Raw genomic sequence first — 51,970 nt, 5'->3', positions numbered from 1 at the left:
AACTCCAACGATGACACGCCTGATGTCGGACGTGCGTTGAGGGAGCGGCTGCAGTGGGACGAAAAGGGACGTCCATTCGTGAACGCCTTCTTGCTTAGCCACCCAGACCAGGATCATTGCGCAGGCATGAGAAAGCATTTCTGGCTCGGTGATCCTGCCGACTACCCAGATGATGAGAAGGGGCGTTGGGAAAAGCGGATCATGATTCGCGAAATGTGGTCGTCTCCTCTGGTTTTCCGTCGGAGCTCGAAGAAGAACCATGTCTTGTGTGACGATGCCAAAGCCTTCGACAAGGAAGCGCGGCGGCGTGTGGAATATTGGCGTACCTACCGTAGTGCAGGGCACGGTAACCGCATCAAGATCATGGGCGAAGATAACGCAGGTAAGACTGACGATCTGGGCCCGATCCTGATCAAGTCCGGTGAAAAATTCAGCGGCATTGCAGGTGAGGATATGTCGCCATTCTTCACTTCCCACTTGCTCGCACCCGCGCCGCATGAAGATGACGCTTATCTCGAAGAGCGCCTGTCGAAAAACGAGTCGAGCGTGGTCATGAACATCCAGATTTCGCCCTTTGGCTACGCACAGACGAGAACTAAATTCCTCGTCGGCGGCGACGCTGAGGTGTTGATCTGGGAGCGCATGTGGGAGCGCTTTGAGCAGACGCCGGAGGTGCTCGAATATGATCTGCTGCTGGCACCTCATCATTGCTCTTGGCACACGCTTTCCTGGGATAGCTGGTCGGGCCTGGGAGAAAAGGCGAGGGTGAGTTGGGATGCACGCCAAGCGTTGAGCCAGGCCCGCAACGGAGCAACGATCGTTTCCAGTAGTGTTGAAATTCTCGACGACGACTGCGATCCGCCGTGCATTCGGGCGAAGCGCGAATACCAGGCAATTCTGGACGATGTGGACGGCTGGTTCTCGTGCACAGGCGATCTGGGCGAAAAGGCAGCCATGGACTTTGAGGTCTGCACGGATGGTAAGGTGAAACTGCTTGCCGCTGCTGTAGCACTCGCTGGTGCGGTGCCCAGTTCGGTAGCCGCTTCAGTTCCGCCTCGCGCAGGCGCCTGTGATGCTTGAGTACTTCGAGCTAGGGGATGCGAGGCCTGATTGCGGGGAAGACGAACTGTATCCTCAAACGCAGGCCTTACTGAGCGCCTTGCGGGCGTGCCCCTATACCGATGTTCGAGAGGTTCGGGCAGATTCATCGGGGAAAGACGGTACCGAATACATCGTCATTGATGCAGGTGACGGGACCGTGGATGCCGGCAACCAAGCGGGTATCCGCCGGCGGGAGCGCTTGGCGATTGGAGTCAATCCCAGGTATCGCGTACCAGTCGTCGTTTACACCCTACGCAAGGACTTCCCGCTGCTTTCTCACCAGCATCCGCCATCGAGCGATGGGCCCCGGGTTCTGTGTTTGTACGATAGCGCCTGGTCGACAGTAGAGCGCAGTTGGACGCCGGAGCGCTTCATAGCGCGAATGTTCTGGTGGCTGCGGGAGTCTGCGTTGCTGAAGTTGCACAGGGATGACCAACCGCTAGAGCAGCTGTTTTACATGAGCCCTTACCAACTGATCCTACCCTCGAACTACCCAGATTACGCCAAGGCAGGTAGTAGGACGTTGACCATCTTCAAGGTCGATCAGGGCGACTCGGTGATTCTGAAAGCTGAGCCGTCCAGACCCGACGATCAATCGAAGACGGTGCGAATGGTGCCGGTGATGGTTGAGCCGGTAGGAACGACCACGCTGGCCGGCTTTCCAGAAACACTTGGGAAATTACAGGATCAACTCGTTTCGTGGGGGAGCGATCTCTACGGCGCCTTGTATGACACCGTCTACGAGGCAATCGAAGGGGGGATATCGCCCGCGCACGGAAAAGGCGAGGGTATTCTCATCACCGTGTGGATTCCTCGCGTCCGTGAAGGCGGTGCTGAGCGGATCGATGTCGCGGGATACATGCTGAATGCTTCCCTGTTTGACCTTGCGACTGCATTGGACATGCTTGGTATGCCTGATGCAAAAGGGCTGTGTCAGCGGATCACGTTGTTGGGTGGGGCTGCCGGCTCGGCCTGGCGTTCCCTTTCACTGATGCCTGTGGAAATCCGCACAGCACTCACTCCGCAAACCGCACGAGATCTCTCCGGCACCCCAGAAGAGCACAGTGAAATCAAAGGCGTACTCGCCGGAGTGGGCGCTCTGGGTAGCGTGTTGGCTGATTTATGGATACGCCAAGGGTGGGGGCAATGGACTTTCATCGATCCTGACCGATTGCTGCCTCACAACCTTTGTCGGCACATCGCTTTTGATGGATTCGTTGGAATGCCCAAGGTCAAGGTATTGCAGGAAATGGCTTGTGCTACCTATCCCAACTGGACGCCACCTAGCGCTATTGATCGAAGTGTCCTGGACGAGTCCGCAGAGGTCACCTCATCGTTGACCAGCGCCGACCTTGTCGTCGATGTCACTACAACCTTCGGGGTGCCCCGAGAGCTTGCGCGCAGAGATGAAGCTCCGCGTACAGTAAGTCTATTCGTCACTCCTTCTGGTCAGTCTTGTGTGATGATTTTGGAGGACGAGGCGAGACGGCATCGGGTTGATGGTTTGGAAGGCCAATACTATCGGGCACTTCTTCATCATGAGTGGGGACGTACGCACCTGGTCAGTCATCTGGGTGACCGCTGGGTGGGCGGGGGATGTCGAGATATTTCGGTCAGACTGTCGGGCGAATACATCCACTTGCACGCAGGGATTCTGGCTAGACAGCTCCGCAAGTCGGTGGCGAAGCCTCAGGCCAGGATCTGCGTTTGGGAGTGTGATGAGCAGTCGGGAGCGGTAAGAACGCACGAAATTGAAGTTGCCCAGATACATTCAGTGGAGTCTGCTGGATGGACGGTGAAATATGATGAGGCCCTGGTTCAGAAGCTGCTCACCTCTCGCCTTGCGGCGCTGCCGAATGAAACGGGGGGCGCGATTCTCGGCGTCACCGACCTGAAAACGAAGACCATCGTTATCGTGGATGTTTTACCAGCTCCCCCAGACAGTGAGGCGAGCCCGAGCCACTTTATAAGGGGACAGGTAGGTCAGGCTGAGGCCCTGGGCACAGTGCACTCGCGCACTGCTCGGGTGGTTGACTACGTAGGGGAATGGCACTCTCATCCTGATAATTGTCCTGCTCGCCCGAGCCAGCTGGATGAGCATCTGCTGGATACACTTCATCGCAAGATGAGCGCGGAAGGATTGCCAGCGCTCATGGTGATTGCGTCCAAGGGGGAGGTTGCGGTGTTTGTTCGGTAACGAGCGTAGACCACGTCGCTAGGTTGGCAGTGCGGCGCGGTGAATGGGCGGTCTGAGACCGCCCTGCAACGTTTAGATGAGGCCGCTTTTTTTTTGCTCGCGACGATAACGCCGCTTGACCTTATCCATGGGCGGATTCTCAACCACTCGATCGCGCTGATGGAACAACGAAGGGAAGTTTGCTCTGACAAGCTCGGGAGGCGCGACGGCAAATGAGGCCCAGTTCCATTGCCAGGCGATGAACTCCGCTTGGGTCTCGATCACATACAGCGGCATGTCGAAAATTTCTCGGAAATCCATAATAGCCAGCCTGCCGTGGTCGGCACTGGGCATTCGGATTTCTCGGCCATGCTCGTCCCAACCAATGAAGTACGAATCATAGCTGATCGACTTCCCGTCGAAGTGGCTGAGGCGGATGTGCCCAATGTCCTGTTTGGGTACACGGATGCCGCAGATCTTCTTCATCAATCCCGTGTAGTAGTCACCAAGGCGATCGGACGGAGCGGTTTCGACACACTGTGTGAAATGCTTGAAACTCTGATAGCCGAGACGCTTGGCGAGGTAGTTCAAATACTGGGTATGTTTAAGCTTGGGGGCACCGGCAACCTCAGTTTCTTTGAAGGTTTCGATGATAGATTCGGCTGTGAAAGGCATGACATTGACTCCAAAGTCATGGCCGTAAAAGCACCTTGCCAGGGGACAAGTCCTGGATGCTTCGCTGGGCTTGCTGCGAGCCGGGCTGGCCACGGGGAGTAATGTGGTTAGCGTCAAAACACCGATCTTTCCCACGCAGCAGGGCGGTTCACGGCGACCTGGGCTCTAGGCCCTGTCCATAGGATAACTAGGTGCTAACAGAAATTTCAATCGGATACAGCGGAAGCCAAAAATCTACATTGCTGTATTGTCACTTGCTTACAAAGCAGTAATGAGCCCAATCGTGCATGAGTTGGACGCGTTTCGGCCATAAAGTACCCCGCTGATACGCGGCTTCAACGCTATCAGGGAGCTTATGGGCAAGGGCATGCTCGCATACCTCACGAGGGTGATGCGTTTGCTCCGCTGCCCAGATTCGAAAGGTGGAGCGAAAGCCATGCTGTGTGAGGTGCCCCAACTCCATACGCCTCAGAACGGCAGTGAGTGACATGTCCGATAGCTGTTTTCCTCGCGGGGAGGGGAACACGTATGGACTATCTGCGATGCGAGGCAATGATTTGAGCAACTGAACTGCTTCGGGCGACAGCGGTACAGAGTGTTCCTTGCCTGCCTTCATTCGTGCTGCCGGTATCGTCCATGTCGACTCTTTAAAATTGATCTCGCTCCACTCTGCGCCACGTACCTCACCTGACCGGCAAGCAGTCAAGATTGAGAACTCCAGTGCTCTGGCCGAGACACCTTTGCGCTTGCTTAACTCCCGCATAAAAGCCGGAGCTTCCGCGTAGGGGAGGGAGGCGTGATGTTCAACCTTCTGGACTTTGCTTCTTGCAGGTAGCTCATGCTCCAAATGGCCTTTCCAGCGAGCTGGGTTTTCACCTTGGCGGTATCCGCGGAAAGTCGCCCAATCGAGAATGTTCTCGATCCGGCCCCTGAGCCTGCTCGCGGTTTCCGCCTTTGTGTACCAGAACTGTGTGGGTTCGCTAGGCGAACCGACCTGTTGCTGTAGGACCTTCAACACCAGGTTCGTGTCGACCGCTCCGATAGCCAGTTCACCGATGATTGGATAGGCATAGGCCTCAAGAGTATTTTCCCACTGCTGGACGTGTTTCGGATTTTTCCAGCCCGCACGGTTGGCTTGGATGTAGGCCAGCGCACACTCTTTGAAGGTCTTATGCCGGGCAGCCTCAAGCTTGGCTGCCTGCTGCTTTGCTTTTTTTGCTTCGAGAGGGTCGATACCCTCAAGCAGGCTTTTTCGATGCTCCAGGCTCTTCGAGCGCGCTTCGCTGAGAGAAACGGTGTGTACAGGGCCAAGTCCCATGTCGCGGGTCTTGCCGTTTCTGGTGTAGCGGAACACCCAGGACTTCCCACCTAGTTTGCTGACTTGCAACCAGAGACCGCCGCCATCCCCGTAATAGCCAGGGTCCTTTGCTTTTTGCACCGCGAGAGCGGAGAGCTTGTTGATGCCACGCGCCATGATTCATACCCATTTTTCTACCCACGTTTTATAGCTGGATTTGAGTAGATGGTGCAAGACGTTGGTGGACGTGATGTGGACTTGAGGCCAGTAAAATCAGAGTCTCCATGGAAGTATGTGGACGTTGGTGGATATTGCTCAGGCGGACTACGCTTCCGCCATATTCAAAGCCCTGATTATTCAGGGCTTTTTGCGTTTTTGGGGCCTGTAGGAACGGGCCTGTGGAGTGGGGCGGTTCGACTTTGCGCCCAGAGATCTCTCGCACGCCGGCGCTGCGTAGGCTGTGCCCCCTCACGATCTATGCCGTTCGCACCTGGAGGCCGAAATGAACAAGCTGATCCTGCCCGCCGCCATTTTCGTAAGCGTGATCATCGCCGGGAAGATAGCGGAGCACTTCGGCCTGGAAGGGGGTTGGAAAATAGGTGTGCTTTGCCTAGTGGCCGGTGTTGTTCAAATCGCAGTTACCCGTTTTCAACGTGCCCCGCGCAACAACGCCTAATTTTGAGCGCAGCGCACATGCGCAGCTCGGCATCATCCATCACCGCCTTGGCCAATGCGCAGCCCAAGGCCTAGCCTGCTGCGATTGCGGGCTGGGGTGGTGGGATAGTGGGTGTTGCTGGTGTCTTGGGGGCTGCAAGGCAGCCCCCCGGATTTCAGCGTTACATCAACAATTGCCGGGGCTGCTTCGCAGCCCTTTCGCGACACAAGGCCGCTCCTACACAGGTCTGCGTCGATCAAAACATCACTTGATCAGCGGCACACCACTCAGCTTCTGCAGCTCGTCAAAGTCGATGTCCGCGCAAATCTCGACCACTTTCAGGCCTTCAGGCGTTACTTCCAGCACGGCCAGGTCGGTGTAAATGCGGCTGACGCAACCAATACCGGTCAGCGGGTAGGTGCACGCGGGCACCAGCTTGCTTTCGCCGGTCTTGGTCAGGTGGTCCATCATCACGAACACCTGGCGGGCGCCGGTGGCCAGGTCCATCGCACCGCCTACGGCGGGGATCGAACCTTCGGCACCGGTGTGCCAGTTGGCCAGGTCGCCCTTGACCGACACCTGGAAGGCGCCCAGTACGGCGATGTCCAGGTGGCCGCCACGCATCATCGAGAACGAGTCGGCATGGTGGAAGAATGCACCGCCGGTCAGCAGGGTGACGTGCTGCTTGCCGGCGTTGATCAGGTCATCGTCTTCCTCGCCCGGCGCTGGGCTTGGGCCCATGCCCAGCAGGCCGTTCTCGCTGTGCAGGAAGACTTCCTTGTCGCCCAGGTAGTTGGCCACCAGGGTCGGTGCGCCAATGCCCAGGTTTACGTACGCGCCTTCTTGAATGTCTGCGGCCACGCGTTGGGCCATCTCGGTGCGGGAGAGCTTTTTGGTGATGGTCATGGCAGGCCTCAGACAGCTTTGGCAATCGAAGAAGCGGCAGCGCCGGTGACGGCGACCACGCGCTGGACGAAGATACCCGGAGTGATGATGTGTTCCGGGTCCAGTTCACCGAGTTCGACAACCTGGTCGACCTGGGCGATGGCAGTCTTGGCGGCCATGGCCATGATCGGCCCGAAGTTGCGCGCGGCTTTGCGGTAGGTCAGGTTGCCCCAACGGTCACCCTTGTGCGCCTTGATCAGTGCGAAGTCGGCGTGCAATGGCATTTCCAGCACGTACATGCGGCCGTCGATTTCACGGGTTTCCTTGCCTTCGGCCAGCAGGGTGCCGTAGCCGGTCGGCGAGAAGAACGCACCGATGCCCGAACCGGCTGCGCGGATACGCTCGGCCAGGTTGCCTTGCGGCACCACTTCCAATTCGATCTTGCCGGCCCGGTACAGTTCGTCGAACACGTAGGAGTCGGATTGGCGCGGGAATGAGCAGACCACCTTGCGCACGCTGCCTGCCATGAGCAAGGCGGCCAGGCCGATCTCGCCGTTACCGGCGTTGTTGCTGATGATGGTCAGGTCGCGGGCACCGGTTGCGATCAGGCCATCGATCAGCTCGGATGGCATGCCGGCAGTGCCGAAGCCACCGACCATGATGGTCGAACCGTCGGTGATTCCTTCCACCGCGCTGGCGATGGACTCGTACGTTTTATTGATCAAGGCGAGCTCCTGGTTGTTCCTGGAGTTGTGGTTGTCGGGCTGGCCGGAGCGCGTGAAGCGATGGGGCCTGTCAGCGCTTGAAAGTGTTTGCTGACTTTCGGTATAGCGTGCCGCAAGATAGGGCAACAGTAGAGGGGGTTTGGCTGAATTTGTGCGATTATCGAACTATTGTGCGATGTGCGAGCAGCTGCAGTGGGCATCAGAACCCCATCAACCAAAGGAGACCCCATGATCCGGCTGGCCGTAGCAACCGATGAGCCCGAGATCAGAAAGTGCGCCGAGCAGGCCTATGCTCGCTATGTGCCACTCATCGGACGCAAGCCAGCCCCGATGACCGCACATTTCGCCAGGCAGATCGCGCAAGGGGTGGTCTACGTAGCGACGGATGACCAGGCGACCTTTCAAGGCTTCATTGTCTTCTATGCCGAAGAAGGGCATTTGCTGCTGGAAAACGTGGCGGTCCTGCCCCGTGCAGCCGGGCGTGGTGTAGGAAAGGCGCTGATCGGCTTCTGCGAAAATGCCGCCCGGCGATTGGGGATAAGCACCGTCCATCTCTACACCAACGAGATGATGACCGAGAACCTGTCGATTTACCCCAAGCTCGGCTACGTAGAGGTGGGGAAACGTACAGAGGACGGTTTCAATCGGGTTTACTTCGAGAAAACCCTCGCTCCCTGATACCCCGTTCATGCGCGCGTACAAAGCATGCCCCGCACGCAGGCAATGCGTCATGCACCCCAGGTTCAGGCATCATGTACCCAGCCCCATTCAGAAAGCTGAACCCGCCCAATGCCAGAATCCACCAACCCCAACCGAGCCATCTACGACCTGGACATGCTCCGCACCGTGGTCATGGTGGCCGACTGCGGCAGTTTCACCGCCGCCGCTGCACGCCTGCACTCCACCCAATCGACGGTCAGCCAGAAGGTGCGCCGGTTGGAGGAAATGGTCGGCCACCAGTTGCTCGACCGCAGCAACCGCGAGGTGCACCCGACCGATGCCGGGGAAACATTGCTGGGTTTCGCACGGCACCTGCTGGCAGTGAGCAGCCAGTTGACCGAAGCCATGTCAGGCGGGGTGACGGTTACCGTGCGTATCGGCCTGCCGGACGATTTTGTCGCGGGCAAGACGATGCAGGCGTTGGCAGCGTTCAATCGGCGTAACCCGACAGTGAAGCTGGAGATCACCGGTGGCCTGAGCCGGGATTTGATGAGCACCTACGACCGTGGCGAACTGGACCTGGTGCTGATCAAGCAGCGGCGGCATAGCCGGGAGGCCAATGCCTGCCAGCCGGAGTGCATCGAGTGGATCGACAGTGCGCAGTACCCGTGTTTTGCCCAGGATCCGATTCCGCTGGTGACCTTTCCGCCGCGGGGGCTGTACCGGGATGACATGATCGGTGCGGTCGAGGCGATGGGGCGCAGTTGGCGGATCGCCTTTACCAGTTCGAGCCTGGCAGGGATTCAGGAGGCGGTGGCCAATGGCCTGGGGGTGAGTCTGTTGCCTTCGCGCGTGGTGACGGCCAGGCATCGAGTTTTGGGGGCGCAAGAGGGGTTCAAGCCGATCAAAGTGTTTGAGGCGGCAATTTTCCATCGGCCTACGGCGGACCCGATGGTGATGGAGCTGGCTGAGATTCTGATTGGGATTTTGCGGGCTGAGGCAGAGTAAGCACGGGGCTGGAAACCAGCTGGGGCGATGAGGGCTGCCAGGCAGCCCATCACCGGCAAGCCAGCGCTGACCTCAACGGCGCAGCTCGTTGGCAAACTGCGTAGCCTTCAACCGCAATTGCGCAGGCCCGCCCCAGAATGCGCCGTGGCGCACGATCACGCGTTCATGGAGGGCTGCCGCCACCGCCGCCGCCGCATTCGGCGCCTTGAACAGCACGAAACTGGCCTCGTTGCCGACCTTCAAACCGTAGTCTTGTTTGCCCATCACTCCGGCGCTGGCCTCAGTGGCCATTTCCAACGCAACCCGCAATTCTTCGTCGGTGTTGAAGCCCGAGCGATAGCTGATCAGCATCGCCCGTTGCAGCATGTCGCCATTGCCATACGGCCACCAGGCATCCTGGATATTGTCGTTACCGGTGAACACCCGCACACCGCCTGCACGCAGGCGTAGCACAGGCGGGAAGGCGTGTTCGCCGGGTGCGTTGGTCATGATCGATACGCCGGCGCCGGCCAGCAGCTCGGCCGTGCGGTCGACCACCGCGTCGGATACATCGCCCAGGCCATAGGCGTGGCTGACTGCCACCAAGCCTTGCATGCCCAAGGCGGTGGTGCGCGCGGCGATGCGTTCAAGCTGGGCGATGCAGATGTCGCCGGGTTCATGCAGGTGGATATCGACCTTCACGCCGTGCCGGTCGGCAATGCCGAACACGATGTCCAGCTGCGCTTCGGCGTCGCCATCCAGGGTGGTTGGGTCGATACCGCCGACGACCTGCACACCTTCGCGTATAGCCGCTTCCATCACGTCGGCAGTGCCGGGGCAGGTCACCACACCGGCCTGGGGGAAGGCCACAAGTTCGATGTCTATCAGGTCTTTCCAGGTGTCCCGGGCTTCGAGCATGGCGCGCAAGTTGGTCAGGCCGGTGGTGGCGTCCACGTCCACATGGCAGCGCATGGCCACGGTGCCGTAAGAGGCGGCCTGGCGCATCAGCGCGTCGGCGCGCTCGAGGATCGGTGGGGCGCTGGCAAGTTCGCGTTTTTCCACGGCCAGGCGCTCACGCAGGCTGGCGACGGGTTGGTGTGGGCGCCAGCGGTCGCCGACGAAGCTTTTGTCCAAGTGGATGTGGCCGTCGACGAAGCCGGGGAGCGCCAGCAGGCCGTCAAGGTCGATGGTCTCGCGGGCGGGTGTGCTGGCGCGTTGCGGGCCGATGTGGCTGATGCGGCCGTTGCTTACGGCGATGTGCAGGGGCAGGCCATCGGCGTCGATGGCATTGATGAACTCACGGTCGTTCATGAACGGGCCTTTTTTACTGAGGCTTGGGTGACGTACCACGGTAGGGCGGATGCGGGTATGTCTCCAATTAATTATCAGGATCCTATGCAGTGCATTTCTGGATGCAGGCAGGGCGCGTCAGCCTGCATTAAAAAGCCCACTGAAGTCGATTTCGATAATTAACTTTCCAAGCCTTCGCTCTCGGCCCAGGATTGCCCACGGGACCCGCCCGCCGCCAGCTACGGCGCCTTTCAGGGCCGGTCGCCACACACAATAAAAACAAATGCCGTGTCGGAGTCCCCATGACCCATGATTCCAAGCTGCTGCGTGCCGCGCTGATTTTCATTGCCTGTACCTCCTTCATTGTTTGTGGTGTGCAACCCATCTTCATGGGGTTGGTCACCGAACAGCTCAGCCTGTCACTCGACCAGCAAGGTTGGGTGGTGTCGGTCGAGATGATTGGCATGACCCTGGGCACCTTGCTGTGCCCACTGTTGATGAAGCGCCACGGCGGGCGCGGCTTGTGTCTGTTCGTAGGTGGGCTGTGCGTGGCGCTTAGCATCGCCACGGCTTTTACCAGCAGCAACGCGATGTTGCTGGGCGTGCGCCTGGCGGCCGGCACCTGCGCGGGGCTGGTGTATGCCTATGCGGTGTCCACGTTGGGCCGCCTGCCCAATCAGGACCGTTCGTTCGGCCTGATGCTGTTACTGCAAACGCCGGAGTACTCGCTGTTTTCCGCAGCGCTGCCATTGCTTGCTGCGCAGAGTGGAACGGTAACCGCCTTGTGCGCGTTTGGCCTGTGGTACCTGTTGATCTGCGGCGCCAGCCTGGTGCTGCCGCGTCGCCCGGCAGTTTCGTTGGCAAATGACGAAGGTTCGCCCGCCCAGGGTGGTTCGGCGCGTACGGGACGCACTGCACTGGTGGGCATGCTGTTCATGCAGATCGCCATCTATTGCGTGTGGGGCTTCATCGACCAGCTGGCGCGAGACCAGGGTATCGAAGGTGTCGACATTGGCTGGGCATTCGGCCTGTCTGCCATTGGTGGCCTGCCTGGGGCAGGGCTGCCGAGTTTGCTGGGCGCGCGGGTAAACCGGCAGTTGATGATTGCCGTAGGCTTGGTGGCAGTGTTCATTTCCATTGCCATGCTCACCGGCCATACCCGCACACCGATGCAGTTGTTCGTGGCGCTGTTACTGATCAACTTTGGCTGGGTGCTGTCGTTGTCGTACTACATGGCGCTGATTACCACCAACGACCCGACCGGCAAGCTTACGCCGCTGGTCAGCATTACCTTGATGGGCGCGGCGGCCGTGACGCCTGCGCTGATTGCCTTGTTGGTGGAAGGGTCCAATCAACAACTGATCTTCTTGCTGGGGACGGGGGCGTTGGTGATTGCTTTTGCGGTTACCTGCCTGGGGGCCGGGGTTAGAGGTGTGCGTAGAAAGGCTGTTTACTGAGCGTTCGCGGTTGAGGCTGCGCCGCAGCCCCAAGGTGCATGACGATTGGCGCAAGATCATGCATCCGAGAACAAGTCGAACATCAATTGTCGAAGCCAGCGGTTGGCCGGGTCCTTGTTGTACCGCCCATGCCAGAACAGGTTGATTTCGATGTTCGGCAATGCCACCGGGGGTGGCATAACGCTCAACCCGAACGGTGCCTCGCAACTGGCGGCAAACCGCTCTGGCACCGTTGCCAACAAATCACTGTGCTGCAGGATGTGCCCCACCGCCACGAAGTGCGGCACTTCCAGGCGAATGTTGCGCACCACCCCAGCCCGCGCGTAATACGTGTCGACCTCGCCATGCCCGGTATTGGCCGCCACTACATTCACATGCTCGAAGCTCATGAAGCTCTCCATGGTCAGGGGCTGCTGCGTAGCGGGGTGCCCTTTACGGCACAGGCACACATAGCGATGGTGAAACAGCCGCCGTTGAAAGAACCCCGCCTGCAGATGCGGTAACAGGCCAACCGCCAGCTCAATAGTGCCGTTCTGCAGCCCTTCGGCCAGGGTGTCAGCCGAGTTGCGCAATGTGCTGATGGTGCAGCCGGGCGCCAGTGCGGCAAACGCGTCCATCAGCTTGGGCATGAAGTAGATCTCGCCAATGTCGGTCATGGCCATGGTGAAGCGGCGATTGCTGGTGGTCGGGTCGAAAGTGTCCTGCCGGCTGAATGCGTCGCGTAGCGTTTGGATGGCTGTGGTAATCGGCTCCGCCAACTGCAGGGCGTAAGGAGTGGGCTCCATGCCCTGGTAGGTGCGCACGAACAACTCGTCCTGCAGCACAGTGCGCAGGCGCTTCAGGGCATTGCTCATCGCCGGTTGGGTCAGGCTCAGGTTTGCGGCGGCGGTCGAAACTTTGCGGTCGATCAGTAGCTGGTTGAAAACCAGAAGCAGGTTCAGGTCTAGATCGCGTAAATCCATGATACCTCTCAGGTATTGGTCGAGACGCGATGGGTATTGTTTTCAGGGTTTATCTGCGTCCGAATGCAACGCTACCGGAAACGAGACTCACTGGGTATGCATAAACAGTATTCATACCCGAAATAGCCACTATTCGAGTGGCTGCATATCAGCCGTGTCGCGCCTTGGTCATGATGGATCGCGCTAGCCAATTTGGGGGCATGCCCCATCCATAACAACTACAAGAGCGATGCCATGCGAAATATCAATGCAGCGGCCCTGCTGGAACGGGCCCGGTTCAATGCCTTTCACGCGCGTTTACTGTTCTGGTGCGCGCTGATCATCATCTTCGACGGCTATGACTTGGTCATCTATGGCGTGGTACTGCCATCGCTGATGGCCGAATGGGGCCTGAGCGCGGTACAGGCGGGGGCACTGGGCAGTTGCGCGCTGGTCGGGATGATGGCGGGGGCGCTGTTCTTCGGTTCGCTGTCGGACCGGATCGGGCGGCGCAAAACCATCATGACCTGTGTCTTGCTGTTCAGTGGCGTCACGGCCTTGAATGGGTTGGCCACTTCACCCGAAACCTTCGCGCTGTGCCGCTTTGTTGCCGGGCTGGGGATCGGCGGTGTCATGCCCAATGTGGTTGCGCTGATGAACGAGTACGCACCCGGCAAGATGCGCAGCACCTTGGTGGCGATCATGTTCAGTGGCTATTCGCTGGGCGGCATACTGTCGGCTGGGCTGGGCATGCTGTTCATTCCCCAGTGGGGCTGGCAGGCGGTGTTCTATGTGGCTGTGATACCGCTGTTGCTGCTGCCGTTGCTGATCCATCAATTGCCCGAGTCCATGGACTTTCTGTTGCGCAGCGGTCAGGCCGAACGCGCCAAGGTTTTGCTGGCCCAGGCCACATCAGACTATTTGCCGGAGCACGATGACCAACTCAGCTTGGTCGCTACGCGGGCTGGGAAAGTGTCGATTCGGGAGATTTTCAGTGAAGGGCGGGTGGTAAACACGCTGACGTTGTGGGCGGCATTCTTCTGTTGCCTGTTGATGGTTTATGCATTGAGTTCGTGGCTGCCAAAGTTGATGAGCAGTGCGGGCTATGGGCTGAACTCAAGCCTGGCATTTTTACTGGTGCTCAACTCGGGTGCGATCGTTGGGGCGATTGCGGGTGGCTGGCTGGGTGACCGTGTGGGTATCGCCAACGTGTTGCTGTGCTTCTTCGCCTGCGGTGCGCTGTCGCTCAGCCTGCTTGCGCTAAAGGTGCCCGTGGCGGTGCTGTACCTGCTCATCGCCGTGGCTGGCGCTTCTACCATTGGCACGCAGATTTTGGCCAATGCCTGCGCGGTGCAGTACTACCCGCCACACATCCGTTCCACCGGACTTGGGTGGGCAATGGGTATAGGGCGGCTGGGGGCAATCGTCGGGCCGGTACTGGGCGGTGTGCTGCACAGCGCGAACCTGCCTTATCAAAGCAGTTTCCTGGCGTTTGCCATACCGGGCGCCATTGGCGCCGTCGCCATTCTGCTGTTTATCCGGCGTCAGGTTGTGGCAACGCGAAGCCGGGGCGTTCAGCGAGTTACCGGCTGAGGAATATTCAGGTAGGTGATGGCGTTTATGGGTTTGGCGATATTTATCAATGGTCTGCCAGCAGTAATGATCGGCTCACTCCAATAACAATCAGCCCCGAGGTACCTTGCAATGCAACAGGCTACTGCACTTGAAGTTTCCATAGTTGGCGGTGGTATCGCAGGTGTCGCACTTGCGCTCGATCTTTGCCGCCATGCGCACTTGAACGTCCAACTGTTCGAATCGGCTGCGGCCTTTGGTGAAGTAGGCGCAGGCGTCTCTTTTGGTGCCAATGCGGTGCGTGCCATTGCCGGATTGGGCATTGCCGAGCCCTATGCCAGGATCGCCGACAGCACGCCGGCACCTTGGCAAGATGTGTGGTTCGAATGGCGTGATGGGCGTGACGCGCAATACCTGGGCAGCAGTGTGGCAGAAGGGGTTGGGCAGTCGTCGGTACACCGGGCTGATTTTCTCGATGCGCTGGCCAGCCAGTTACCGCCGGGCATCGCCCAGTTCGGCAAGCGTGCGCAGCAGGTCGAGCAGGTGGGGGAGCGTGTGCGGGTGTGCTTTACCGATGGCACGGAGCATCACTGCGACGTGTTGATTGGTGCCGACGGCATCAAGTCATCCATCCGTGACCACGTGCTCGACGGCCTGGGTGTTGCGCGGGTGGCGCCGCGTTTCAGTGGCACATGCGCCTACCGTGGGCTGATCGACAGCGCGCAGTTACGTGAAGCCTGTTGGGCGCGCGGCGTGGGTGAGCATCTGGTCGATGTGCCGCAGATGTACCTGGGGCTCGACGGCCATATCCTGACCTTCCCGGTCAAACAGGGGCGGTTGATCAATGTGGTGGCGTTCGTGTCGGACCGCAGCCAGCCGAATCCAGCCTGGCCAAGCGATGCGCCTTGGGTGCGTCAGGCAAGCCAGGCCGAAATGCTCAAAGCGTTCGAGGGCTGGGGTGATGCGGTGCAGGTACTGCTGGAGTGCATCGCCACACCTTCCCTGTGGGCACTGCATGATCTTGCTGAACTGCCGGGGTATACCCATGGTCGAGTGGGGCTGATTGGTGATGCTGCTCACGCCATGCTGCCGCATCAGGGCGCGGGGGCCGGCCAGGGGTTGGAGGATGCCTGGTTGCTGGCACGGTTGCTGGCCGACCCGAATGTGCTCGGTAGCCCTGTGCAGACAGTGCTCGAGGCGTATGACGCGGTACGGCGACCGCGTGCTTGCCGGGTGCAGCGCACCTCATGGGAAGCGGGTGAGCTGTATGAGTTCCGTGACCCTGCCGTGCTGGACGATCCGCAGTTGCTCGGCAAGGTGCTGGGCGAGCGGTTCGATTGGTTGTGGAACCATGATCTGCAGAATGACCTGAAACGCGCCCGTCAATTGTTGGGGTTGCAGGTGCAGGCTGCCTGAATGGCAGGGGGCCGTGGTGCCAGGCGTTACAACGCATTTCGCGCCTTGCCCCGGTATACCCGCAGCACATCCGCCATCACCGCCAGCGCAATCTCCGCTGGCGACTTGCTGCCCAGGTCCAGCCCGATAGGCATGTGCAGCCGTTCGATCTGTTCGTTCGTCAAGCCGCCAATCCGCTGCAACCGCTCGGCGCGGCGGGCTGATGTGGCTGCCGAGCCCATGGCGCCGATGTAGAACGCCGGCGTATGCACCGCCTCCATCAAGGCCAGGTCATCGATTTTCGGATCGTGAGTCAACGCCACCACGGCCGTAGCGGCATGGCAACCACCCGCCGCGATGAACAGCGAAGGCAGTACCCGGTGCATCTGTACGCCTTCTATCTCGACACTCGCCATCTCCTCGCGCGGGTCGCAGGCAATGACCTCGCAGCCCAGCGTGCGAGCGATATCGGCACAGGCCTCGGCGACCGGCGACAGCCCGGCCAGCACCAGCCGCAAAGCGGGGCCGATACCGATGTGCACGGCGCCGTCGTCCATGCGCACGGCAACGCTATTGTCACCATGCAGGCTGACACTACCCGCCGGCAGACAGACCTTGCGCGTCACCCGTTGCTGGCCCAGCAGCGCCCCGCGAAGGGCCTGCAGATGCTCCAGCCACGCGCCATCCGCCTGCCGCCGCTCTACCAGCACCACCAGCACGCCGCCGCAGGGCAGGCGCAAGCGCCGGCTCTGCTCGTGCCCGTCGCCATAGCGCATTACCTGTGCCGGCTGGGTGAATGCACCGTGCGCCAGGCTGGCGAGGAACTCCTCTTCCACGCAGCCGCCGGACAAAGAACCGACCCACTCATGCGCGCTGCGGCAGGCCAGCATCGCGCCGGGCGAGCGGGGGGCCGAGCCATAGGTGGACAGCACCGTGCACAGCCACACCGTATCGCCGGCACGGGCCCATTGCAGGGCTTTGTCGATCACCTGCAGGTCGAGATGCTGCATGTTCCGCTACCTCGCTCGTATCGTGTCAGCCCAGCCGAAAAAGCCGCGCAATGGCCCAACGTCTGTGGCAGTGTTGGGTATCTGGCCAGCCCCACAGGGACCGACATGCAAACTCGCAAAACCGGTGTTCGCGCCCAGCAGGCCGACCGCACCCGGGACAACATTCTCAAGGCTGCCGTGAAGGTCTTCAGCAAGGAAGGCTTCAGCGGTGGGCGCATCGAGCAGATCTCCACGCTGGCCAAGTCCAACGACCGGATGATCTATTACTACTTCGGCAGCAAGGAAAAGCTGTTCATCAGCGTGCTGGAGCACATCTACGCCAGCTTCAACCAGGCCGAAGCCAAGCTGCGCCTGGACCTCGCCGACCCGGAACAAGCCCTGCGCGAGCTGGTGGCGTTCATTTGGGACTACTACGTGCGCCACCCCGAGTTCGTCACCATCCTTGCCACCGAAAACCTTCACCAGGGCCAGCACGCGCGCAAGTCGCAAAACCTCAGGGCGCTGTCCGGCGAGGCGGTCGGCGTGCTGCGGCCGATCATCGAGGCCGGCCAGGCCAAGGGCCTGTTCCGGGACGACATCGACATCACCCACGCCTACCTGATGATTGCCTCGCTGTGCTACTTCTATAACTCCAACCGCCATACTCTCAGCTCGTTCCTGGCCGTGGACCTGGCCGACAAGCAGGCCAAGGCCGACTGGCTTGCCTTTATCAGCGACCTTGCCTTGCGTGGCCTGCGCCGCTGAACCTCAGTGGCTGCCGGGGTTGGCGCGTATTTGCGCGGCCTTGGCCGCCAGCCCTTGCCAGGCGGGCTTGTCGGCGGCAAAACGCTGGCGCAGGTAGGCCGCCAGGTCGGCTACCTGACGGTCAGACAGGCTGTCCTTGAAGCCGGGCATGTAGCCCAGGTCGGGGGTTGCCGGGGTCGCAATGCCGTGCAGCACCACGCGCAGCAGGTTGTCCGGCAGGTCGCTGTGGACGTTGCTGTTGACCGCCATCGACGGGCTGACACCAAACAGTTTTGGCCCCAACCCATCGCTGTGGCAGGCCATGCATGCGCCTTTGAAAACCCGCTCGCCGTTGCTCAACGACACTTGCGTGTCCGCCTGAGGTGCGGCCTTGGCCACCTGTGCCTGTGGCTCACCATCGAGTGAGCTGAGGTAATGGGCAATGGCCCGCACATCGCTTTTGGGCAGGGTGGCCAGTTCGCTGACCACCGGCCCCATGGGGCCGGCCGCCACGCCGTGCTTTTCCGAAAAGCCGGTGCTCAGGTAGCTGAACAGTTCATCTTCGCTCCACGGCGTCGCTGACTTGCCCAGGGCGTTCAGGGCCGGGGCTTCCCAGCCATCGACCATGCCGCCGGCGAGGTAGCTGCTGCCGGCTTTTTCGGCACCCATCAGGTTGCGCGGCGAGTGGCAGGCCGTGCAGTGCCCCAAGCCGTCGACCAGGTAGGCACCACGGTTCCACTGTTCGCTGCGTTGCGGGTCGGGCTGGTATTCACCGCGTTGCAGAAACAGCGCGTTCCAGCCGGCCATCAGTGGCCTCTGGTTGAACGGGAAGCGCATCTGGTTGGCCGGCGCTGCCTGGCGTACCGGCGTTTGCGACATCAGGTAGGCGTACAGCGCTTGCATGTCGGCGTCGTTGATGTTGCGAAACGAGGTGTAGGGAAAGGCCGGGTACAGGTGCCGGCCATCGCGGCTGATACCCTCGCGCATGGCCCGCTCGAAGGCGGCGAATGACCAGCGGCCGATGCCGGTTTCCGGGTCGGGGGTGATGTTGGTGCTGTACAGCGTACCGAAGGGCGTGTCCATTGCCAGCCCACCGGTATTCACCTTGCCGCCGCTGACCGTATGGCACACGGCGCAGTCGCCGGCCGCTGCCACCTGGCGCCCGCGTTCGAGCATCGCGGCGCTCCAGCTGCCGGCGCCAGGCGGGGTTACCGGGGCGATTTCGGCACGCCAGGGCAGGGCGGTGGCAAGCATGCCCAAGGCGGCACCGAACACCCCGGCGAGCGAGCCGAACCACCATTTGGAGCGTTTGGTCGTCGGCTGCGCCGGCGCGGGCGCATCAGGCCCCTGGCCTTCACCGCCGAGGGCGGCACGCACCCGCTCGGCCGTGATCGGCAGTTCGCGAAAACGAATGCCGGTGGCGTCGAAAATGGCATTGGCGATGGCCGCCGCGCTGGGTACCGAGGCCGACTCGCCACTGCCCATTGGCGGCTCGTGCTGGCGGGGTAGCATCATCACGTCGATAGCTGGCAACTCGGGGAAGGTCATGATCGGGTAGCCACCCCATTCCTTGCTTGCCACCGTCGACTCCTCGAAGCTGACCTGCTCCTTGAGCACCCGGCTGGTGGACTGGATGACGTTGCCGTGGATCTGGTGACGCACGCCCTCGGGGTTGACCATCATCCCGGCATCGTGACCGATCACTACACGGGTGACGGCGACTTCACCGGTGCGCCGGTCTACCGCGACATCCGCCACCCATGCCGCCCAGGCTGCGCCGAAGCCGGGGAACTTGCTGTGGATGTAGCGGGCATAGGCAAAACCTCTGCCGCGCAGTACGTCACCGTCGGCCTGCGCCTGCCTGGGCTGGGTATGCGGCTGCCATTGAGCACGTTCGGCGGTGGCCTTGACCAGGTCGATGGCGCGCGGATCGGACAAGTGCTTGAGGCGGTATTCGACCGGGTCGACGCCTGCGGCGAAGGCCAACTCGTCGATGTACGATTCGTGGGCGAAGCTGTTGGGCATGGCCGACACGCCGCGCATCCACGAAGCGCGCACCAGTGGCGTCATGTCGTTGATGGTGACGCGCATGTGTTCGTAGTCATAAGGCGGGATCGAGGTGCGGTCGCCCATTTCGAACAGTGCCGGCACCGGCTCCACGGCGCCGGTCAGCAACAGGGCCAGGGTAGGTGCGCCATTGGACGGGTAGCTGGTCTGGAAGTCGTAGGCGGCCACGCTGCCGTCGGCGTTAAGGCCGCCGTCGATCTCCATCAGTTGCGCGGTGCCCTTGGGCTCCCAAACGTGTTCCTGTTCACGGGTCAGCTGCACTCGCACTGGGCGCTGCACCGCACGCGACAGCAGCACCGCATCGGCACACACGTCATCGGCGCAATTGCGGCCATAGCAGCCGGCGGCCTCCATGCGGATGATCTCGATGCGCGCTTCGTCGCACGCCAGCAACCAGGCCAGGTCGGCGCGCAGCAGGTGCGGGTTTTGCGTGCCGGACCACACGCGGATCGGCCCCTCGGTGAAGTCGGCCAGCGCGCACGACGGGCCGATCGAGGCATGCAACTGGTAGGGCCACAGGTAGCTGCGGCTCAGGCGCTGGCTGGCGTTGGCGAGGCCACCGTCCACATCGCCCTGGTCCAGCACCGTGCGCTGCACGCGTGGGTTATCGCGGATGGCCTGGGCGATATCGCTTAGGTCAGGCAGCTTGCCTGTGAATGGCTTCCAGCTGATTTTCAGCTCATGGGCTGCACGGATCGCTTGCTCTTCGCGCTCGGCCACCACGCCGACGAAATCGCGGATGACCACCACGGCCACCACGCCAGGTATGTGGGCGATGGAGGACTCATCCACCGCCAGCAGGCTGTTGCCGACGAAGTCGCCGCTGTCGTGGCCGGCGTAGGGCGGGCGGATCACCCGGCCGTGAAGCATGCCGGGCAGCCGCATGTCGTGCACATAGGTCAGCTCGCCGGTGGCCTTGCCGGGGATATCTACCCGTGCCGCGCTGCGCCCGACCAGGCGGTAGTCCTCGATGGCTTTGAGCGGGGCATCGTCGGCAATAAACAATTGATGATTTTCACCCTGCACCAGTTCGGCAAAGCTCAGCGTGCCGCCGTTGCTGCCGATAACTACGCCGTCTTCAATGCGCAGCGCTTCGGGCGCGCAGCCAAACCGTTGCGCGGCCTGTTGCAGCAGATGGCGCCGCGCCGTCGCGGCGGCCTTGCGCAGGGGCACGGCGGAAATCTGCAGGGTGGCGCTGGCGATGGTCGCGCCCTGGTTCGGTGCCCGCTCGGTGTCGCCCAGCACCATGTGCACCTGGTCCATACGCAGGTCAAGCTCTTCGGCGACGATCTGCGCCAGCGAGGTGCGGATGCCGGTGCCCAGGTCGACGTGGCCGTTGAAGGCGTAGACCATGCCGTCGTCGCTGACGGCGATGAACAACGCCAGCTCGCGCTCCTTGACCACAGGTGTCACGCCCTTGGCCACGGGGCCCGAGGGCGGGGTGATGTGGTCGACGATCAGCAGTACGCCGGTCTTGGCCAGCAACTGGTCGCGGCTGGGCACCTGTTGAGAGTGGTTCATGCTTTTCTCCGGGTCTCGGCGGCGCGGCGCACGGCGCGCAGGATTTCGACGTGGGTACCGCAGCGGCACAGGTTGCCGGACAGCTCGTTGCGAATCTGTTCGTCGGTGGGGTCGGGAATGCGGTCGAGCAGGGCCTTGGCGGTCATGATCATGCCGTTCATGCAGTAGCCACACTGGGCCGCCTGTTCGTCGATGAACGCCTGTTGCACGGGGTGTGGCGCAGCCTTGTTGCCCAGCCCTTCGAGGGTGGTGATGTCGCGGCCTGCAGCGCCGGCCAGGGGGATGACGCACGAGCGTGCGGCCACGCCGTCGATGATCACCGTGCACGCCCCGCATTCGCCCAGGCCGCAGCCGTACTTGGGGCCATTCAGGCACAGGTCGTTGCGCAGGATCAGCAGCAGCGGGGTGTCGGGCATGGCGCTGACGTCGACCGGCTGGCCGTTGATCCGCAGGGAGATGGTTGTTTGCATTGTTGGCTCATCTCTGGAGGTTGCTTGCGCTACCAAAGGACTCAAATGGTGCGTGAGTTTCGGTAAGTACTCACTACATGAAATGAGTGAGCAAGAAGCAGGCCAGGGATGAATTCAGAGGGAGGGTGCAGCCTTGTTTCGGGGTGCAGGGAGGCCTGTGCAAGCGGCCTTGTGTCGCGAAAGGCCGCTTGCACAACCGGTCAACCCGCGCTGTCGTCGCTGTCGATCATCTTGCGCAGCAGGTACAAAATGGCCACGCGCTCACCGGCATTGAGGCTGCCCATGCTCAGTTCGCTGATCTGCCGGGCGCAGGGGATCATTGCATCGAGCAATGCCGCACCGCTGGCGGTGAGTTCGACGATGACCTTGCGCCGGTCGCCCGGGTCGGGCGAAAGCTGCACCAGTTCGCGTGCCTTGAGGCGCTCGACGATGCCGCGGATGGTGGCCTGGTCCACAGCGGTGGCTTTGATCAACTCGGCCTGGGAGCTGGGGCCGTGGTCGCGCAGGGCGCACAGGGTGACGAACTGAATCGAGGTAAGCTGCGGGTCGCAGGCCTGCTGCTGGAAAATCGCCGTGTGCCGCTGATAGGCCTTGCGCAGCAGGTGGCCGACCTGTTCAGTGACGTCGTAGGGGGTGGTGTCGAGCGGGGCGCTGCTGGGTGTGGTTTTGTTCGGCATAGGATGGCTTGGGCTGGTGGAAAGGTGCTGGCCGGCCGCCAATAGCGGAGCGCCCGGCCAGTATAACCCCTATCGCGCGCGCGACTCCTCTGGTGCGACTACATCGCCCGCCAGCACCACGGCCTTGTCATCCAGGTAGATGTCGCAGTTGCGCAGTGGGATGTCCAGGTGGCACGGGGTCTTGCGTTTGCCGCCGACCTCGGTGTTGGGGCCGGTGGAGAAGAGGAAGTTGCCGTAGAACGCACGGGCATCCATGCACATGCCGTCGTTGCGGTCGTGCAGGCCCATGGCTGTCCACTGCGCGCGCGGCTGCAGGCCCCAGCCGATGTGCGAGATGCCGTACACCTCGGGGTCATTGAAGTACTTCATGTAGTCGCGCAGGTACTCGGCCTCGAAACCGCCATGGATACCGGTGATGAAGCCTTTTTCGATCTCCAGGGTAATGCACTCGCGGCAGTAGTTCTTGAACGGCAGGATGATGTCGCCCACGTCCAGCACCAGCGTGCCCTCGGCGCTGTCCTCGTTCGGCCAAGTGAACAAAAAGCCGCTGGGCCAGTGGTCCCAGCGCCCCGGCTCGTCGGCATAACCGTACTCGGTCACGGCCGGGTACTGGCCAAGCGGGGCGTGGAAATCGCTGCCGGCCTTGGACCGTACATGCAGGCTGCGCGCCTGCTTCAGCAGGGTTTCGGCGGCCAGTACCCGACGTTTGTCGTCTTCGCTCGGCAGCATGCGCGCCAGCACTTCTGGCGGCTCCACGGCCAGCAGGATGCGCGTGCCGGTCTTGAGGATCTGCTCCTGCTCAGGCGAGTGCAGCAGCATCATGGTGTCGACCACCAGGTCAGCTGCCTCCAGCGCCCGCTGCGCCGCCAGGTTGCCGGTGAGCGCGGTGTCGCCGCAGTAGGCGGTCATGTCGTTGCCCATGGCGGTCGGGTGGTTGAACGCCGGCAGCTCTACCGCATATACCTTGGCCTTCAGGCGCTGCGCGGCCTCCATTGCGGCGTTGACCGTGCGTGGGTCGGAGTAGTGGCTCTTGAGCACGGCCACGCTTTGCGTCTCGTCCACGCGGGACAGCTTCAGTACGTGCTCGAACATCTGGGTCAGTTGTGCATTGCTCACCGGCATCGGGGTTCTCCTGGTGGCGTTGACGGGGATGCACCGGGGCGGTGCCTGGCGCTTCATCTCGGTGCAAAGTAATAGTGTGTACACCCTACTTTTGCAGATGAAAGCGCATCCCGCCGGCAAGCGCAAGTGCTCTCTAAAACGTTACCTATCCACACATTGGCTCAACGTTTGCGGTAACAATCTGCCATTTATCGTTTCGATCAGGTGTTTGAAAAATATTTTCAAGAACCTCTTTCCAAAAAACATTTACAGCGTATACGCTCTAAATCGTCAGACGGTCGAACCGCTGGCCACACATCAGAACAAGAGGAGAGATACCCATGCGGGGTAGGCAGAAAATCGCAATCGTCGGTGCAGGTCTGGGTGGGGCAGCCGCCGCCACGTTGCTGCAGCAGGCCGGGTTCGATGTCGAGGTGTTCGAGCAGGCGCCAGAGTTCACCCGCCTGGGGGCGGGCATTCATATCGGCCCTAACGTGATGAAGATCTTCCGCCGCATGGGGCTGGAGCAGAAACTGGAACTGATGGGCTCGCACCCGGACTTCTGGTTCAGCCGCGATGGCCACAGCGGCGATTACCTGTCGCGCATCCCGTTGGGCGAGTTTGCTCGCCGCGAGTACGGCGCCGCCTACATCACCATCCACCGTGGCGACTTGCACGCGTTGCAGATCGAGGCGATCAAGCCGGGCACCGTGCACTTTGGCAAGCGCCTGGAAAGGATCGTCGACGAAGGCGACCTGGTCCGCCTGGACTTCGCCGACGGCACCCACACCGTGGCCGACATCGTCATCGGTGCCGACGGCATCCACTCGAAGATCCGTGAAGAGCTGCTGGGTGCCGAAGCGCCGAACTACAGCGGCTGGGTGGCGCACCGCGCGCTGATCCGCGGGGTGAACCTGGCGCAGCATGCCGATGTGTTCGAGCCTTGCGTCAAATGGTGGTCCGAGGACCGCCACATGATGGTCTACTACACCACCGGCAAGCGCGACGAGTACTACTTCGTCACTGGTGTGCCGCACGAAGCCTGGGACTTCCAGGGCGCGTTCGTCGACAGCAGCCAGGAAGAAATGCGCGCCGCCTTCGAAGGCTACCACCCCACCGTACAGAAACTGATCGACGCCACCGAATCGATCACCAAGTGGCCGCTGCGCAACCGCAACCCGTTGCCTTTATGGAGCCGTGGGCGCCTGGTGCTGCTGGGCGACGCCTGCCACCCGATGAAGCCGCACATGGCCCAGGGCGCGTGCATGGCCATCGAGGACGCGGCCATGTTGACCCGCTGCCTGCAGGAGACCGGGCTGTCCGACCACCGCACCGCGTTCGCGTTGTACGAGGCCAACCGCAAGGAACGGGCATCGCAGGTGCAGTCGGTTTCGAACGCCAACACCTGGCTCTACACCCAGGAAGACCCGGCTTGGGTCTATGGCTACGACCTGTACGGGCAGCAGCTGAAAAGCGGGGAGGCGGCATGAGCACCTTCGTCGCCGGCGGCAACGTCAGCGCCAATGGCATCCGCCAGCATTACCTGCGCTATGGCGGCAAGGGCCATGCGCTGATCCTGGTGCCGGGCATTACCAGCCCGGCGATCACCTGGGGCTTCGTCGCCGAGCGCCTTGGGCAGCACTTCGACACCTATGTGCTGGATGTGCGTGGGCGCGGCTTGTCTTCAAGCGGCCCGGAACTGGATTACGGCACCGACGCTTGTGCCGCCGACATCCCGGCCTTTGCCGCAGCGCTGGGCCTGGACAGCTACCACCTGGTCGGGCACTCGATGGGCGCGCGCTTCGCCATTCGCGCGGCAGCCCGAGGCGCACCGGGGCTGCAGCGGCTGGTACTGGTCGACCCACCGGTGTCCGGGCCGGGCCGCCGCGCCTACCCGAGCAAGCTGCCGTGGTATGTCGATTCGATCCGCCAGGCCACGGTTGGCATGAGCGGCGAGGACATGCGTGCCTTCTGCGCTACCTGGAGCGACGAGCAACTGGCGCTGCGTGCCGAATGGCTGCACACCTGCTACGAGCCGGCGATCGTGCGCGCCTTCGACGATTTCCATGAGGTGGACATCCACCAGGACCTGCCCACCGTGCGCCAGCCGGCGCTGCTGATGGTGGCCGGGCGCGGCGGGGTGATCGAGCCACGCGACATTGCCGAAATCCGCGAGCTCAAGCCGGATACCCAGGTTGTAACGGTAGACAACGCTGGCCACATGATCCCTTGGGATGACCTTGAAGGTTTTTTTGCCGCCTTTGGCGATTTCCTCGACCAACCCCTTGTCTGACGGAGCACGAGACATGACCAAGCTATACCGCATCGGCCAGATCGTGCCGAGCTCGAACACCACCATGGAAACCGAAATCCCGGCGATGCTCCACGCGCGCCAGGCGATCCGCCCCGAACGCTTCACCTTCCATTCCAGCCGCATGCGCATGAAGCAGGTGAAGAAGGAGGAGCTGGCCGCCATGGACGCCGAGTCCGACCGCTGCGCCGTCGAGCTGTCCGACGCCAAGGTCGATGTGCTGGGCTACGCCTGCCTGGTGGCGATCATGGCCATGGGCCTGGGCTATCACCGCCAATCGGAAAAGCGCCTGCAGCAGGCCACTGCCGATAACGACGCACTGGCACCGGTCATCACCAGTGCCGGGGCGTTGGTCGAAGCCTTGCATGTCATGAAGGCCAAGCGCATCGCCATCGTCGCACCGTACATGAAGCCGCTGACCGAGCTGGTGGTGAACTACATCCGCGAGGAAGGCTTCGAGGTGCAGGACTGGCGCGCGCTGGAAATCCCCGACAACCTCGCCGTGGCCCGCCACGACCCGGCCAACCTGCCGGGCATCGTCGCCGGCATGGACCTTGAGGGCGTCGATGTGGTGGTGTTGTCGGCCTGCGTGCAGATGCAATCGCTGCCGGCGGTGGCCAAGGTCGAGGCGCAAACCGGCAAGCCGGTGGTCACTGCCGCCATCGCCACCACTTACGCCATGCTCAAGGCGCTCGACCTGGAACCGGTCGTGCCGGGTGCCGGTGCCCTGCTGTCGGGTGCCTACTGAAATCGGAGACGGACATGAGCGACGCACAAAGCGCCCGTGACAACTACCAAGGGGTGTGGGGCCAACGCATTGGTTTTGGCCGCAAGCCGGCCCTGTTGATGATCGACTTCATGCAGGGCTATACCACCCCTGGCGCACCGCTGTACGCGCCGGGCGTGGTTGCGGCGGTCGAGCAGGCCGCCGGCCTGCTGGCGCTGGCCCGCGACTGCGGCACTTTGGTGGTGCACACCAACATTCGCTACCAGCCGCCGCATTTCGCTGACGGCGGCGTGTGGGTGCGCAAGGCACCGGTGATGAAGGACATGGTCGAAGGCAACCCGTTGGCCGCCTTCTGCCAGGCCGTCGCGCCACAGGCAGGGGAGGTGGTGCTGAGCAAGCAGTACGCCAGTGCCTTCTTTGCCACCAGCCTGGCCCCGCTGCTGCATGCGCAAGGGGTGGATACCGTGGTGCTGGCGGGCTGCTCGACCAGTGGCTGTATCCGCGCCAGTGCGGTGGATGCCATGCAGCACGGGTTTCGAACCATCGTGGTGCGCGAGTGTGTCGGCGACCGCCACAACGACCCGCACGAAGCCAACCTGTTCGACATCGACAGCAAGTACGGCGATGTCGTCACCCGGCAGGATGCCATGCAGCAACTCAGGCAACTGGCCGGCTGAACGCCGGGCAGCCCTGAGCCAATAACAATCAAGGAACGGTGCGGGAAGCCCGTCCATGACCGCCTGCTGTCCGGGCGGTCGCCCCGCAGGAGCACTCGGGGTATTCAGGCGTTGCCCAGGCACGCCGCGTATAGTGCGCGGGGTGCCCGGCGCGTCGAAAACTGCTGGCCTTAAAACAACCACAAAGTCGCCCGCCAGGAGACAGGAAATGCCAATTGCGAATGCAACCACGGTCCACAGTGACATCGACCATGGCACGAAAGCGCTGTATAGCAAGATCACCTGGAGGCTCATCCCCTTCCTGTGCTTCTGCTACCTCGCAGCTTATCTGGACCGCATCAACGTCGGCTTCGCCAAGCTGCAGATGCTCGAAGACTTGCAGTTCAGCACAGCGGCCTATGGCCTGGGTGCCGGGCTGTTCTTCGTCGGCTACATCATCTTCGAGGTGCCGAGCAACCTGATCCTGCAGCGCGTTGGCGCCAAGCTGTGGATCGCCCGCATCATGATCACCTGGGGCCTGCTGTCGGCCTGCACCATGTTCGTCACCAGCACCACCCAGTTCTATATCCTGCGTTTCCTGCTGGGTGCGGCCGAGGCCGGCTTCCTGCCCGGCGTGCTGTTCTACCTGACCATGTGGTACCCCACCTACCGGCGCGGGCGCATCATTGCCCTGTTCATGATCGGGCTGCCCTTGTCGAGCGTGATCGGCGGGCCGATTTCTGGCTGGATCATGGGGCATTTCGACCAGGTTCACGGTTTGCACGGCTGGCAGTGGCTGTTCCTGCTGGAGGCGATCCCCAGCGTTTTGCTTGGCATCCTCACGTTCTGGGCATTGCCTAACCATTTCCAGCAGGCCAAGTGGCTGTCGGTTGACGACAAGGCACAATTGGCGGCGGACCTAGCGGCTGATGATGCCGAGGGCAAGGACAGCAAGCACAGCTTCCGCGATGGCTTCTTCAACCTGAAGGTGTGGATGCTCGGGGGTATCGACTTTTCGATCCTGCTCAGTGCCTATGCCATGGGCTTCTGGATGCCGACCTTCATCCGTGATGCGGGCGTCAGCGACACCTTCCATATCGGCCTGCTCACAGCCATTCCGAGCCTGGCTGCACTGGCCGGCATGCTGATGATCGGGGCCAGCTCCGACCGCCATCGCGAACGCCGCTGGCACATCATCGTGCCGTTCATCATCGGTGCAATCGCCATGGCCAGCAGCACCTTGTTCAGCCACAACCTGGTGATGACCGTGGTGTTGTTCGCCATTGCCTCGGCAGCGATCATTGGCGCGGTGCCGGTGTTCTTCAGCCTGCCGGCGACCTTCCTCAAAGGCACTGCAGCCGCCACTGGGTTTGCCCTGGCCTGCTCGGTGGCCAACATCGCCGGCCTGGTGAGCAACTCACTGATGGGCGTGGTCACCGACCTCACCGGTACCTCGCACGCTGCCCTGTGGGTGTTTGCCGGCTGCCTGATCCTCAGCTGCTTCCTGGTCATCGCCTTGCCGGCGAAGCTGGTCAACCGCTAGCGGCCCAGCGCTTCACGCAACGGCAGGGCAGGCGGGCCGGGTGCCCGCCTGCCCGCCCTCTCTCGATGCAACCCGCACGTCGGTGGCCTTATCAGGCCACCGCGCCGGGTTGCTGTTGCCCGAATCCAGGAGTAGCCCCATGCAAGGTTTCACTGCACCGCGTTTTTCTTCGTCTGCGCGTCTTGCCGGCGGTTGTATTGCCGCAGCGTTGTGTGCCGAGGCTTCGGCAGAAGAGGCCGGTTTCATCGAAGGTGCCCGCGCCACACTGCAAGCGCGCAATTACTTTTTCAGCCGCGATTATGCCGATATCAAGGGCGCGAGCACCCAGTCGCGTACTCAGGAATGGGCACAGGGCTTTATCCTCAATGCCAGCTCCGGTTACACCCAGGGCACCGTTGGCGTCGGTGTGGATGTTACTGGCCTGCTTGGCTTCAAGCTCGACAGCAGCCCGGCGCATGCCAAGTCCGGTTTGCTGCCCAGCCTGGACAGCGGCAAGTCGGCGGACGAATACAGCCGTTTGGGGGCGGCGATCAAGTTCAAGGTGTCGCAGACCGAGCTGAAGGTGGGCGAGTTGATGCCCAACCTGCCTGTGCTGTTGTTCAGCGACTTGCGCCTGCTGCCGCCGACCTATCAGGGCGCGATGCTGGAATCGCGCGAGATAGCGGGGTTGACCCTGAATGCTGGCCAGTTCCGCTCCACCAGCCTGCGCGACTCGTCCAACAGCCAGAAGATGTACGCACTGGTCAACGACCCGATCAACCCGGCGCGGTTGGCGCGCTTTACCAGCGACCGCTTCAACTACGTGGGCGCCGACTATGCCTTCAACGACAACCGTACCAGCGTGGGGGTGTGGCAGGCGCAGTTGGAGGATATCTACCAGCAGCGCTTCTACAGCTTCAAGCACGCCGAGCCGCTGGGGGACTGGACGCTTGGGGTCAATGCCGGCTATTTCGATGCCCGCGAGGACGGGCGCAAGATTGCCGGCGATTACGACAACCATGCGTTGTTCAGCCTGTTCTCGGCCAAGACCGGTGGGCATACCTTTTACCTGGGTTACCAGCAGATCGGCGGCGATGATGGTTTCATCCAGGTGGGTGCCAACACCAACCCGATGGGCAATACGCTGCCGACCTATGAGTTCTCGGCGCCGGGTGAACGCTCGTGGCAGGTGAGGCATGACTACAATTTTGTCGCTTTAGGCATGCCGGGCCTGACGTCGACCCTGCGCTATGTGAAGGGGCGGGACGTGGACACCGGGCTGGGCTTCGAGGGGCGTGACCGCGAGCGCGATCTGGACCTGGCCTATGTGGTGCAAAGCGGGCCGCTGGCTGGGCTGGGGATACGCGTGCGCAATGTGATGGCGCGCTCCAATTACCGCACCGATATCGATGAGAACCGCTTGATCCTCAGTTACACGGTCAAGCTGTTCTGAAGTCGATTGCCAGTGCAGCGCGGCCTTTCGCGACACAAGGCCGCGCTGCGCGTCTGCGGCATGCTTTGCAGGAGCGGTGACGATCACTGCAAGGTTACGGGCTTCAATGTAGCCGGTAACTGTGAAACCGCAGCCTCCAGCCGCTCGATCGGCCCAGCGAGCAGGTCTGCTTCCTTGTCCTTGCCCTCACTTCTCAGGCGATCGCGCTCAGCACGCAGGTTAAGCAAGTTTTTTTGTAGCTTCAGGGCCGAGGCGTTGAACGGGTCCATGCTTTTCTCATGCTGTAGGCGTCCGTGCCGTTGTAGGAAAAGTGGACCGTAGCAGCTCGAATTTGCTGAAGAAACTGATGTTTCATACAGGCAAATTCCGCTGCTACATTACTTCCTACACTGCGAGGTAAAAGATCCTACAGCCTGCGTTTCAACTCATGTCTTCATAATCACGCTCAACGTCCAGTGTTTGCTGGGCTCAATCGCCTTTCGACGGATAGATCGTTCAACCTGGCCAAGCCCAGAGTCTGTCGTGCCTTTGAAACCTTACGTAGCAATTGCCGTCCGCAGGCTACATGTGGTCCGCATCGACCACCGCCTTGGCAAACGCCTGTGGTGCTTCCTGCGGCAGGTTGTGGCCGATGCCACCGCTGATCAGCCGATATTCGTACTTGCCGGTAAAGCGCTGCGCATACGCTTCGGCCGGTGGGTGCGGGGCGCCGTTGGCGTCGCCTTCCAAGGTAATGGTCGGTACCGTGATGCTGGGGAAACTGGCCAGCTTGGCTTCCAGGGGGTCATAGCGTGTTTCGCCCAGGGCCAGCCCCAGCCGCCAACGATAGTTGTGCACGGTAATCGCCACGTGGTCGGGGTTGTCCAGGGCCTTGGCGCTGCGCTCGAAGGTGGCATCGTCGAAGGCCCAGCTGGGCGAGGCGGTTTGCCAGATCAGTTTGGCGAACGCATGCCGATTCTGTTCATAGCCAGCCTGGCCGCGTGGGGTCGCGAAGTAGTACTGGTACCACCACTGCAGCTCGGCGCTGGGTGGCAGCGGGGCTTTGGCGGCCTCCTGGCTGCTGATCAGGTAGCCACTGACTGACACCAGTGCTTTGACCCGCTCGGGCCACAGCGCCGCGACGATATCGGCGGTGCGTGCACCCCAGTCGAAGCCGGCGAGTACAGCGCGCCGGACATGCAGCGCATCCATGAACGCAATGACATCGCTGGCCAGCGCCGTGGGCTGGGCATTGCGTGGCGTTTGCGCGGACAGGAAGCGGGTCTGGCCGTAGCCGCGCACGTAGGGCACCAACACTCGGTACCCTTTTGCCGCCAGGTCAGGTGCAACTTGCTCAAAGCTGTGAATGTCATAGGGCCAGCCATGCAGCAGGATCACTACCGGGCCATCGGCTGGACCTTGCTCCACGTAGGACACGTCGAGCACGCCAGCGTTTATGTGTTTCAGCGGGCCGAAGTTGTCTGCCACCACTGCTGCCTCGGGCTGCGCGGGTGCAGCGGTGGCGAGGTTCACGGCCATCAGCCCAAGCGGCAACAGGGCGCAGGCAAGCAGGGTATGGCGGGAACGGCGTGGCGGGGTGGTGGTCGAGTGATGGGCGGGCATCGGGCGTCTCCTTGGCAAAGCCAGCGGTGCGAGGTGATGGGGCCAGTAAAGATGACGCCTGTATCGCCGATATGTCCGAGTAGCCTGCAGGAAACGTTCTTGTGTATCAGGTCTCAATTTGTACACATAACGATACAAGTACCGTGCAGCGGCGGGATGTTCCGCCTCTGCTACGATCGATGGTTTTCCGGCCAAGGAGAGGCCCATGCATTACGTAGTCATCGAACCCCACCGCAGCGAGTACCCCCAGCCTATTCGCTTTGCCAAGGGCACCTTGCTGGACATCGGCCCGCGCTACGAAGGCGAGCCAGGCTGGCAGGACTGGTACCTGTGCACCTGCGCAGGCCAAGCGCCAGGCTGGGTGCCGGCGCAGCTGATCGAGCGGCTCAGCGTGTGCCAGGGTAGGGCGCTGGACCATTATTCAGCGCACGAGCTGGATGTCGACCCAGGGCAGCGGGTGCAGATGGTGCGTCCGCTCAATGGCTGGGTCTGGTGCCGACGCCAGGGTAATGGCGAGTTGGGCTGGCTGCCTGCAGAAAAGCTTCAGAGGGTTTCCATCTGATCTGCTTTTTTTCCACAAACCTGAATCTGTAACCGTATCAGCCCAGGCCCGACAATATGCCCATCCCCGCATCACAACTGTAGAGGTTCCAATGGGCAAGCTGGCGCTGTTCCTGGGTGGTTTTCTGCTACTGACCATTCTGATTGGTATTCTTGGCACCATTCCGCCAAGCTGAGTTCAACTGCTTTCCTCCTGCGCGGCCCGTCTACTTCTTACGGCGGGCCCAATCTTTAGGCAAATGGCCACTCCCCCTCTTGTTGCACGGCTGGACCAGCGGTAGGTGCAAGTCATTCTCAAGTGCAAAAGGCTCGTGTAGTCTCCCGCCGCCGCTCATTCGGCGGTCTTTTTGCCTTGGAGTCGATACATTAATGGAATGCAAGAAAGGCACTTCAGCCATGCTGGAGTGGCGTAGCCGTTTTCTCGCCGAGGGCGCGCTTGATGAGCAGGGCTATGACCAGGCTCTGCGCTATGCCGAGGCGTTGGAGCAGGCCGGAGTAGTTAGCACGCAGGAATGGATCGAGCTGGTCAAGCTGGCCAATTCGGCATTGCTGCTTGAGCGATAAGTCTTTCTTTGTGCGGGGAAATCTGTCCACAAAAAACGTGGGTAGGTCTGTGGATAAAGTGCTGCAGGCCAGGCCCACGGCGGGCTCTGTTAAATTGAGCAGAAATTGAACAGCCGTTTTTGGCTCTGTTTCAACAGCCCATGCCTGCACGGCGCAGGGCTGCCAGCAAGTCACGCACCCGCGCCGGCAGTTCGCCAGCAGGGTACACGGCATGCATCTGTGGGTCCTGGCCGCTGCTCGACGTCAGGCGGTAATGCGGGCACACCCGCACCAGGCGCCCGACGTTGACCTGCGCCTCACCGACCCAGGCGGCCAGGCGAGCGATACCGGCGCCGGCCAGGGTGCTGTGGTACACCGCATGACCCGAGCCCAGGCGCAGCCTGGGCCTGGGGCGCAGGCTGGTGATCTGGCCGTCGCGACAGAAGTGCCAGGCCTTGAGGATACGTGGCGCGGTATGCAGGATCAGCGTATGCCCCTCCAGGTCCTCTGGATGCTGCGGTGTGCCGGCCAGGGCCAGGTACGCCGGGCTGGCATACAAATGGCGCTGGTAGGGCCACAGCGGATAACCGATCAGTTCGCTCGATTGCGGGAAGGCACCGCGCACCACGAAATCGAATTTGCCCTGCAGCGGGTCGAGGGCTTCGTCGCTGCACTGTACGTCCAGGGTCACTTGAGGGTGACAGCGGGAAAACTCGGCAAGCACCTGCGGCAGCACATGTTCCCCCAGCAGTTGTGGCACGGCAAAGCGGATCCAGCCCTGGGCGCTGCCGCTTAGCGCGGCCAGTTCATCGGCAGCATCGCGTTGCACATCCAGCAAGCGTTCGGCGTGTGGCAACAGGCGCTCGCCGGCTTCGGTCAGGGTCACGGCGTTGGCGTTGCGGTTGAGCAGCTTGCTGCCGGCATTGTCTTCCAGGGTTTGCACCGCGCGCGTAACTGCACTGGGTGAGCGCCCCAGTGCACGGGCGGCGGCTACGAAGCTGCGTTTGTGCGCCACGCTGACGAACGCTTGGATTTCTCGCAACATGTCCAATGCCATTGCCTGCTCCTTGTTGCAGTTATTGCAATATGGCATTTCAACACAACGGCACCACTTTGATTAGCCTTGCAGGCGTCTTCACTGCCTGGAACCGCGTCATGATGGATATTGCTGTGCTTTGCGTGTTCGCCTTCGCCGCTGGGCTGATCGATGCCGCCGTGGGTGGCGGCGGGCTGATCCAGATCCCTGCGTTGTTCAACGTGCTGCCCACCGCGCAACCGGCGGCATTGCTCGGCAGCAACAAGCTGGCGTCGGTATGTGGCACGGCCTTCGCGGCGCGTTCGTTCATCCGCAAGGTGACGCTGGACTGGGGGTTGATCGTGCCGGCGGCACTCAGCGCCTTTGTCATGTCGTTCGCCGGAGCTGCCACGGTGTCGCTGGTGCCATCCAGCGTGATGCGCCCGGCTGTGCTGGTGCTGATCGTGCTGATGGCCATCTACACCTTCTGCAAGAAGGACTTCGGCACCCTGCACAGGCCTGCGCGGATCGGCCGCAAGGAGCAGTGCCTGGCGGTGCTGATCGGCGGTGCGATCGGCTTTTACGATGGCCTGTTCGGCCCGGGTACCGGTAGCTTCCTGATCTTCCTGTTCATCCGCTTCTTTGCCCTGGACTTCCTGCACGCTTCGGCGTCGGCCAAGGTGGTGAACATTGCCACCAACCTGGCGGCGCTGGTGTTCTTCGTACCGACGGGCAACGTGCTGTATGCCATCGCCTTGCCGATGGCGGTGTGCAACATCCTTGGTGCGCTGACCGGTACCTGGCTGGCCGTACGCAAGGGTGCCGGCTTTGTCCGCGGGCTGTTCCTGCTGCTGTTGTGTGTGCTGATCGCCAAGCTGTCGTGGGACTTGCTGGCCGGCTAGTTCAGACCACCTGGCGCTGTGCTTCGGCCTGTTCGACGCGGTTGCGGCCGTGGGCCTTGGCCCGGTACAGCGCCTGATCGGCACTCGCCAGCAGTTCGTCCAGGCTAGGGGCTGGCATGTCGGCATCGCAGCCAGCCAGGCCGATACTCACGGTAATCTGCAAGCGTTGGTCGGCCTGCATTACATGCAGGTCCTGCACGGCGCGGCGCAGGCGTTCGGCGGTGAACTTGGCCCGCTCTGGCGCAAGGCCGGGGATGATGACCGCGAATTCCTCACCGCCCAGGCGCGCGAACAGTTCGTCGTTGTGCAACTGATCCTGCAGGGTGCCGGCGAACTGGCGCAGCACCTGGTCACCGACCGCATGGCCATGAGCATCGTTGACCGACTTGAAATGGTCGATGTCCAGCATCATCAGGGTCAGCGGGAGCGCCTGGGCGTGCTGCTGGCGGCTGTCGAGCAGCGCGTTGGCACGACGGGTGAAAGCGCTGCGGGTGAGCACGCCGGTGAGGTGATCGATGGTGGCCTGGCGCGCCAGGCGGGCCATGAGGCTGCGGTTGGCCTGGCTGACGCAGGCCACCACCAGCGGCCCTAGCACCAGCATGGCGATGCCAAGGCGAGCCGACATCAGCGTGGTGACCCCCGGTTCGCTCTGCGGCACGCTGAAGTGCATGAGGTTTTGTGCCACCGCTACGATCAGTGTGCTCCCGGCCGTGAGCGTCAGTAGTGAAACCAGGAACGGTGAATAGGTCCAGGCACACCACAGCAACGCGGCAATCGGGAAGGCAATGGCCCCAGGCCCACCAAACGCGATGCTGAACGCCAGCGAGGCCAACAGCACCAGCAACGGTGCCAGACGGATGGGCTGTGCACCGCCACGCACCAGGGCACGCAGCGAGGGCGCTGTAAGCATTACCGGCAGCACCAGCACGCTGGTCGAGAATTGTTCGCTGAACCAGGCGAGCCAGGTGGCACGCAACGACTGTTCGAACCAGGGGGCAGCCATTACCGCTGCCATGCTGGCCGCCACCATGGCGGCGGCGGCGCAGGCGGCGAACACGCTGAGCACGCCGTGTGGGGTGCGCATGCGCCGATGCAGCCGTGGCAAGCGAGAAAGCAACTGCCAGAGGGTGACCACCACGCCAAGATTGCACAAGTTGAACCACAGGGCCGGCACCCAGGCACTGCCGCACAGCAAGTCGGCGCCGACCATGGCCAGCCACACCAGGCTGAAGCCGGTAAACGTGGCTTGGCGGGGGTAGCGCAGCAGTACGCCGGCCAGTACCGCATTCACCGGCCAGAACAGCGACAGCGATTCGATCGGGCGTGCCAGGATGCCGCCCAGGGTAAGGGCAAAGGTCAGGCAAAGCAGAAAGACATAAGGCATCAAGCGCGATTGGGCTGGAAAAACCATGAACTCGACCGGCAAGCGGAAACGAAATCCAGGACAACGCCTTGAAGCACCTGGGGCAATAACCCGCAGTGTGTTTCGTCAGGGTAGTTGATGTCAATCTGCCGCGATCGGTCGAGATAATGGCAAATTGCCGCCACTCCCTGCCGCTATCCTCAAAGCCCGAAGAACCACGGCACCATCACGATGGTTACCAGCATTACCAGTATGGTGAACGGCACGCCGATTTTGACGAAGTCGGCGAAGCGGTATTGCCCCGGACCCAGCACCAGCGTGTTGACCGGCGATGAAATAGGCGTCATGAATGCCGCCGACGCGGCCAATGCCACGGTCATCGCGAATGGGTAGGGCGACATGCCCAGCTGCGCTGCAGTGCTGACGGCCACCGGTGCCATCAGCACTGCGGTGGCGGTGTTGGAAATAAACAACCCGATCACCGCCGTGACGGCGAACAGGCAGGCAAGAATGGCGCTGGGGCCGGCACCGCCCAGTACGCTGACAAGCCCGCCCACTGCCAGGTCGATACCGCCGGTTTTCTGTAGCGCCTGGGCAAAGGGCAGCATGCCGACGATCAGCACCAGGCTTTGCCAGTGGATAGCCCGGTAGGCGCTGTTCATGTCGATGCAACGGCCTGCGCCCATCAACAGGCAGCCGATCAGCGCGGCGATGACATTGGGCACCGCGCCGCTGACCATCAGCCCGACCATCACCGCCAGGCTCAGCAACGCCTGCGGCGCACGGGTGCGGGCGGGGGCGACCAGGTCGATTTCGGCGGGCAGGCTCAGTACCAGGAAGTCTTTGGGCTTGCTTTGCAACTGGCGTACAGCCTTCCACGGGCCGACCACCAGCAAGGTGTCGCCCAGGCGCAGCTTTTCCTCCACCAGTTGCTCTTCGATGGCCGCCTGCTCGCGGCGCAGGCCGACCACGTTGAGGTCATAGCGGGTGCGAAACGCCAGTTCGAGGATGCTCTTGCCGATCAGCTGCGAGCCCGGCGGTAGCGAGACCTCGGCCATGCCAAGCTCTTGGGACTGGTCGATGAAGTAGGCAGCCTTGAAGTGCAGCGGCTCCAGTTGCATGGCCTGGCATAGGCTGCGCAGGTCGTCGCGGTTGGCGAACAGGTCGAGCAGCAGCACGTCGCCCTGATGCAGCACGGTACTGGAGTCGGCAGCGATCACCCGCGTGGTGAACTTGTGCTGGCGTTCGATACCAATCACGTTGGCGCCGTGCCGGGTGCGCAGCTCCAGTTCGCCAAGGGTGTGCCCTATCAGGGGGGAATGGGGGCGGATGCGCAGGCGCCGTTCACGGCCGTTGAGCTTGTAGTCCAGCACCAGGTCCAGCAGGGTGCGGCGGCTTTCCACCCGGCCGTCCTTGCGTACCTCGCCGTTGAGCCAGTGCCGGGTCAGCAGCATGTAGCCAATGCCCAGCACCAGTACCACCAGGCCGAACGGGGTAAAGCTGAAGAAGCTGAAGCCTGCTTGGCCATTGCGTACCAGCTCGCTGTGTACCACCACGTTAGGCGGTGTGGCGACCAGGCTGAGCATGCCGCTTATGAGGCCGGCAAAGGCCAGTGGCATCATCAGGCGGCTGGGCGAAATCTGCAGGCGCGCGGCGATGCTCAGCACCACCGGGATGAAAATGGCTACCACACCGGTAGAACTCATCATCGACCCGAGCCCGGCCACGGCCACCATCAGCAGCACCAACAGGCGCGCTTCGCTGTTACCGGCCCGCTCGCTCATCCATTCGCCGATGCGGTAGGCAATGCCGGTGCGCACCAGGCCTTCACCGATCACGAACAGGGCAGCGATCAGCACCACGTTGGGGTCGCTGAAACCGGCCAAGGCCTGTTCCACGGTGAGGATGCCAAGCAGCGGCAGGGCAAGAATCACCAGCAGCGCGACCACGTCCATGCGTGGGCGGTTGATGACGAAGAGGAAAATGACGATGGCCAGCAGGCCGAGGACCCAGAGTAGCTCTTGGTTCATGGGGAGGGGGTGTTCCTTCACACGGAGGCACGATAGACAGTAGCAGCCAGTGTGCCAGCGTGTCGTGAAGGAGGTGTTGATGTGCTGCAACAAAAAGGGCCGCTATGCGGCCCTTCATTCACGTAATCAGTGACGGTGGCGGTGGTGCTTCTTGCTGCCGCGGTTTTCGTCGCCCAGATGGTTGCCAAGGGCACCACCGGCGGCGCCACCCAGGCCGGCACCTACGGTCGAACCGGTCTTGCCGCCTACTGCACCGCCCAGCAGCGAGCCGCCAGCCGAACCCAGGCCACCGCCGATGGCAGCTTCGGTGCGGTTGCCCTTGCGTGCACCGACAGCACTGCCGGCCGCGCCGCCAACGCCGGCGCCAATGGCCGCGCCAGTCTTGCCGCCAAGCTGTTGACCAACAACGTTGCCCAGGACACCACCCAGGCCGCCGCCAATGGCGGCAGTACCGTCACCGGCGAAAGCGCCCTGGCACAGCAGCAGGCCGAGGGCAAGGGAAGGCAGAGTCAGACGCATGATACGAACCTCAAAGGAATCATCAGGATAAGTTGCCGCGCAACGGGCGGCGGGTCAGGGCTGAAAAGACGCTTCAGCGGTAGTAGCGGTCACCGCGGTATTGCCGATTGTCATCATCGTCATCGTCGCGGTCATGCCGATGGTGGTGGCGATGGTCACGGTCGCGGTCACGCCAGCCATCGTCATCGTCGTGGTAGCGATGGCTGTGGCAACCTGCGGTCAGCAGGACAACGGCAACCAGCGAAAGGCTTGCAAGACGGGTGCTCACGATATAGGTCCTTGATCCGCATAGGTTTACGGGACACCTCCTGAGACTGGGATCGCTCCATTTGGTTTCCCGGGCGGTTAAAAAATTGTGCTGACAGCGATGAGCGGCGTGCTTGCGGGTTGCTGTTCTGTCCCGTTCGGTCATGGCCGAGCGGCCAATGCCCCTCTAAACTGTGGGGTAAGCCGCAGTCAAGACGGCAACCTGCCACACGGTGAATCACGATGATCGCCCACACCCCCACGTTGTTCGCCGCCGTTGCCCTGGTGGCAACCATCCTGGCCTTCTGCTTGCTGCTGGTCGGGCGCAGCAACCGCCGCGACAACCTGATGCTGACTGGCTGCGGGCTGCTGGTGCATGCCTTGGCTTATGTCTGCTACACCGTCTATGCCCAAGCCCCTTTGTGGCTCAGCTATGGCGTGGGCAACAGCCTGCTGTCGCTGGCCCTGGCGTTCTACACGGCCAGCTTGTTCCGGGTGCGTGAGCAGGTAGTGCCCTGGCGTGTCATCTTCGTCATACCGGCCTGCATGCTGGTGGGGCTGATGCTGCTGCTCGATACGCTGGAACCGCGCATGCTGCTGGCGACCCTGGTGCTGATGCTGCAGTGCGCGATGATCTTGTATTGGGCGTGGCGTTATGCCGAGCGGCCGGGCAGGGCCCATCTGTTGCTGGAGATTGGCGCGTTGATCAGCCTGGTGGGCCTGGGTATGCGTGTGGTGGCGGTGGCCAATGGCACGGCGGTGGAAATGCGCTATGACACCAGCAACCTCAAACAGAGCATTTCTGTGGCCATCGGCACCGCCACGGTGATGATGTACTCGATCGGCTTGGTGCTCCTGGCCAAGGAGCGTAGCGAATCGCGCCTGCAGCACCTCGCTCTGCGTGATGTGCTGACCGGTACCTACAATCGCCGGGCGATCCTCGAACGCTTCGGCGTCGAACTGGACCGTGCACGCGATCAGCAGGGCAGTCTGGCGGTGGCGATGATCGACATTGACCATTTCAAACGCATCAATGACCTGTATGGGCATCTGGCTGGCGATGAGGTGTTATGCCACTGCGTGCGCCAGTTGCAGCAGCGCCTGCGCCAGGGTGACAGCCTTGGTCGTTACGGCGGCGAAGAGTTTCTGTTGCTGTTGCCCGGCACCGACCGCACCGGTGCAATGGCCGCCCTGCAAGGGCTGCGCGAGGCCATTGCGCGCAGCCCGGCGCGTTTTGCCGGTGACCAGATCGAACTGCGTTTCAGCGTAGGCCTGTGGTGCGGCGTGCCGTGCCCAGGGGACAGTACTGCCAGCTTGCTGGCCCAGGCCGATGCGGCGCTGTACCAGGCCAAGGCCGCTGGGCGCAACACGGTGCACATGGCGGCATTGGTCGAGGCGAGTTGACTGTACGCAACCGTTCACGCGCGCTACCCGGCAGTGCTAGAGTCGCCTTCTTTTTTACCTTGAGGATGGAACATGCGTGCGATTCTGCCGATGGCCGCGGCGCTGATGCTGGTCGGTTGTGCTTCTGCGACCATGGAGACGGCACGCGGCGGCAAGCCGACGGCGCAGCTCGACTCGCATAAGGCGCCAGAGTTGGTTGCCCAGTGCATCCAGTTCAGCTGGCAGGAAGAGAAGGTGTTCGGTGACGACGCCAGTGGCTACCTGGAGCCGCGCAAGCAGGGTGGGTTCACTGTGTATACCCGTGAGGCCGAGGCGTTCGTGGACGTTTACCCGCAGGCGGGTGGGGCGAGGGTGGATTACTACGCGCAGAAGAACGACGGGGTGGCATTGCAGCGGCGGGCGGCTGCGGCGACCTGTTTGTAACGGCTTGAACCGATTCTGCGAGAACGACTTTTACAATTTTTAGCAAGGCAGTGGTGTCCTGGAGGTGCAGGTGACGGCTAGCATGAGCCGCTACCACTCAAGGAAGACACCATGGACCGTTCACTGCAACTCAACCGCGTCAGCTGGGACGAACGTGCCCCGCTGCACGCCGCGTCGAAGGACTATGAAGTCGAACGCCTGGTCCAGCAACCTGGGCACCTGTCTGAAACCGTGCGCTTCGACCTGCCATTGCTCGGCGATATCGAGGGGCTCGACGCTGTCCACTTGCAGTGCCACATCGGCACCGACACGCTCTCGCTGGCGCGCCTTGGTGCCAAGGTTTGCGGCCTGGATTACTCCGCGGCTTCGCTGGCCGAGGCGCGGGCATTGGCCGGGCGTTGCGCGGTGCCCATCGACTATGTCGAATCCGACGTCTATGCCGCCGACCAGGTACTGCCGGCAGGTACTTTCGACCTGGTCTATACCGGCATTGGCGCGCTCTGCTGGCTGCCCCGCATCGAGCCATGGGCACGCACCGTCGCAGCCCTGCTCAAACCGGGCGGGCGGCTGTTCTTGCGCGATGGGCACCCAATGTTGATGGCTGTCAACGAAGACCACCAGGACCGACTGCAGCTGGAATACCCGTACTTCGAGCACGAAGCGCCGACGGTGTGGCACAACGACCAGACCTACGTCGAAACCGAGCAACGCCTGGCCCACACCGAAACCCACGAATGGAACCACGGCTTGGGTGAGGTGATCACTGCCTTGCTGGCCCACGGCCTGCAGCTGACTGCGTTGGTCGAGCACCAGAGCATCCCCTGGGAGGCGCTGCCAGGGCAGATGGTCAAGGGCGACGACGGTGAGTATCGCCTGCGCGAGCAGCCCGCACGCCTGCCCCTGAGCTACACCCTGGTGGCGGTAAAGGCTTGATCAGGACAGGAAGCCACCGTCGACATTGAGCGCGGTACCGGTGGTGTAGCTGGAGGCATCGCTGGCCAAGTACAGCACTGCGCCGGCCATTTCCTTGGGGTCGGCCACGCGCTTGAGCGGGATCTGCTGCAAGGCGGCATTGAGGATGGCGTCGTTCTTCACCAGTGCCGAAGCGAACTTGGTATCGGTCAGGCCAGGCAGCAGGGCGTTGCAGCGAATGCCGAACGGCGCGCATTCTTTGGCGAACACCTTGGTCATGTTGATGACTGCCGCCTTGGTCACCGAATAGATACCCTGGAAAAGCCCAGGCGAAACCCCGTTGATCGACGCCACGTTGATGATGCTGCCGCCGCCGTTCTCGCGCATCAGCTTGCCGGCCTCCACCGACATGAAGAAGTAACCACGGATGTTCACGTCCACGGTCTTCTGGAACGCTCCTGGGTCGGTGTCCAGCACGTTACAGAACTGCGGGTTGGTGGCGGCGTTGTTGACCAGCACGTCCAGGCGCCCGAACTGTTCGCGAATGCCGGCGAACACCTGCTGGATCTGCTCCAGTTCACCAATGTGGCAGGCCACTGCCGTGGCCTTGCCGCCGGCGGCGATGATGGCGTCGGCCACCTGTTGGCAACCGTCGAGCTTGCGACTGGAAACGATCACGTGGGCCCCTTGCTGCGCCAGCAAGTGGGCGATGGCCTCGCCGATGCCTCGGCTGGCGCCGGAAACAAAAGCAATCTTGCCGTCGAGGTCGAACAGGTGGGTCTTGGACATGCTGTTTTCCTTGTTATCCGTCGTCGTGGCGGTGCTCAGAGGCTGGACTTGGCGATGACCTGCAGGGACATTTGCTCCAGCAAGCGGTTCATGTGGATGAACTGGGCGAAACGTTTGTCCTGGGTCTGGCCGTGGTAAAAGCGGTAGTAGATTTGCTGGACGATGCCCGCCAGGCGGAACAGGCCATAGCAATAGTAGTAATCGAAGTTGTCCAGGCGGATACCGGCGCGCTCGGCGTAGTAGTCGACGAACTGGCGGCGGCTGAGCATGCCCGGCGCGTTGCTTGGCTGGCGACGCATCAGCTGCACAGGCGCTGGGTCGTCGGCTTCGATCCAATAGGCCAGGCTGTTGCCCAGGTCCATCAGCGGGTCGCCCAGGGTGGCCATTTCCCAGTCCAGCACGCCGATGATGCGCATGGGGTTGTCGGCGTCGAGGATCACGTTGTCGAAACGGTAGTCGTTGTGCACGATGCCGGGGCGCGGGTGATCGGCGGGCATTTTTTCCTGTAGCCAGGCGGTGACCTTTTCCCAGCGCGGCGCATCCGGGGTCAGGGCCTTTTCATAGCGGCTGGTCCAGCCCTCGATCTGACGCTGCACATAGCCTTCCGGTTTACCGAGGTCTGCCAGGCCGCAGGCGTTGTAGTCCACCTGGTGCAGCTCGACCAGGCGGTCGATGAAGCTTTTGCACAGGGCTTCGGTACGGCTGGGGTCGAGGTTCAGTTCGGCCGGGATGTCCGAGCGCAGGATGATGCCCTTGACCCGCTCCATCACATAGAACTCGCCGCCGATCAGGCTGCTGTCGGTGCAGTGCACATAGGCCTTGGGGCAGTAGGGGAAGCCGCTGTTCAGTTGGTTGAGGATACGGAACTCGCGCCCCATGTCGTGCGCCGACTTGGCTTTCTGGCCGAACGGTGGTCGTCGCAGCACGAAGTCGCGGCCTGGGTAGCTGACAAGGTAGGTAAGGTTGGAGGCGCCGCCAGGGAACTGGCTGATGCTCGGCAAGCCGTCCAGGCCAGGGATGTTGGCCTTCAGATAAGGGGCGATGACGGCCGCGTCGAGTTCTTCGCCGGGGCGTACCTGGGTGGACTGGTCGGTGAGCGTCATGCGTTTTCCTTATTTTCGATCGCAAGGACTATTGGCTAATCTAATGGCCTGCCGAGGCTGGAACAAGCATGCCAGTTGCCATATAGATGAGGGTGTTGCTGGTGGATCACTGCATCGAATGCAGGGCAAAAAAAAACCGAAGCCGGTCAGGCTTCGGTTTTTCGATCATCCGGTTTGCCCAGCCTTCAGGACGGGAACAGCTCGCTGAGCTTCATCGACAGCATCATGTCGCCTTCAACGCGCAGCTTGCCGCCCATGAAGGCCTGCATGCCGTCGGTTTCGCCGCTGACGATACCTTTCAGGGTTTCGCTGTCCATCACCAGGGTGCAGTTGGCATCCGGGTTTTCGCCTTCCTGCAGGTCGCAGGTGCCGTCTTTGACGATCAGCGCGTATTTCTTGCCTTCGTCGGTGATGTCGAAGCCGAACACCAGGTCCAGGCCGGCGGCAGCGGCTGGGTTGAACTTCTCTTGCATCTTCTTAACGGCATCAGCTACGGAGGTCATGGCGCATTCCTTATAGAGTGATTTACACGTCCCCGCAGGGACACAACAAGCCGGGCTTATCGGTAAGTGACAAGCTCCGGCGCCTTCAACAGCTGCACATGGGCCTGGCTGTTGAAGGAAGCCAGTGCCACGTCGCGGCCGCGAAACTTCAACTGGCTGAGCGACGTGTTGATGATCTGCCAGTTCAGCGTGAACGCCTGACTGGGGGTGATACGGGTAACCAGGTGGAGCAGGGCGGCAATGGTACCGCCCGAGGTGAAGATGGCGATATTGTCGCCGCTGCCGGCGGCATCCAGTACGCGTTGCAGGCCACCTTGAACGCGGGCGGTGAACGCCTGCCAGGTTTCCAGGCCATCGTCGACATGTTCGCCATCGTGCCAGCGCTGGACCATCAGCGCGAACAGGCGCTGGAACTCGCTGCGGTGCTGCGCGGCATTGCGCAGTACCTGCAAGGCATTAGGCTCGTCCGGCAACAGTGCGGGCAATAGGGCACGGATCACGCCGTCGGCATCGAACTCATTGAATGCGGCGTCGGTCTCAACAGCCGGCACTGGGCAACCATTGGCGTGCAGTGCCTGCAGCGCCAGGCGGGCGGTATCCTGTTGGCGGCGCAGGTCGCCTGCTACGCAGCGATCCAGCCGTATACCCAACTGGGCCAGGTGTTCACCCAGGGCCTGGCTTTGGCGCACGCCCACGGGCGAGAGGACGTCGTAGTCATCGGCACCGAAGGAGGCTTGGCCATGTCGGATCAGGTAGAGGTTGCCCACGAAAGGTTCCGGCCTGTTGGAGGTTGCTGCGAGGTTAGGATGCGGCACTCAGGCTGTCAACGAAAAAACATACAAGCGTTTGAAAGGGTTGTTTGAAAGATGTTGCCAGCGTTTACACCGGCTGGCAGCACTACAGACGCAACGGTATGCTTGCAACAGTTACGCGCCGCATTGGCGCAGGCATTCAAGGAGTCAACGTGGAGTTTCTTGCCGAATACGCAAGCTTTCTCGCTAAAACCGCCACCCTGGTCATCGCCATCCTCGTGGTGCTGTCGGCCATCGCCGGGCTGCGTGGCAAAGGGCGGCGCAAACCAGGTGGGCAATTGCAGGTCACCCGCCTGAACGAGTTCTACAAGGATTTGCGCGAGCGGCTGGAGTCCGGGCTGCTCGACAAGGCCCAGCTCAAGGCCCTGCGCAAGCAACAGGCCAAGGCGGAAAAACAGCAGAAGAAGGGCAAGGCCGAGGACAAGGGCCGGGTTTTCGTGTTGGACTTCGATGGCGACATCAAGGCCTCGGCCACTGAAAGCCTGCGCAACGAAATCACCGCGCTGTTGACCCTCGCCACCCCGCGGGACGAAGTGGTGCTACGCCTGGAAAGCGGCGGCGGCCTGGTGCATAGCTACGGCCTGGCTGCATCGCAGCTGGCGCGTATTCGTCAGGCGGGCATACCGCTGACCGTGTGCATCGACAAGGTGGCCGCCAGCGGCGGTTACATGATGGCCTGCATCGGCGAGAAGATCGTCAGCGCGCCATTCGCCGTGCTCGGTTCGATCGGCGTGGTGGCGCAACTGCCCAACGTCAACCGCCTGCTGAAGAAGCACGACATCGACTTTGAGGTGCTGACCGCTGGCGAGTACAAGCGCACCTTGACCGTGTTTGGTGAAAACACCGAGAAGGGCCGGGAGAAGTTCCAGGAAGACCTGGATATCACTCACCAGCTGTTCAAGGACTTCGTCGCCCGCTATCGACCGCAGTTGCACATCGACGAAGTGGCCACCGGAGAAGTCTGGCTGGGCGTGGCGGCACTCAACCGCAAGCTGGTAGACGAATTGCAGACCAGCGACGAGTACCTGAGCGAGCGTGCGCGCAACGCCAACCTGTTCCACCTGCATTATGCCGAGCGCAAGAGCTTGCAGGAGCGAATTGGCATGGCCGCCAGCGGCACCGTGGAGAACACGCTGGTGGGCTTGTGGAGTAAACTCGGCCGCCTGCGCTAACACCTTGAACCCGTTGAAATTTTTTTTCGTTCAGGGGGTTGCAAGGTTAAAGGAATGAAGACATAATGGCGCCCATCGAAACGCAGCAAACTTTGAAAAAGGTTCAGCGTTTCAAGGAGATAGCAAAGCGCAAGCAGCTAGATCCGACCTTTGAGGCCGAGTAGCAAAGTGGTTATGCTCCGGATTGCAAATCCGTCTACGCCGGTTCGATTCCGACCTCGGCCTCCACCATTCGAAAGCCCCGCAGATTAACGTCTGCGGGGTTTTTCTTTGTGCTTCGAAAAAGCGCTGTTGTCGGGCGGCAAAGCGCGAATGCGCATAGGTCAAACCTATGGAGAGGTTTCTTTGAGTGGGTTCAAAGAGGCTTGGGCCAGGCCCGGCAGTTGAGCAAGCGATGAATCTTCGATAAACCTGCTTCGGCAGGTTTTTCTTTAGATGGAGTTTGGCCCTGACCTGTAACAGGTTGACCGGCTAGCCCTCAGGTAGGCTTGCCCCGCAGATGAATTCATTCGACCCAAGCCGGTGTGACCCATACTCGACCACGTAGCCAGCACCGTAGCGCTCTGCTTCAACCTTGGCAGTGTGCTGATCGGCAAACACGTCGACAAAATGCCATGGATGCCGGTCGCGTAGCACGCCCCATCCAAGCACCCAGCCTGGATTGCCTGGGTCAGGTGGGAGATTTTTGGCGAGGCTGCGAATCGTCATGTGCATCCCTTGAAAAGCTAAGCGGTTTTCTTTGAACCTCGTGCCACGATTATTGGTCAGCACCAGAGATGAGCTTGCTTTTGTACCGAGGCATTTCCGCCAGCATTTCTGAAACGTTTGCAAGCTATCGTTGATCGTAACTCACCAACGACGGAGTCAGGGAATGGATTATTCCAGCATGGTTGAATCGTTGGACAAGATACTGAAAGAAGCGGCTGCCGATTCCGATAGTGGGGCAGCGCACCGCTGCCTGCTGAAGCCCGAAGCTGGCGCTCACCGATGCATTCGCAGCCATTCGTCCGCCACGTCACCCATGGTTAACGGCGTGCCACTCTTTATCCAGGCCATGAAGGCACGGTCGAACTTGAATGCCGCCCCGCACTCGGTGAGCAGAAACTGACGTACCTTCTGCGTATTTCGGTAATGCTTGTCCAGCGGCGTGGCGCGAGTAATCGGCCCGGCATGCCAATCGAAACTCATGGTCTGTTCCTTGACTACTGAGAAGGCAAAAAGCCCGTAGATGATCACCTACGGGCCTTGTGTCTGTTCGAAATGATCTGCCTTCAGGCTATCAGCCTTCGAACTGGATCACCATGCGGCCTTTGATCTTGCCCTCCAGCATCTCGTCAAAGATCTGGTTGATATCTTCGATCGGCCGCAGGGTCACCTTGGGTACCACTTTGCCTTCAGCGGCAAACTGGAACGCCTCCTGCAGGTCCTGGCGTGTACCTACCAGCGAGCCCACCACTTCGATCCCATCCAGCACCAGGCGGGGAATGTTCAGGTCCATGGATTCCGACGGCAGCCCGACGGCAACCAGTCGCCCGCCAGCGCGCAAGGCATCGACGGCCGAGTTGAAGGCGCCTTTGGCCACGGCGGTAACCACGGCAGCGTGGGCGCCACCGGTCTTGGCCTGGATAACCTTCGCGGCGTCTTCGTTGAGTGGGTTGACGACCAGGTCCGCGCCCATCTCGCTGGCGAAGCGCAGTTGCTCTTCGTTGACGTCGATGGCGATCACTTTGGCGTTGAATACGTTCTTGGCATATTGCAGGGCCAGGTTGCCCAGGCCGCCGAGGCCGTAGATGGCGATCCATTGCCCGGGGCGGATGTTGGAGATTTTCACCGCCTTGTAGGTTGTGACGCCGGCGCAGGTAATGCTGCTGGCGGCAGCGGAGTCGAGGCCGTCGGGTACTTTGACCGAATAGTCGGCTTGGACGATGCACGCCTCGGCCATGCCGCCGTCCACGGTATAGCCGGAGTTCTTCACTTCGCGGCACAGGGTTTCGTTGCCGCTATTGCAGTACTCGCAATGCCCGCAACCTTGATAGAACCAGGCAACGCTGGCGCGGTCGCCTGGCTTGAGCGAGGTGACGCCGGGGCCAACTTCCTGGACTACGCCAATGCCTTCGTGGCCCAGTACTACACCGGTCTTGTCACCGAAGTCGCCATTTTTCACGTGCAGGTCGGTGTGGCACACACCGCAGCATTGCATCTTCAGTAGCGCTTCGCCGTGCTGGAGGGGGCGCAGGGTTTTCTCTACCACGTCCACGCGACGGCCTGGTGCAACAACAGCAGCTTTCATAAGAGCCTCCGTGTCTATCCGATGTGAGCTTGGGTTATCGCTGGAACAGCATAGACCTTGCCTGGCCGGGCAAAACTGCTTCAGGTCATGGGATGGGCAGTTGCCTTGAGCAAACTGCAGTAGCGGGGAGGGGGCGCAAGCCCTTCGTCAAAAAAAAGAAAAGCCCGCGGCAATGATGCGGCGGGCTGCAAGAACGTACGGAGCAGGATCAGTGTGCCCATGCGGATGTCGACATTTCGTGAAGGTCAGGTCATGAGGCTGTCATCCTCTGGGCCGAAGTTTGCTTCGCCATAAAAAAGCCCGCCATGACAGGCGGGCAAAGACGTTTGAAGGGAGAGCCTGCAGGCTGCGCCTGGCCGGTTAACCCAGGATTAAGCGACAACGCATTGACCCGACATCCTGATCAGCCTATATAGGCGTGCCATAACCCTTGGAGCCAGCATGCACGACGAAGACGACCTGCACGAACCCGAGCACGATCACCTGCTCGACCACGAATTTCTCTACGACGATGTGGAGCACGAGGCAGATGCCCAGGGCGCCGAGGATGAGGTGGAAGAAGACGAGGAAACGCTGGATGACCTCGATGACGAAGAGCGCGATCACCCAGCTTGGTTCGACGATTGCGACGACGACTGATTCAGCGACCGTCCACCGAGAAGCGCCCTGGGCCGCTGACCGCCAGCAGCAGCAAGCCGCCCATGATGGCCATGTTTTTCAGAAACTGGGTCATGTTGGCGCTGCGTTCGGGGTCGACCATGTTCCAGAACGGGTGGCCGAGCAGCGCCGTGCCCAGCACGAACAGCGCGAACAGAAACGCCAGCGGCCGCGTGTAGAAGCCGAGGATCAGCAGGATGGCGACGACGAACTCCATGATGACGGCAATCGCTGCCGCCAGCATCGGGGCCGGGGCGCCCAGCGAGGTCATGTAGCCGACCGTGCCATCGAAGCCGGTCAGCTTGGCCCAGCCTGACAAGACGAACAGGATCATCAGCAGTATGCGGGCGATGAGGATGATGATGTCACGTTGACCATCGAACAGGGAGTAGCGCATGGCGGCGTTCCAGTAGAGGGTACTAGCTCCACTCTAGCAGCTGCGTAACACATTGCTGGCAGGCAGCAAAAAGGCGCCGCAAGGGCGCCTTTTCAACGAAATTTGGTGCGAGTGGCGGGACTCGAACCCGCAAGGCTCACGCCGACAGATTTTAAGTCTGCTGTGTATACCAATTCCACCACACTCGCACGCTTGAAGGGGTCGCAACGACCAGCTCGCTTCCAGGCAGAAGGGCTTCGCAATCAAGCGCGCTTTATAACCCATCGTTATAGTTGAGTCAACTGCAGCACCTAAGATCAACAGAAAGGAGGGGCGATCGAATGGGCAATTGACACCTTGCTGTCATTACGCCACTGTTGCCTCTTTATTGGATCCAAGAGTGTTCAGCGATGACTCAGCGCCAAGCTGGCGAGCGTATCGTGCGTCCACGGTTATTCTGGCGACTGTTGTTCGCCCTGGTGGTCGTGCTGGGTGCGTTTCTTTACATCAGCCTGCTCAGCCTGGGCGGTTATTTGTTAATGCTGGGCTTCGATGCGGAACATACTCAGCAGCAGCGTCTTCTGGCCCTGGCCTGCGGTGGCTTGATCATGCTGGTCGGCCTGTGGCTGTTGAGAGTGGCCATGCCGCGGCGCATCAGCCCGGTGCTGGTCGAAACGGAACGCTGACCGCCTGTCGTCGCACGGCTGCTCGTTGATGGGTGCGCTGGGCTACGCTCATTCTGTCCCCCTGCTGTGCCAGTGGAGTTTGCATGGTTTCAGCTGATTGCCTCGACCACCCCGTCATGCCTGCCCACCGCTATGAACAGTTGGTTCAGTCGGTGGTGGACTACGCCATCTACATGCTCGACCCCTCCGGCCATGTGGTGTCGTGGAATGCCGGCGCGCAACGAATCAAGGGCTACCGTGCCGATGAAGTGATCGGCAAGCATTTCTCGTTGTTTTTCACCCCGCAGGATTGTGCTGATGGCCGCCCCGAGCGCCTGCTGCGCCAGGCGCTGGAGCAGGGCGTGGCGCAGGACGAAGGCTGGCGGGTGCGCAAGGACGGTACGCAGTTCTGGGCGTTGGCTGCGCTGGATGTGATCCGCGATGACAATGGCCAGATCGTCGGCCTGGCCAAGGTGACCCGCGACATAACCGATCGCCGAGAGTCGGCGTTGCAGCTGGACGCGGTGCGCGCCCAGCTGTTCCAGGCGCAGAAGCTTGAAGCCCTCGGCCAGTTGACCGGTGGCCTGGCGCACGACTTCAACAACATGCTCACCATCATCATCAGCTCGGCCCGTCTGGCGCTGGCCACTCAGGACCCGCTACGCGCCCAGCGCATGCTGCAGCACATCCTCGATGCCGGCCAACGCGGCACTGAGCTGACCCAGCAACTGCTCAGCTTTGCCCGCCACCGCAAGCTTGATGTGGCCAGTGTTGCCCCGGCAGACCTGGTGACCGCTACCCGTGGTTTGCTTGAGCATGCACTACCCAGCTCGATCGAGCTGAACGTGCTGCTGCAACCGGACCTGCCGTTGATCGAGGTGGATGCCGGGCAACTGCAAATGGTCTTGCTCAACTTGTTGTTCAATGCCCGTGATGCCATCGCCGGTCAGGGCCGGATCGGCCTGACGGTCGATGTGGTCGAGCTGGCCGGCGAGGTTGAAGCGTTGCATGGCAACTTTGTGCGTTTCAAGGTGGAAGACAGCGGTGAAGGCATACCCGCCGAGGTATTGCCACGTATCTTCGAGCCATTTTTCACCACCAAGCCGTTTGGCAAGGGCACGGGCCTGGGGCTTAGCCAGGTGTATGGCTTCGCCCGGCAGAGTGGCGGCGCCATTTGTGTCGACAGCGAGCCTGGCCGGGGAACTTGCATGCAACTGTACTTGCCAATGTATCAGGAGCAGACGGATAGCCCACTCGACAGGTAGACAACATGGCACAGGCACTTAGGCGGCTGGTAACGGGGATCGATGGGCTCGACGCGTTGCTCAAGGGCGGCCTGGTGGCCGGTGCGTCCTACATCATCCAGGGGCCGCCAGGAGCGGGCAAGACCATCCTCGCCAACCAGCTGGCCTGCGGCCATGTGCGTGGCGGTGGTCGGGTGCTGGTGGCCACCTTGTTGAGTGAGTCGCATGAGCGCTTGTTTCAGTACCTGTCCACCCTGGACTTCTTCGACCCGGCGTTGGTCGGCGACCAGATCCAGTTCGTCAGCGCTTTCGACACCCTTGAGCAGGATGGGCTGGACGCCGTGGTGCGGCTGCTGCGCCAGGAAATCGCTCGGCAACAGGCCAGCCTGCTGATCGTCGACGGCGTGCTCAATGCCCGGGTGCGTGCGGAAACGGCGCTGGACACCAAAAAGTTCGTCTCTGAATTGCAGGGCCATGCGGCCTTCGCCGGCTGCACGGTACTGCTGCTGACCAGTGCCCGGCTGGACGAGGGCAGCCCGGAGCACACCATGGTCGATGGCGTGATCGAGCTGGGTGAGCAGCTGGTGGGCAGCCGCGCCGTGCGCCATGTGCAGCTGCGCAAGACGCGCGGCAGTGCGGCACTTTCGGGGCGTCACGAATGCCTTATCGATGAAGCAGGCATGCACGTCTACCCACGCCTGGAAGCGTTGTTCAGCCACCCCAGCCAGCTGGGCAGCGGCACATTGGCGCGCATCAGCAGCGGTGTGCCAACCTTCGATGAAATG

52 protein-coding genes and 2 tRNA genes (1 of these 54 only partly in view) are annotated in these 51,970 nt (G+C 61.7%); 27 read left to right on the top strand and 27 right to left on the bottom strand.

The features are described from left to right. Together APH42_RS03770 and APH42_RS03765 are read left to right on the top strand one after the other, a co-directional pair. On the top strand, positions 1-1,080 hold a 1,080-nt coding region (locus APH42_RS03770; RefSeq protein ID WP_256217772.1), incomplete at its 5' end, for a metallohydrolase. Beyond that, a complete protein-coding gene (locus APH42_RS03765; RefSeq protein ID WP_060492760.1) occupies positions 1,073-3,298 on the top strand; it encodes a Mov34/MPN/PAD-1 family protein in 2,226 nt (741 codons plus the stop codon). The genes APH42_RS03770 and APH42_RS03765, both read left to right, overlap by 8 nt. A gap of 72 nt (positions 3,299-3,370) precedes the next feature. Here the strand turns inward: APH42_RS03765 and APH42_RS03760 are convergent, their stop codons facing one another. Together APH42_RS03760 and APH42_RS03755 are read right to left on the bottom strand one after the other, a co-directional pair. Next, on the bottom strand, positions 3,371-3,952 hold the full coding sequence (locus APH42_RS03760) for a hypothetical protein (protein ID WP_060492759.1): 582 nt from the start codon (positions 3,950-3,952) through the stop codon (positions 3,371-3,373). A gap of 250 nt (positions 3,953-4,202) precedes the next feature. Beyond that, entirely contained in the window at positions 4,203-5,426 is a 1,224-nt protein-coding gene (locus tag APH42_RS03755) for a site-specific integrase (protein WP_060492758.1), read from the bottom strand. 325 nt (positions 5,427-5,751) lie between these two features. On the opposite strand from APH42_RS03755, the gene APH42_RS30100 reads away from it, so the two are divergent. Beyond that, entirely contained in the window at positions 5,752-5,925 is a 174-nt protein-coding gene (locus tag APH42_RS30100; RefSeq protein WP_012273200.1) for a hypothetical protein, read from the top strand. Between the two features lie 243 nt (positions 5,926-6,168). Here the strand turns inward: APH42_RS30100 and APH42_RS03750 are convergent, their stop codons facing one another. Together APH42_RS03750 and APH42_RS03745 are read right to left on the bottom strand one after the other, a co-directional pair. After that, the gene (locus APH42_RS03750; RefSeq protein ID WP_012273199.1) at positions 6,169-6,810 is read right to left on the bottom strand and encodes a 3-oxoacid CoA-transferase subunit B; all 642 of its coding nucleotides are present in this window, start codon (positions 6,808-6,810) and stop codon (positions 6,169-6,171) included. Positions 6,811-6,818: 8 nt separating this feature from the next. Continuing rightward, positions 6,819-7,514: a 3-oxoacid CoA-transferase subunit A gene (locus APH42_RS03745; RefSeq protein WP_010954768.1), complete on the bottom strand. Its 696-nt coding sequence runs from the start codon at positions 7,512-7,514 to the stop codon at positions 6,819-6,821. A 228-nt stretch (positions 7,515-7,742) separates the two neighbouring features. On the opposite strand from APH42_RS03745, the gene APH42_RS03740 reads away from it, so the two are divergent. Beyond that, positions 7,743-8,192, top strand: coding sequence for a GNAT family N-acetyltransferase (locus APH42_RS03740; protein WP_012273198.1), 450 nt, complete (start codon positions 7,743-7,745; stop codon positions 8,190-8,192). Between the two features lie 111 nt (positions 8,193-8,303). Further along, entirely contained in the window at positions 8,304-9,182 is an 879-nt protein-coding gene (locus tag APH42_RS03735) for a LysR substrate-binding domain-containing protein (RefSeq protein ID WP_012273197.1), read from the top strand. A gap of 72 nt (positions 9,183-9,254) precedes the next feature. On the opposite strand, the gene APH42_RS03730 is transcribed toward APH42_RS03735, so the two are convergent. Then, positions 9,255-10,472 (bottom strand): amidohydrolase family protein, encoded by a 1,218-nt coding sequence (locus APH42_RS03730; protein WP_060492757.1) that lies wholly within the window; start codon positions 10,470-10,472, stop codon positions 9,255-9,257. Positions 10,473-10,753: 281 nt separating this feature from the next. Here APH42_RS03730 and APH42_RS03725 point away from each other — a divergent pair, with 281 nt between their 5' ends. Then, entirely contained in the window at positions 10,754-11,908 is a 1,155-nt protein-coding gene (locus APH42_RS03725) for an MFS transporter (RefSeq protein WP_060492756.1), read from the top strand. 56 nt (positions 11,909-11,964) lie between these two features. Here the strand turns inward: APH42_RS03725 and APH42_RS03720 are convergent, their stop codons facing one another. Next, the gene (locus tag APH42_RS03720; protein WP_060492755.1) at positions 11,965-12,870 is read right to left on the bottom strand and encodes a LysR family transcriptional regulator; all 906 of its coding nucleotides are present in this window, start codon (positions 12,868-12,870) and stop codon (positions 11,965-11,967) included. A 234-nt stretch (positions 12,871-13,104) separates the two neighbouring features. On the opposite strand from APH42_RS03720, the gene APH42_RS03715 reads away from it, so the two are divergent. Both APH42_RS03715 and salA read left to right on the top strand, forming a co-directional pair. Beyond that, entirely contained in the window at positions 13,105-14,442 is a 1,338-nt protein-coding gene (locus APH42_RS03715) for an aromatic acid/H+ symport family MFS transporter (protein WP_060492754.1), read from the top strand. Between the two features lie 111 nt (positions 14,443-14,553). Continuing rightward, positions 14,554-15,837 (top strand): salicylate 1-monooxygenase, encoded by a 1,284-nt coding sequence (salA, locus tag APH42_RS03710; protein ID WP_060492753.1) that lies wholly within the window; start codon positions 14,554-14,556, stop codon positions 15,835-15,837. Positions 15,838-15,863: 26 nt separating this feature from the next. Here salA and APH42_RS03705 read toward each other — a convergent pair whose 3' ends face one another. Beyond that, entirely contained in the window at positions 15,864-16,826 is a 963-nt protein-coding gene (locus APH42_RS03705; protein ID WP_012273191.1) for an XdhC family protein, read from the bottom strand. 105 nt (positions 16,827-16,931) lie between these two features. Between APH42_RS03705 and APH42_RS03700 the strand changes: the two genes are divergently transcribed. Beyond that, on the top strand, positions 16,932-17,570 hold the full coding sequence (locus APH42_RS03700) for a TetR family transcriptional regulator (RefSeq protein WP_060492752.1): 639 nt from the start codon (positions 16,932-16,934) through the stop codon (positions 17,568-17,570). Between the two features lie 3 nt (positions 17,571-17,573). On the opposite strand, the gene APH42_RS03695 is transcribed toward APH42_RS03700, so the two are convergent. The 4 genes from APH42_RS03695 to APH42_RS03680 all read right to left on the bottom strand — a co-directional run bounded on the left by APH42_RS03695 (position 17,574) and on the right by APH42_RS03680 (position 23,406). After that, on the bottom strand, positions 17,574-21,137 hold the full coding sequence (locus APH42_RS03695) for a molybdopterin cofactor-binding domain-containing protein (protein ID WP_060492751.1): 3,564 nt from the start codon (positions 21,135-21,137) through the stop codon (positions 17,574-17,576). Continuing rightward, positions 21,134-21,607: a (2Fe-2S)-binding protein gene (locus APH42_RS03690; RefSeq protein WP_012273188.1), complete on the bottom strand. Its 474-nt coding sequence runs from the start codon at positions 21,605-21,607 to the stop codon at positions 21,134-21,136. The genes APH42_RS03695 and APH42_RS03690 overlap by 4 nt, the downstream gene beginning before the upstream one ends. 200 nt (positions 21,608-21,807) lie before the next feature. After that, entirely contained in the window at positions 21,808-22,284 is a 477-nt protein-coding gene (locus APH42_RS03685; protein WP_012273187.1) for a MarR family winged helix-turn-helix transcriptional regulator, read from the bottom strand. A 69-nt stretch (positions 22,285-22,353) separates the two neighbouring features. Beyond that, positions 22,354-23,406 carry a 2,5-dihydroxypyridine 5,6-dioxygenase gene (locus APH42_RS03680; protein ID WP_060492750.1) on the bottom strand — a complete coding sequence of 351 codons (1,053 nt, stop codon included), beginning with the start codon at positions 23,404-23,406 and terminating at the stop codon, positions 22,354-22,356. A 320-nt stretch (positions 23,407-23,726) separates the two neighbouring features. On the opposite strand from APH42_RS03680, the gene nicC reads away from it, so the two are divergent. The 6 genes from nicC (at position 23,727) to APH42_RS03650 (ending at position 30,054) form a co-directional block, all read left to right on the top strand. Then, the gene (gene nicC / locus APH42_RS03675) at positions 23,727-24,875 is read left to right on the top strand and encodes a 6-hydroxynicotinate 3-monooxygenase (RefSeq protein WP_060492749.1); all 1,149 of its coding nucleotides are present in this window, start codon (positions 23,727-23,729) and stop codon (positions 24,873-24,875) included. Beyond that, positions 24,872-25,678, top strand: a complete 807-nt coding sequence (nicD, locus tag APH42_RS03670) for an N-formylmaleamate deformylase (RefSeq protein ID WP_060492748.1) — start codon at positions 24,872-24,874, stop codon at positions 25,676-25,678. The genes nicC and nicD overlap by 4 nt, the downstream gene beginning before the upstream one ends. Before the next feature lie 13 nt (positions 25,679-25,691). Beyond that, a complete protein-coding gene (locus APH42_RS03665; RefSeq protein WP_012273183.1) occupies positions 25,692-26,444 on the top strand; it encodes an Asp/Glu racemase in 753 nt (250 codons plus the stop codon). A gap of 14 nt (positions 26,445-26,458) precedes the next feature. Beyond that, positions 26,459-27,100 (top strand): N-carbamoylsarcosine amidohydrolase, encoded by a 642-nt coding sequence (locus tag APH42_RS03660; protein ID WP_012273182.1) that lies wholly within the window; start codon positions 26,459-26,461, stop codon positions 27,098-27,100. A 208-nt stretch (positions 27,101-27,308) separates the two neighbouring features. After that, positions 27,309-28,622, top strand: a complete 1,314-nt coding sequence (locus tag APH42_RS03655; RefSeq protein WP_060492747.1) for an MFS transporter — start codon at positions 27,309-27,311, stop codon at positions 28,620-28,622. A gap of 139 nt (positions 28,623-28,761) precedes the next feature. Next, positions 28,762-30,054: an OprD family porin gene (locus APH42_RS03650; RefSeq protein WP_060492746.1), complete on the top strand. Its 1,293-nt coding sequence runs from the start codon at positions 28,762-28,764 to the stop codon at positions 30,052-30,054. 83 nt (positions 30,055-30,137) lie between these two features. Here the strand turns inward: APH42_RS03650 and APH42_RS03645 are convergent, their stop codons facing one another. Both APH42_RS03645 and APH42_RS03640 read right to left on the bottom strand, forming a co-directional pair. Then, entirely contained in the window at positions 30,138-30,323 is a 186-nt protein-coding gene (locus APH42_RS03645) for a hypothetical protein (RefSeq protein WP_060492745.1), read from the bottom strand. A gap of 292 nt (positions 30,324-30,615) precedes the next feature. Further along, positions 30,616-31,656 carry an alpha/beta fold hydrolase gene (locus tag APH42_RS03640; RefSeq protein ID WP_060492744.1) on the bottom strand — a complete coding sequence of 347 codons (1,041 nt, stop codon included), beginning with the start codon at positions 31,654-31,656 and terminating at the stop codon, positions 30,616-30,618. Positions 31,657-31,861: 205 nt separating this feature from the next. Between APH42_RS03640 and APH42_RS03635 the strand changes: the two genes are divergently transcribed. Together APH42_RS03635 and APH42_RS03630 are read left to right on the top strand one after the other, a co-directional pair. Beyond that, a complete protein-coding gene (locus tag APH42_RS03635) occupies positions 31,862-32,218 on the top strand; it encodes an SH3 domain-containing protein (protein ID WP_012273177.1) in 357 nt (118 codons plus the stop codon). A 368-nt stretch (positions 32,219-32,586) separates the two neighbouring features. After that, complete coding sequence (locus tag APH42_RS03630) at positions 32,587-32,781, top strand: hypothetical protein (protein WP_012273176.1); 195 nt, start codon at positions 32,587-32,589, stop codon at positions 32,779-32,781. 130 nt (positions 32,782-32,911) lie between these two features. Here APH42_RS03630 and APH42_RS03625 read toward each other — a convergent pair whose 3' ends face one another. Next, positions 32,912-33,817, bottom strand: a complete 906-nt coding sequence (locus APH42_RS03625) for a LysR family transcriptional regulator (RefSeq protein WP_012273175.1) — start codon at positions 33,815-33,817, stop codon at positions 32,912-32,914. Positions 33,818-33,915: 98 nt separating this feature from the next. Here APH42_RS03625 and APH42_RS03620 point away from each other — a divergent pair, with 98 nt between their 5' ends. Then, complete coding sequence (locus tag APH42_RS03620; RefSeq protein WP_060492743.1) at positions 33,916-34,677, top strand: TSUP family transporter; 762 nt, start codon at positions 33,916-33,918, stop codon at positions 34,675-34,677. Between the two features lies 1 nt (position 34,678). On the opposite strand, the gene APH42_RS03615 is transcribed toward APH42_RS03620, so the two are convergent. The 4 genes from APH42_RS03615 to APH42_RS03600 all read right to left on the bottom strand — a co-directional run bounded on the left by APH42_RS03615 (position 34,679) and on the right by APH42_RS03600 (position 38,857). Further along, the gene (locus APH42_RS03615) at positions 34,679-36,103 is read right to left on the bottom strand and encodes a GGDEF domain-containing protein (RefSeq protein ID WP_041166545.1); all 1,425 of its coding nucleotides are present in this window, start codon (positions 36,101-36,103) and stop codon (positions 34,679-34,681) included. A 137-nt stretch (positions 36,104-36,240) separates the two neighbouring features. Continuing rightward, positions 36,241-38,070, bottom strand: coding sequence for an SLC13 family permease (locus tag APH42_RS03610; RefSeq protein ID WP_012273172.1), 1,830 nt, complete (start codon positions 38,068-38,070; stop codon positions 36,241-36,243). A 126-nt stretch (positions 38,071-38,196) separates the two neighbouring features. Next, positions 38,197-38,589, bottom strand: coding sequence for a glycine zipper domain-containing protein (locus APH42_RS03605; protein WP_012273171.1), 393 nt, complete (start codon positions 38,587-38,589; stop codon positions 38,197-38,199). Between the two features lie 73 nt (positions 38,590-38,662). Next, positions 38,663-38,857 (bottom strand): hypothetical protein, encoded by a 195-nt coding sequence (locus APH42_RS03600; protein ID WP_041166544.1) that lies wholly within the window; start codon positions 38,855-38,857, stop codon positions 38,663-38,665. 221 nt (positions 38,858-39,078) lie between these two features. Here APH42_RS03600 and APH42_RS03595 point away from each other — a divergent pair, with 221 nt between their 5' ends. From APH42_RS03595 to APH42_RS03585, 3 genes are all read left to right on the top strand, one after another. Beyond that, positions 39,079-40,239: a diguanylate cyclase gene (locus APH42_RS03595; RefSeq protein WP_012273170.1), complete on the top strand. Its 1,161-nt coding sequence runs from the start codon at positions 39,079-39,081 to the stop codon at positions 40,237-40,239. Positions 40,240-40,311: 72 nt separating this feature from the next. Then, positions 40,312-40,662, top strand: a complete 351-nt coding sequence (locus APH42_RS03590) for a hypothetical protein (RefSeq protein WP_016498900.1) — start codon at positions 40,312-40,314, stop codon at positions 40,660-40,662. 111 nt (positions 40,663-40,773) lie between these two features. Continuing rightward, positions 40,774-41,595 carry a bifunctional 2-polyprenyl-6-hydroxyphenol methylase/3-demethylubiquinol 3-O-methyltransferase UbiG gene (locus APH42_RS03585; RefSeq protein WP_012273168.1) on the top strand — a complete coding sequence of 274 codons (822 nt, stop codon included), beginning with the start codon at positions 40,774-40,776 and terminating at the stop codon, positions 41,593-41,595. Here the strand turns inward: APH42_RS03585 and APH42_RS03580 are convergent, their stop codons facing one another. The 4 genes from APH42_RS03580 to APH42_RS03565 all read right to left on the bottom strand — a co-directional run bounded on the left by APH42_RS03580 (position 41,596) and on the right by APH42_RS03565 (position 44,736). Then, complete coding sequence (locus APH42_RS03580) at positions 41,596-42,363, bottom strand: SDR family oxidoreductase (RefSeq protein ID WP_012273167.1); 768 nt, start codon at positions 42,361-42,363, stop codon at positions 41,596-41,598. Positions 42,364-42,398: 35 nt separating this feature from the next. Then, positions 42,399-43,466, bottom strand: coding sequence for a phosphotransferase family protein (locus APH42_RS03575; RefSeq protein WP_012273166.1), 1,068 nt, complete (start codon positions 43,464-43,466; stop codon positions 42,399-42,401). A 185-nt stretch (positions 43,467-43,651) separates the two neighbouring features. Next, positions 43,652-43,969 (bottom strand): SCP2 sterol-binding domain-containing protein, encoded by a 318-nt coding sequence (locus APH42_RS03570; protein WP_012273165.1) that lies wholly within the window; start codon positions 43,967-43,969, stop codon positions 43,652-43,654. Between the two features lie 56 nt (positions 43,970-44,025). Beyond that, positions 44,026-44,736: a histidine phosphatase family protein gene (locus APH42_RS03565; RefSeq protein WP_012273164.1), complete on the bottom strand. Its 711-nt coding sequence runs from the start codon at positions 44,734-44,736 to the stop codon at positions 44,026-44,028. A gap of 197 nt (positions 44,737-44,933) precedes the next feature. Here APH42_RS03565 and sohB point away from each other — a divergent pair, with 197 nt between their 5' ends. Together sohB and APH42_RS03555 are read left to right on the top strand one after the other, a co-directional pair. Then, positions 44,934-45,953, top strand: a complete 1,020-nt coding sequence (gene sohB, locus APH42_RS03560) for a protease SohB (protein WP_012273163.1) — start codon at positions 44,934-44,936, stop codon at positions 45,951-45,953. 154 nt (positions 45,954-46,107) lie between these two features. Further along, positions 46,108-46,181, top strand: a tRNA-Cys gene (locus APH42_RS03555). 243 nt (positions 46,182-46,424) lie between these two features. Here the strand turns inward: APH42_RS03555 and APH42_RS30385 are convergent. The 3 genes from APH42_RS30385 to adhP form a co-directional block, all read right to left on the bottom strand. Beyond that, positions 46,425-46,661 carry a hypothetical protein gene (locus APH42_RS30385; RefSeq protein WP_082421373.1) on the bottom strand — a complete coding sequence of 79 codons (237 nt, stop codon included), beginning with the start codon at positions 46,659-46,661 and terminating at the stop codon, positions 46,425-46,427. A 273-nt stretch (positions 46,662-46,934) separates the two neighbouring features. After that, positions 46,935-47,141 (bottom strand): DUF6434 domain-containing protein, encoded by a 207-nt coding sequence (locus tag APH42_RS03550; protein WP_012273162.1) that lies wholly within the window; start codon positions 47,139-47,141, stop codon positions 46,935-46,937. 91 nt (positions 47,142-47,232) lie between these two features. Next, the gene (adhP, locus tag APH42_RS03545) at positions 47,233-48,243 is read right to left on the bottom strand and encodes an alcohol dehydrogenase AdhP (RefSeq protein ID WP_012273161.1); all 1,011 of its coding nucleotides are present in this window, start codon (positions 48,241-48,243) and stop codon (positions 47,233-47,235) included. A 441-nt stretch (positions 48,244-48,684) separates the two neighbouring features. Here adhP and APH42_RS03540 point away from each other — a divergent pair, with 441 nt between their 5' ends. Further along, positions 48,685-48,882, top strand: a complete 198-nt coding sequence (locus APH42_RS03540; protein ID WP_012273160.1) for a hypothetical protein — start codon at positions 48,685-48,687, stop codon at positions 48,880-48,882. Between the two features lies 1 nt (position 48,883). Here the strand turns inward: APH42_RS03540 and APH42_RS03535 are convergent, their stop codons facing one another. Together APH42_RS03535 and APH42_RS03530 are read right to left on the bottom strand one after the other, a co-directional pair. After that, complete coding sequence (locus APH42_RS03535; RefSeq protein WP_012273159.1) at positions 48,884-49,297, bottom strand: DoxX family protein; 414 nt, start codon at positions 49,295-49,297, stop codon at positions 48,884-48,886. A 103-nt stretch (positions 49,298-49,400) separates the two neighbouring features. Continuing rightward, positions 49,401-49,485 (bottom strand) — tRNA-Leu (locus APH42_RS03530). A gap of 201 nt (positions 49,486-49,686) precedes the next feature. On the opposite strand from APH42_RS03530, the gene APH42_RS03525 reads away from it, so the two are divergent. The 3 genes from APH42_RS03525 to APH42_RS03515 all read left to right on the top strand — a co-directional run. Continuing rightward, positions 49,687-49,962 (top strand): hypothetical protein, encoded by a 276-nt coding sequence (locus tag APH42_RS03525; protein WP_012273158.1) that lies wholly within the window; start codon positions 49,687-49,689, stop codon positions 49,960-49,962. 83 nt (positions 49,963-50,045) lie between these two features. Continuing rightward, positions 50,046-51,206: a nitrogen regulation protein NR(II) gene (locus APH42_RS03520; RefSeq protein ID WP_012273157.1), complete on the top strand. Its 1,161-nt coding sequence runs from the start codon at positions 50,046-50,048 to the stop codon at positions 51,204-51,206. A 5-nt stretch (positions 51,207-51,211) separates the two neighbouring features. Continuing rightward, positions 51,212-51,970: the 5' portion of an ATPase domain-containing protein gene (locus APH42_RS03515; protein ID WP_060492742.1), read on the top strand. Its footprint extends 687 nt past the window's final position; 759 of the gene's 1,446 nt are visible here — the first part of the coding sequence; the start codon lies at positions 51,212-51,214; its stop codon lies off the right edge, out of view.

The organism is Pseudomonas sp. NBRC 111140, assembly GCF_001320885.1.
Lineage (GTDB): Bacteria > Pseudomonadota > Gammaproteobacteria > Pseudomonadales > Pseudomonadaceae > Aquipseudomonas > Aquipseudomonas putida_P.
This window is presented reverse-complemented; position numbering and strand designations above follow the sequence as displayed.

Bases quoted from the DNA above. Each gene is read 5' to 3' on its own strand.
- APH42_RS03635 (WP_012273177.1), top strand. From the start codon at position 31,862: ATGCATTACGTAGTCATCGAACCCCACCGCAGCGAGTACCCCCAGCCT.
- APH42_RS03580 (WP_012273167.1), bottom strand. From the start codon at position 42,363: ATGTCCAAGACCCACCTGTTCGACCTCGACGGCAAGATTGCTTTTGTT.
- APH42_RS03680 (WP_060492750.1), bottom strand. From the start codon at position 23,406: ATGCCGGTGAGCAATGCACAACTGACCCAGATGTTCGAGCACGTACTG.
- APH42_RS03690 (WP_012273188.1), bottom strand. From the start codon at position 21,607: ATGCAAACAACCATCTCCCTGCGGATCAACGGCCAGCCGGTCGACGTC.
- APH42_RS03595 (WP_012273170.1), top strand. From the start codon at position 39,079: ATGATCGCCCACACCCCCACGTTGTTCGCCGCCGTTGCCCTGGTGGCA.
- APH42_RS03605 (WP_012273171.1), bottom strand. From the start codon at position 38,589: ATGCGTCTGACTCTGCCTTCCCTTGCCCTCGGCCTGCTGCTGTGCCAG.
- APH42_RS03760 (WP_060492759.1), bottom strand. From the start codon at position 3,952: ATGCCTTTCACAGCCGAATCTATCATCGAAACCTTCAAAGAAACTGAG.
- APH42_RS03535 (WP_012273159.1), bottom strand. From the start codon at position 49,297: ATGCGCTACTCCCTGTTCGATGGTCAACGTGACATCATCATCCTCATC.
- APH42_RS03740 (WP_012273198.1), top strand. From the start codon at position 7,743: ATGATCCGGCTGGCCGTAGCAACCGATGAGCCCGAGATCAGAAAGTGC.
- APH42_RS03590 (WP_016498900.1), top strand. From the start codon at position 40,312: ATGCGTGCGATTCTGCCGATGGCCGCGGCGCTGATGCTGGTCGGTTGT.
- APH42_RS03570 (WP_012273165.1), bottom strand. From the start codon at position 43,969: ATGACCTCCGTAGCTGATGCCGTTAAGAAGATGCAAGAGAAGTTCAAC.
- APH42_RS03765 (WP_060492760.1), top strand. From the start codon at position 1,073: ATGCTTGAGTACTTCGAGCTAGGGGATGCGAGGCCTGATTGCGGGGAA.
- APH42_RS03755 (WP_060492758.1), bottom strand. From the start codon at position 5,426: ATGGCGCGTGGCATCAACAAGCTCTCCGCTCTCGCGGTGCAAAAAGCA.
- APH42_RS03630 (WP_012273176.1), top strand. From the start codon at position 32,587: ATGGAATGCAAGAAAGGCACTTCAGCCATGCTGGAGTGGCGTAGCCGT.
- APH42_RS03655 (WP_060492747.1), top strand. From the start codon at position 27,309: ATGCCAATTGCGAATGCAACCACGGTCCACAGTGACATCGACCATGGC.
- APH42_RS30100 (WP_012273200.1), top strand. From the start codon at position 5,752: ATGAACAAGCTGATCCTGCCCGCCGCCATTTTCGTAAGCGTGATCATC.
- APH42_RS03650 (WP_060492746.1), top strand. From the start codon at position 28,762: ATGCAAGGTTTCACTGCACCGCGTTTTTCTTCGTCTGCGCGTCTTGCC.
- APH42_RS03685 (WP_012273187.1), bottom strand. From the start codon at position 22,284: ATGCCGAACAAAACCACACCCAGCAGCGCCCCGCTCGACACCACCCCC.
- APH42_RS03715 (WP_060492754.1), top strand. From the start codon at position 13,105: ATGCGAAATATCAATGCAGCGGCCCTGCTGGAACGGGCCCGGTTCAAT.
- APH42_RS03750 (WP_012273199.1), bottom strand. From the start codon at position 6,810: ATGACCATCACCAAAAAGCTCTCCCGCACCGAGATGGCCCAACGCGTG.
- adhP (WP_012273161.1), bottom strand. From the start codon at position 48,243: ATGAAAGCTGCTGTTGTTGCACCAGGCCGTCGCGTGGACGTGGTAGAG.
- APH42_RS03735 (WP_012273197.1), top strand. From the start codon at position 8,304: ATGCCAGAATCCACCAACCCCAACCGAGCCATCTACGACCTGGACATG.
- salA (WP_060492753.1), top strand. From the start codon at position 14,554: ATGCAACAGGCTACTGCACTTGAAGTTTCCATAGTTGGCGGTGGTATC.
- nicC (WP_060492749.1), top strand. From the start codon at position 23,727: ATGCGGGGTAGGCAGAAAATCGCAATCGTCGGTGCAGGTCTGGGTGGG.
- APH42_RS30385 (WP_082421373.1), bottom strand. From the start codon at position 46,661: ATGACGATTCGCAGCCTCGCCAAAAATCTCCCACCTGACCCAGGCAAT.
- APH42_RS03730 (WP_060492757.1), bottom strand. From the start codon at position 10,472: ATGAACGACCGTGAGTTCATCAATGCCATCGACGCCGATGGCCTGCCC.
- APH42_RS03695 (WP_060492751.1), bottom strand. From the start codon at position 21,137: ATGAACCACTCTCAACAGGTGCCCAGCCGCGACCAGTTGCTGGCCAAG.
- APH42_RS03700 (WP_060492752.1), top strand. From the start codon at position 16,932: ATGCAAACTCGCAAAACCGGTGTTCGCGCCCAGCAGGCCGACCGCACC.
- APH42_RS03525 (WP_012273158.1), top strand. From the start codon at position 49,687: ATGACTCAGCGCCAAGCTGGCGAGCGTATCGTGCGTCCACGGTTATTC.
- APH42_RS03620 (WP_060492743.1), top strand. From the start codon at position 33,916: ATGATGGATATTGCTGTGCTTTGCGTGTTCGCCTTCGCCGCTGGGCTG.
- APH42_RS03665 (WP_012273183.1), top strand. From the start codon at position 25,692: ATGACCAAGCTATACCGCATCGGCCAGATCGTGCCGAGCTCGAACACC.
- APH42_RS03640 (WP_060492744.1), bottom strand. From the start codon at position 31,656: ATGCCCGCCCATCACTCGACCACCACCCCGCCACGCCGTTCCCGCCAT.
- APH42_RS03585 (WP_012273168.1), top strand. From the start codon at position 40,774: ATGGACCGTTCACTGCAACTCAACCGCGTCAGCTGGGACGAACGTGCC.
- APH42_RS03610 (WP_012273172.1), bottom strand. From the start codon at position 38,070: ATGAACCAAGAGCTACTCTGGGTCCTCGGCCTGCTGGCCATCGTCATT.
- APH42_RS03520 (WP_012273157.1), top strand. From the start codon at position 50,046: ATGGTTTCAGCTGATTGCCTCGACCACCCCGTCATGCCTGCCCACCGC.
- APH42_RS03705 (WP_012273191.1), bottom strand. From the start codon at position 16,826: ATGCAGCATCTCGACCTGCAGGTGATCGACAAAGCCCTGCAATGGGCC.
- APH42_RS03660 (WP_012273182.1), top strand. From the start codon at position 26,459: ATGAGCGACGCACAAAGCGCCCGTGACAACTACCAAGGGGTGTGGGGC.
- APH42_RS03720 (WP_060492755.1), bottom strand. From the start codon at position 12,870: ATGGATTTACGCGATCTAGACCTGAACCTGCTTCTGGTTTTCAACCAG.
- APH42_RS03550 (WP_012273162.1), bottom strand. From the start codon at position 47,141: ATGAGTTTCGATTGGCATGCCGGGCCGATTACTCGCGCCACGCCGCTG.
- APH42_RS03725 (WP_060492756.1), top strand. From the start codon at position 10,754: ATGACCCATGATTCCAAGCTGCTGCGTGCCGCGCTGATTTTCATTGCC.
- APH42_RS03625 (WP_012273175.1), bottom strand. From the start codon at position 33,817: ATGGCATTGGACATGTTGCGAGAAATCCAAGCGTTCGTCAGCGTGGCG.
- APH42_RS03645 (WP_060492745.1), bottom strand. From the start codon at position 30,323: ATGGACCCGTTCAACGCCTCGGCCCTGAAGCTACAAAAAAACTTGCTT.
- nicD (WP_060492748.1), top strand. From the start codon at position 24,872: ATGAGCACCTTCGTCGCCGGCGGCAACGTCAGCGCCAATGGCATCCGC.
- APH42_RS03575 (WP_012273166.1), bottom strand. From the start codon at position 43,466: ATGACGCTCACCGACCAGTCCACCCAGGTACGCCCCGGCGAAGAACTC.
- APH42_RS03540 (WP_012273160.1), top strand. From the start codon at position 48,685: ATGCACGACGAAGACGACCTGCACGAACCCGAGCACGATCACCTGCTC.